56 protein-coding genes and 1 pseudogene (1 of these 57 only partly in view) are annotated in these 56,976 nt (G+C 60.1%); 28 read left to right on the forward strand and 29 right to left on the reverse strand.

The features are described 5' to 3' along the window. Together SOP85_RS15130 and SOP85_RS15135 are read left to right on the forward strand one after the other, a co-directional pair. A partial coding sequence (locus tag SOP85_RS15130; protein ID WP_323627436.1) for a DUF3630 family protein occupies positions 1-169 on the forward strand: 169 nt, incomplete at its 5' end. A gap of 342 nt (positions 170-511) precedes the next feature. Continuing rightward, the gene (locus tag SOP85_RS15135; protein ID WP_323627380.1) at positions 512-730 is read left to right on the forward strand and encodes a hypothetical protein; all 219 of its coding nucleotides are present in this window, start codon (positions 512-514) and stop codon (positions 728-730) included. Positions 731-847: 117 nt separating this feature from the next. Here the strand turns inward: SOP85_RS15135 and SOP85_RS15140 are convergent, their stop codons facing one another. Beyond that, positions 848-1,468 (reverse strand): tyrosine-type recombinase/integrase, encoded by a 621-nt coding sequence (locus tag SOP85_RS15140; protein ID WP_103404537.1) that lies wholly within the window; start codon positions 1,466-1,468, stop codon positions 848-850. Between the two features lie 1,487 nt (positions 1,469-2,955). Further along, positions 2,956-3,315 carry an XRE family transcriptional regulator gene (locus tag SOP85_RS15145; RefSeq protein WP_166618471.1) on the reverse strand — a complete coding sequence of 120 codons (360 nt, stop codon included), beginning with the start codon at positions 3,313-3,315 and terminating at the stop codon, positions 2,956-2,958. 515 nt (positions 3,316-3,830) lie between these two features. Here SOP85_RS15145 and SOP85_RS15150 point away from each other — a divergent pair. From SOP85_RS15150 to SOP85_RS15160, 3 genes are all read left to right on the forward strand, one after another. Continuing rightward, the gene (locus tag SOP85_RS15150) at positions 3,831-4,307 is read left to right on the forward strand and encodes a YchJ family protein (protein ID WP_046816639.1); all 477 of its coding nucleotides are present in this window, start codon (positions 3,831-3,833) and stop codon (positions 4,305-4,307) included. Between the two features lie 167 nt (positions 4,308-4,474). Then, on the forward strand, positions 4,475-4,960 hold the full coding sequence (locus tag SOP85_RS15155) for an LEA type 2 family protein (RefSeq protein ID WP_274073401.1): 486 nt from the start codon (positions 4,475-4,477) through the stop codon (positions 4,958-4,960). Between the two features lie 5 nt (positions 4,961-4,965). Then, on the forward strand, positions 4,966-5,172 hold the full coding sequence (locus SOP85_RS15160) for an SEC-C metal-binding domain-containing protein (protein ID WP_008056806.1): 207 nt from the start codon (positions 4,966-4,968) through the stop codon (positions 5,170-5,172). A gap of 32 nt (positions 5,173-5,204) precedes the next feature. Here SOP85_RS15160 and SOP85_RS15165 read toward each other — a convergent pair whose 3' ends face one another. Beyond that, the gene (locus SOP85_RS15165; protein ID WP_323627381.1) at positions 5,205-5,765 is read right to left on the reverse strand and encodes a cysteine hydrolase family protein; all 561 of its coding nucleotides are present in this window, start codon (positions 5,763-5,765) and stop codon (positions 5,205-5,207) included. A gap of 285 nt (positions 5,766-6,050) precedes the next feature. On the opposite strand from SOP85_RS15165, the gene SOP85_RS15170 reads away from it, so the two are divergent. Next, positions 6,051-6,461: a GNAT family N-acetyltransferase gene (locus tag SOP85_RS15170; protein ID WP_274073399.1), complete on the forward strand. Its 411-nt coding sequence runs from the start codon at positions 6,051-6,053 to the stop codon at positions 6,459-6,461. A 4-nt stretch (positions 6,462-6,465) separates the two neighbouring features. On the opposite strand, the gene def is transcribed toward SOP85_RS15170, so the two are convergent. The 3 genes from def to SOP85_RS15185 all read right to left on the reverse strand — a co-directional run bounded on the left by def (position 6,466) and on the right by SOP85_RS15185 (position 8,335). Next, positions 6,466-7,005: a peptide deformylase gene (gene def / locus SOP85_RS15175; RefSeq protein WP_130210077.1), complete on the reverse strand. Its 540-nt coding sequence runs from the start codon at positions 7,003-7,005 to the stop codon at positions 6,466-6,468. A gap of 2 nt (positions 7,006-7,007) precedes the next feature. After that, the gene (locus SOP85_RS15180) at positions 7,008-7,967 is read right to left on the reverse strand and encodes a YihY/virulence factor BrkB family protein (RefSeq protein WP_274073398.1); all 960 of its coding nucleotides are present in this window, start codon (positions 7,965-7,967) and stop codon (positions 7,008-7,010) included. A 176-nt stretch (positions 7,968-8,143) separates the two neighbouring features. Next, a complete protein-coding gene (locus SOP85_RS15185) occupies positions 8,144-8,335 on the reverse strand; it encodes a CsbD family protein (RefSeq protein ID WP_020798093.1) in 192 nt (63 codons plus the stop codon). Between the two features lie 198 nt (positions 8,336-8,533). On the opposite strand from SOP85_RS15185, the gene SOP85_RS15190 reads away from it, so the two are divergent. Next, the gene (locus tag SOP85_RS15190; RefSeq protein WP_274073397.1) at positions 8,534-8,911 is read left to right on the forward strand and encodes a hypothetical protein; all 378 of its coding nucleotides are present in this window, start codon (positions 8,534-8,536) and stop codon (positions 8,909-8,911) included. Between the two features lie 89 nt (positions 8,912-9,000). Here SOP85_RS15190 and fadD1 read toward each other — a convergent pair whose 3' ends face one another. Together fadD1 and fadD2 are read right to left on the reverse strand one after the other, a co-directional pair. Beyond that, positions 9,001-10,698, reverse strand: a complete 1,698-nt coding sequence (gene fadD1 / locus SOP85_RS15195; RefSeq protein ID WP_274073396.1) for a long-chain-fatty-acid--CoA ligase FadD1 — start codon at positions 10,696-10,698, stop codon at positions 9,001-9,003. Between the two features lie 356 nt (positions 10,699-11,054). Beyond that, entirely contained in the window at positions 11,055-12,743 is a 1,689-nt protein-coding gene (fadD2, locus tag SOP85_RS15200) for a long-chain-fatty-acid--CoA ligase FadD2 (protein WP_323607235.1), read from the reverse strand. Between the two features lie 226 nt (positions 12,744-12,969). Between fadD2 and SOP85_RS15205 the strand changes: the two genes are divergently transcribed. Then, the gene (locus SOP85_RS15205; protein WP_274073394.1) at positions 12,970-13,914 is read left to right on the forward strand and encodes an alpha/beta hydrolase; all 945 of its coding nucleotides are present in this window, start codon (positions 12,970-12,972) and stop codon (positions 13,912-13,914) included. Between the two features lie 41 nt (positions 13,915-13,955). After that, complete coding sequence (locus tag SOP85_RS15210; RefSeq protein ID WP_274073393.1) at positions 13,956-14,426, forward strand: MaoC family dehydratase; 471 nt, start codon at positions 13,956-13,958, stop codon at positions 14,424-14,426. Between the two features lie 66 nt (positions 14,427-14,492). On the opposite strand, the gene SOP85_RS15215 is transcribed toward SOP85_RS15210, so the two are convergent. The 4 genes from SOP85_RS15215 to SOP85_RS15230 all read right to left on the reverse strand — a co-directional run bounded on the left by SOP85_RS15215 (position 14,493) and on the right by SOP85_RS15230 (position 18,247). Beyond that, on the reverse strand, positions 14,493-15,350 hold the full coding sequence (locus SOP85_RS15215; RefSeq protein ID WP_274073392.1) for an efflux RND transporter periplasmic adaptor subunit: 858 nt from the start codon (positions 15,348-15,350) through the stop codon (positions 14,493-14,495). Between the two features lie 10 nt (positions 15,351-15,360). After that, on the reverse strand, positions 15,361-15,567 hold the full coding sequence (locus SOP85_RS15220) for a DUF1656 domain-containing protein (protein WP_046816627.1): 207 nt from the start codon (positions 15,565-15,567) through the stop codon (positions 15,361-15,363). Beyond that, positions 15,554-17,542, reverse strand: coding sequence for an FUSC family protein (locus tag SOP85_RS15225; protein ID WP_274073391.1), 1,989 nt, complete (start codon positions 17,540-17,542; stop codon positions 15,554-15,556). The genes SOP85_RS15220 and SOP85_RS15225 overlap by 14 nt, the downstream gene beginning before the upstream one ends. Positions 17,543-17,779: 237 nt before the next feature. Then, positions 17,780-18,247: a PA2169 family four-helix-bundle protein gene (locus SOP85_RS15230; protein WP_323627382.1), complete on the reverse strand. Its 468-nt coding sequence runs from the start codon at positions 18,245-18,247 to the stop codon at positions 17,780-17,782. A 203-nt stretch (positions 18,248-18,450) separates the two neighbouring features. On the opposite strand from SOP85_RS15230, the gene SOP85_RS15235 reads away from it, so the two are divergent. Then, positions 18,451-18,687: a DUF3820 family protein gene (locus SOP85_RS15235; RefSeq protein WP_008056784.1), complete on the forward strand. Its 237-nt coding sequence runs from the start codon at positions 18,451-18,453 to the stop codon at positions 18,685-18,687. Positions 18,688-18,700: 13 nt separating this feature from the next. After that, on the forward strand, positions 18,701-19,882 hold the full coding sequence (locus SOP85_RS15240) for an aminotransferase class V-fold PLP-dependent enzyme (protein WP_274073389.1): 1,182 nt from the start codon (positions 18,701-18,703) through the stop codon (positions 19,880-19,882). Between the two features lie 195 nt (positions 19,883-20,077). Here the strand turns inward: SOP85_RS15240 and SOP85_RS15245 are convergent, their stop codons facing one another. Genes SOP85_RS15245 through zwf form a run of 3 tightly spaced genes read right to left on the reverse strand, consistent with a single transcriptional unit; the run spans position 20,078 to position 22,930 of the window. Further along, a complete protein-coding gene (locus tag SOP85_RS15245; RefSeq protein WP_323627383.1) occupies positions 20,078-20,743 on the reverse strand; it encodes a bifunctional 4-hydroxy-2-oxoglutarate aldolase/2-dehydro-3-deoxy-phosphogluconate aldolase in 666 nt (221 codons plus the stop codon). Between the two features lie 17 nt (positions 20,744-20,760). After that, positions 20,761-21,474, reverse strand: a complete 714-nt coding sequence (pgl, locus tag SOP85_RS15250; protein ID WP_323627384.1) for a 6-phosphogluconolactonase — start codon at positions 21,472-21,474, stop codon at positions 20,761-20,763. After that, entirely contained in the window at positions 21,461-22,930 is a 1,470-nt protein-coding gene (gene zwf / locus SOP85_RS15255; RefSeq protein WP_274073387.1) for a glucose-6-phosphate dehydrogenase, read from the reverse strand. The genes pgl and zwf overlap by 14 nt, the downstream gene beginning before the upstream one ends. Before the next feature lie 226 nt (positions 22,931-23,156). Here zwf and SOP85_RS15260 point away from each other — a divergent pair, with 226 nt between their 5' ends. Next, the gene (locus SOP85_RS15260) at positions 23,157-24,017 is read left to right on the forward strand and encodes a MurR/RpiR family transcriptional regulator (protein WP_173668879.1); all 861 of its coding nucleotides are present in this window, start codon (positions 23,157-23,159) and stop codon (positions 24,015-24,017) included. Positions 24,018-24,167: 150 nt separating this feature from the next. Here the strand turns inward: SOP85_RS15260 and SOP85_RS15265 are convergent, their stop codons facing one another. From SOP85_RS15265 to SOP85_RS15295, 7 genes are all read right to left on the reverse strand, one after another. After that, a complete protein-coding gene (locus SOP85_RS15265; protein ID WP_323607239.1) occupies positions 24,168-25,022 on the reverse strand; it encodes a D-hexose-6-phosphate mutarotase in 855 nt (284 codons plus the stop codon). A 113-nt stretch (positions 25,023-25,135) separates the two neighbouring features. Further along, positions 25,136-26,482, reverse strand: a complete 1,347-nt coding sequence (locus SOP85_RS15270; RefSeq protein ID WP_274073385.1) for a carbohydrate porin — start codon at positions 26,480-26,482, stop codon at positions 25,136-25,138. A 187-nt stretch (positions 26,483-26,669) separates the two neighbouring features. Next, on the reverse strand, positions 26,670-27,830 hold the full coding sequence (locus SOP85_RS15275) for an ABC transporter ATP-binding protein (RefSeq protein WP_323627385.1): 1,161 nt from the start codon (positions 27,828-27,830) through the stop codon (positions 26,670-26,672). Between the two features lie 2 nt (positions 27,831-27,832). Continuing rightward, entirely contained in the window at positions 27,833-28,678 is an 846-nt protein-coding gene (locus SOP85_RS15280) for a carbohydrate ABC transporter permease (RefSeq protein WP_047532453.1), read from the reverse strand. Next, entirely contained in the window at positions 28,671-29,579 is a 909-nt protein-coding gene (locus SOP85_RS15285; protein WP_034149180.1) for a carbohydrate ABC transporter permease, read from the reverse strand. The genes SOP85_RS15280 and SOP85_RS15285 overlap by 8 nt, the downstream gene beginning before the upstream one ends. Positions 29,580-29,729: 150 nt before the next feature. Beyond that, positions 29,730-31,022, reverse strand: a complete 1,293-nt coding sequence (locus SOP85_RS15290; RefSeq protein WP_274073383.1) for an ABC transporter substrate-binding protein — start codon at positions 31,020-31,022, stop codon at positions 29,730-29,732. Between the two features lie 117 nt (positions 31,023-31,139). Further along, the gene (locus SOP85_RS15295) at positions 31,140-32,399 is read right to left on the reverse strand and encodes a D-mannose isomerase (protein WP_323627386.1); all 1,260 of its coding nucleotides are present in this window, start codon (positions 32,397-32,399) and stop codon (positions 31,140-31,142) included. 357 nt (positions 32,400-32,756) lie between these two features. On the opposite strand from SOP85_RS15295, the gene SOP85_RS15300 reads away from it, so the two are divergent. Then, a complete protein-coding gene (locus SOP85_RS15300) occupies positions 32,757-33,719 on the forward strand; it encodes a transposase (protein ID WP_323627387.1) in 963 nt (320 codons plus the stop codon). Positions 33,720-33,791: 72 nt separating this feature from the next. Here SOP85_RS15300 and SOP85_RS15305 read toward each other — a convergent pair whose 3' ends face one another. The 4 genes from SOP85_RS15305 to edd all read right to left on the reverse strand — a co-directional run bounded on the left by SOP85_RS15305 (position 33,792) and on the right by edd (position 38,944). Continuing rightward, positions 33,792-35,261 (reverse strand): ATP-binding protein, encoded by a 1,470-nt coding sequence (locus SOP85_RS15305; RefSeq protein WP_323627388.1) that lies wholly within the window; start codon positions 35,259-35,261, stop codon positions 33,792-33,794. Then, positions 35,251-35,982, reverse strand: coding sequence for a response regulator (locus SOP85_RS15310; protein ID WP_274073380.1), 732 nt, complete (start codon positions 35,980-35,982; stop codon positions 35,251-35,253). Before SOP85_RS15310 ends, SOP85_RS15305 begins: the two co-directional genes overlap by 11 nt. Before the next feature lie 179 nt (positions 35,983-36,161). Then, positions 36,162-37,121, reverse strand: coding sequence for a glucokinase (locus SOP85_RS15315; protein WP_323627389.1), 960 nt, complete (start codon positions 37,119-37,121; stop codon positions 36,162-36,164). Beyond that, positions 37,118-38,944: a phosphogluconate dehydratase gene (gene edd / locus SOP85_RS15320; protein ID WP_008056761.1), complete on the reverse strand. Its 1,827-nt coding sequence runs from the start codon at positions 38,942-38,944 to the stop codon at positions 37,118-37,120. Before edd ends, SOP85_RS15315 begins: the two co-directional genes overlap by 4 nt. 220 nt (positions 38,945-39,164) lie before the next feature. Here edd and gap point away from each other — a divergent pair, with 220 nt between their 5' ends. From gap to SOP85_RS15375, 12 genes and pseudogenes are all read left to right on the forward strand, one after another. Then, a complete protein-coding gene (gene gap, locus SOP85_RS15325) occupies positions 39,165-40,166 on the forward strand; it encodes a type I glyceraldehyde-3-phosphate dehydrogenase (protein ID WP_323627391.1) in 1,002 nt (333 codons plus the stop codon). A 134-nt stretch (positions 40,167-40,300) separates the two neighbouring features. Continuing rightward, the gene (locus tag SOP85_RS15330) at positions 40,301-40,765 is read left to right on the forward strand and encodes a methylglyoxal synthase (RefSeq protein WP_323627392.1); all 465 of its coding nucleotides are present in this window, start codon (positions 40,301-40,303) and stop codon (positions 40,763-40,765) included. Between the two features lie 77 nt (positions 40,766-40,842). Next, positions 40,843-41,364 carry an RNA polymerase sigma factor gene (locus tag SOP85_RS15335; protein ID WP_274073376.1) on the forward strand — a complete coding sequence of 174 codons (522 nt, stop codon included), beginning with the start codon at positions 40,843-40,845 and terminating at the stop codon, positions 41,362-41,364. Positions 41,365-41,448: 84 nt separating this feature from the next. After that, a complete protein-coding gene (locus SOP85_RS15340) occupies positions 41,449-42,414 on the forward strand; it encodes a FecR family protein (RefSeq protein WP_323607245.1) in 966 nt (321 codons plus the stop codon). A gap of 121 nt (positions 42,415-42,535) precedes the next feature. Continuing rightward, positions 42,536-45,100, forward strand: coding sequence for a TonB-dependent receptor (locus SOP85_RS15345; RefSeq protein ID WP_323627393.1), 2,565 nt, complete (start codon positions 42,536-42,538; stop codon positions 45,098-45,100). Positions 45,101-45,211: 111 nt separating this feature from the next. Further along, positions 45,212-45,820, forward strand: a complete 609-nt coding sequence (locus SOP85_RS15350; protein ID WP_274073373.1) for a biliverdin-producing heme oxygenase — start codon at positions 45,212-45,214, stop codon at positions 45,818-45,820. A gap of 145 nt (positions 45,821-45,965) precedes the next feature. Next, complete coding sequence (locus tag SOP85_RS15355) at positions 45,966-46,346, forward strand: YbaN family protein (protein ID WP_323627395.1); 381 nt, start codon at positions 45,966-45,968, stop codon at positions 46,344-46,346. A gap of 470 nt (positions 46,347-46,816) precedes the next feature. Further along, positions 46,817-47,824, forward strand: a pseudogene (locus SOP85_RS31380) (PDC sensor domain-containing protein); the annotation flags it as partial. A 102-nt stretch (positions 47,825-47,926) separates the two neighbouring features. Then, positions 47,927-48,682 (forward strand): methyl-accepting chemotaxis protein, encoded by a 756-nt coding sequence (locus tag SOP85_RS31385; protein ID WP_408601063.1) that lies wholly within the window; start codon positions 47,927-47,929, stop codon positions 48,680-48,682. A 147-nt stretch (positions 48,683-48,829) separates the two neighbouring features. Further along, on the forward strand, positions 48,830-50,176 hold the full coding sequence (locus SOP85_RS15365) for a CoA transferase (protein WP_323627398.1): 1,347 nt from the start codon (positions 48,830-48,832) through the stop codon (positions 50,174-50,176). Between the two features lie 4 nt (positions 50,177-50,180). Continuing rightward, entirely contained in the window at positions 50,181-51,149 is a 969-nt protein-coding gene (locus tag SOP85_RS15370; RefSeq protein ID WP_323627399.1) for a hypothetical protein, read from the forward strand. 133 nt (positions 51,150-51,282) lie between these two features. Beyond that, positions 51,283-51,600, forward strand: coding sequence for a helix-turn-helix transcriptional regulator (locus tag SOP85_RS15375; protein WP_323607252.1), 318 nt, complete (start codon positions 51,283-51,285; stop codon positions 51,598-51,600). Between the two features lie 50 nt (positions 51,601-51,650). Here the strand turns inward: SOP85_RS15375 and SOP85_RS15380 are convergent, their stop codons facing one another. Together SOP85_RS15380 and SOP85_RS15385 are read right to left on the reverse strand one after the other, a co-directional pair. After that, complete coding sequence (locus tag SOP85_RS15380; RefSeq protein ID WP_323627400.1) at positions 51,651-53,153, reverse strand: amidase family protein; 1,503 nt, start codon at positions 53,151-53,153, stop codon at positions 51,651-51,653. Between the two features lie 116 nt (positions 53,154-53,269). Next, positions 53,270-54,328, reverse strand: coding sequence for an MBL fold metallo-hydrolase (locus tag SOP85_RS15385; protein ID WP_323627401.1), 1,059 nt, complete (start codon positions 54,326-54,328; stop codon positions 53,270-53,272). Positions 54,329-54,543: 215 nt separating this feature from the next. On the opposite strand from SOP85_RS15385, the gene SOP85_RS15390 reads away from it, so the two are divergent. Continuing rightward, entirely contained in the window at positions 54,544-55,155 is a 612-nt protein-coding gene (locus SOP85_RS15390; protein WP_323607256.1) for a TetR/AcrR family transcriptional regulator, read from the forward strand. Positions 55,156-55,279: 124 nt separating this feature from the next. Continuing rightward, the gene (locus SOP85_RS15395; protein WP_323627403.1) at positions 55,280-55,813 is read left to right on the forward strand and encodes a DUF1003 domain-containing protein; all 534 of its coding nucleotides are present in this window, start codon (positions 55,280-55,282) and stop codon (positions 55,811-55,813) included. Positions 55,814-55,818: 5 nt separating this feature from the next. Here the strand turns inward: SOP85_RS15395 and SOP85_RS15400 are convergent, their stop codons facing one another. Next, positions 55,819-56,760 (reverse strand): LysR family transcriptional regulator, encoded by a 942-nt coding sequence (locus tag SOP85_RS15400; RefSeq protein ID WP_323627405.1) that lies wholly within the window; start codon positions 56,758-56,760, stop codon positions 55,819-55,821. Between the two features lie 15 nt (positions 56,761-56,775). Between SOP85_RS15400 and SOP85_RS15405 the strand changes: the two genes are divergently transcribed. Next, positions 56,776-56,976, forward strand: the 5' portion of a protein-coding gene (locus SOP85_RS15405; protein WP_323627407.1) for a CTP synthase C-terminal region-related (seleno)protein. The gene runs 507 nt beyond the window's last position; only the first 201 of its 708 coding nucleotides appear in the window; the start codon lies at positions 56,776-56,778; its stop codon lies beyond the right edge, outside the window.

The raw sequence follows: 56,976 nt of genomic DNA on the forward strand, positions 1-56,976 counted from the left end.
CAGCAAGTCTGACGGAGCTGATGTGCGTATTTGGGAGGTGCTAATAGACAACGAGTACTTCTTCCTCGCATTTGACGATTTCCCAGTAATGATTACGCTAGAATCGAAGAGTCTGCAGGGAGACGATTATATACCGGCCTTCAAGGCCTTACTCGTTGAGAAGTCCTAACCTTGAAACCAATCCAAACGGACTGAGTGCGGATAAATAATTGACACGCACAAAACAAAGGATGAGCCGTCTGGCAGGAATGATGATGAACTACACCATTCCCCCTCCCACCCAGGCAAACAGGAAAAATGCGGACGTTGTAAGAATGCCTGCTTATGGCCGGTTTCTGTCTGTCCCCACCGGCCGCTTAGGGTCGACCTCTGCCGGTCATATCCTAGGGACGTACAGGTCAAATTCGGTCCAAAGGAGCGTCAGATCGAATCCAAAATAGCTGGGTAGATCTGGGAAAGGCAACGGCGAGATGAGCTAGGCTTCCGGCATCATTACTCAAGGACGACCGTCATGCCCGATAACTCAAATTGCAAAATCGCCACAGCGGACGCTCTGACATTGCTCCTCCACAATCAGCACGCCATATGTGCAGCGATAGAAGAAATAACCAAGTGGCTGTCAGAAAATGGGGTCGGCAGTGTCGCCGCTAATGCGATATCGGCAATGGAAACGCTGGACACAAATGCTCAAGCCATCACAGATTCCATTATGAGGGTACGCCAGTGTTAGATCACTCAGTGAGGTCCAGGACTGCTCTCTAATTTGAATGGCCCCCTGACTTTTAGACACAATTGACTGATAGAGGGACGGATAGCGACGGTCTGGCACGACCGTCGCTGTGAATGGTCACACCTCCGTCTGCTCCGCCATTTCCAAGGCATCATCGACTTCGATTCCCAAGTACCTGACAGTGCTTTCAAGCTTTGTATGACCAAGCAGGAGTTGGACCGCTCTCAAGTTCTTCGTCCTGCGATAAATCAACGAAGCCTTGGTTCTCCGTAGCGTGTGAGTGCCATACATGGTTGGGTCAAGGCCGATGGTTGTCACCCACGCTTTGACTATTCGAGCGTATTGCCTGGTGGATAAATGCTCAGAAGCGTGCAAGCGGCTCGGAAACAAGAAATCCTCACTGCGGAGACGCGCCTGGCGCATCCACGCTTCCAGAACCGTTCGGGTCTGTTCAGTGATTTCAAATTGCACTGGGTGTTGAGTTTTCTGCTGCATCACGATGGCCCGTGACGACACATGCTCCCCATGGGCAATGTCTCGGACCCGCAATTTAGTTAAGTCACAGGCACGCAGCTTGCTATCGATGGCCAGATTGAAGAGCGCCAAATCACGCGTCTTCTCAGCAAGCTGAAGTCTTATTCGGATAGCCCAGATATCTCTGACGCGGAGCGGGGCTTTCTGACCGACAAGCTTTCCCTTGTTCCAAGGCTGATGGCGGTATCTAGCAACAGTGTTCATGGCTCGTCCTCCACGTTAAGGGAAGACAAGGGTGGATCGGTCGCAATGGCTGGTGGTGGCTATCAGCCGCATAGCTGCCTGCAAAGGCATAAATCGACCCTGTGCTGCCCTTCGCGACAGGCAATAATCAGCCGGAATGTTCAATCAGGATTGGTCAGTTCTTTTGACTTCGCTTCCAAGGGCGCGCAGCCCTGGGAGTGCTCTTGGTATGGACATGTTTTCGCATTTCATGCACTCAATGTGATTGAACTTCCGCGGCTTTTCGGAAAAGTCACGTCCGCAGCGACCAATCACCGTGGTTCTATAGATAACTTGAGTATCATCGTGCATATGAGAGCACTCGGCAGTTATGGATCATCCAAGCATAGATCGTCAAAGACCGCTTTGCGGGTGCGTTTGATCGGAGGCCACAACTGCTCTTTAGGAGTGGGAGGATCCAGAGGTCTCTAATAACGCTGGCCAAAAAGCTGACGGTGTGGGGATGCAGCGCGCGGCCAGTTGCTGTCTGTCGCGAATGGCAGAAATTGGCCGTTCTCTGCTGTCCAATGGTTGCAACGCGTATTGTTCTAATCCGATGCCTGGTAGCAGAAAAACATGAGATGGCCGGGGTCTACGAATTAACGCGAGTCGCGTAGAGTCTGCTCCAAAAGGAAGGGTCGCGCGCAGCCTTCTTGGCATACCAAGGATCGGAGGAGTATGCCTCTTTTAAGCGAAGTGATCCTTGGGCTCGCCTTTCTGCTTCAGCCAAGCTGATAACTCCGGCTTCAAAAAACTGGGCCCAGTAGCGGTCCGCCTTCAAAATCGCTGAAGGTTTGATCTGAGAAGTCGTATCACGCATATTGAATCACCCTGACTTTCTAGGCGCCTCGAATGGAGGCTAACGAAAAACGCTACATACTTTTTCGATAAAGAGTATTTTCTTGGAGCGCTGCGCAAATTGCCAGACTTTCATACATTTCGCGGAGAGCGCTGTTATAACCGTCCGATCCAGTCAGATTCGCTCTAACGATTTGCTCGTTTTCTCAGCGTAGACGTCAGGAAGGTTTCTGCAGAAATGTCCGTCACCGGGCAACTGCAGGCGGTCACCACCGACCGCTTATGGCCGATCTCTGCCTGTCGCCACAGTCAGCTGTGGGTCGGTTGCCGCTCTTCACGACAGACAAGATTCGACCCCAAGCGGGCACTCGGCTGACTCCACAGGCCAGGCATATACCCTCGTCGATAGCTCAAGCGGCCAGATTGATTCGGCAGCGGCTGGCCGGTTTTGAAGGGAAAAAGCTGCCCATAGTCGACTAGTTCCAGCTGGTCTAGCGAGTGAAGACCAGATCAAAAACATTCTTGCGATCAATTTGGGCGCCGACGTTAAGATTTTGAATAGCTGCTTGCATTGCTTCACCAAGTTGTTGCCCGCAGCATCGAATACCAAGATTGCGAAAGATAAGTGCCAGACAGCATTTGTCATTGACGGTGGTAGTCGCGTAGCAGACTCACCAATCAACCCTTTTATTTTCGCTTGAGCGAGCAATCTCGGCCTCGTCTAATGCCACACGTCGTCCAGTTGCGCGCTGGCGCTTTTTGCCCTCCATGCGCAGAATCTGTAGCGGGCTGGGCCGCACCTCTTCAAGCAATGAACTCAACCGCTCCAGTTCGCCGATAGCCCTTAAAACGGCGATCAGATTGATCAAAGTGCCCTTGCCCTGACTAAGTAGAAGATGCAATGTCTGACGGCTGATTGCGGCATTTTCGGCCAATGCTTCCAGGCTAATGTTCTTTTTCAACCGAAGAGTTTGAATTCGTTCCCCTACCGTGACGGCGAGGACTTGATCGGTTTGAGCGCGCATTTGCATAACGTCTACTTTCCTAGACCTTAGCTCGTATTCTAACACTTTAGGTCAATAATTCTAGACCATATAGAGTATGGCCCCATTTCTGCAGCAATCATTTGCGCTGACATTGGCTAACCGTAAAGCGCTGGTGGTTCACCCTTGGCTAACCACCACTAACGCTTGGCTGCACTCAATCGGCGATGGGGTGTGAGAAAATTTGTAGTGCCCCCGCCCTCGTTTTTCGACTTATACCAGCAGGCAAGCCGTTTTTCCCCGCTGGGTGGCTGTGGTAAAGGTTTTAAGACAATTGAGTTTGAATGTCATGCCATCGTCGATTCCGTATAGCATGACCTTCATAGACTAACCTTCACCTTTGAAGAATGCTCGATGAGGCTTGTCGCGGAGCTGCAATAAGGCAGATGGCGGTCGCTCATTTGCTACACGCGCTTGAAATAGGTGAAAAAAAGTTAATTTAGGTAAGTGACTGATTTATGGAAGATAAAACAAATGTAACTGTTAGCAAGGCTCCGGAAGTCATGAGTACATCCATTTGCCCCTGCGGCAGCGGCACCCTGCTCGACGCCTGCTGCGGCCATTACCATGCCGGACATCCGGCACCCTGCGCCGAAGCCCTGATGCGCTCGCGTTATAGCGCCTACGTGCTGGGCCTGATCGATTATCTGGTGGCGACCACCCTGCCCGCCCAGCAGGCCGGACTCGACCGTCAATCGATCACCGACTGGAGCGCCCAGAGCACCTGGCTGGGCCTTGAAGTCGAAAGCTCCGAAGTGCTCGGCGGCCAGCCGGAGCATGCCTTCGTCACGTTCACCGCGCGCTGGCACGACGGCAGCGGCGAACACAGCCACCGTGAACGCTCGTCGTTTGTACAGAATGCCGGCCGCTGGTACTTCATCGACCCAACCGTGCAACTGGACATCGGACGCAACGACGCCTGCCCTTGCGCCAGCGGGCACAAGTTCAAGAAGTGCTGTTCGGGGTATTTCGGTAGCTGATACAAGGTCAGGAGATCGACCCGATCTGCAGGAGCCGGCTTGCTGGCGATGCAGGCGACGCGGTCTGTAGGAGCCGGCTTGCTGGCGATGCATACGACACGGTGTGCCAGCCACTCCGCCTTCGCTGGCAAGCCAGCTCCTACAGGGTTCAAGGGAGAACAACGACCATGATCACCCAGAGACTCGAACGCTTTCTGCTCACGCTGGCTCTTTGTCTGGGGCTCGGCGGTTGTGCATCCTGGTTCAGCTCCGACGAGCCGGACCCCGAGGTCCATCTGGTCAGGGTCGAAGTCGTGCGGGCCAAGCTGATGGAGCAACGGTTCGTCCTGCATTTTCGCATCGACAACCGCAATGACAGCGAGTTGACCGTGCGTGGCCTGGAGTATCGCATCCACTTGGGCGACATCCTGCTGGCCGAAGGCGAGCATGAGCACTGGGTCACCGTGAACCCCAGGAGCAGCCGTTTCTACAAGGTGCCGATCCGCACCAACCTGTGGCCCAAGGTCAAGGACCTGGTCAAACAGCTGAAAAACCCCGAGCAGGCCGTTCCCTATCGTCTGGAAGGTGAGATGGAAACCGGTTTATTCATCGCCCACTACGTGCACCTCACGCGTAATGGCGTGATAATCCCCGCCGATCTAATTCCGGAGTAACCCCGATGACCCAGCAACCCCATGTCCATGGCCCAGACTGCAACCACGATCATGACCACCACCAGCATGATCACGACCATGGCCATGTCCACGGCCCGAACTGCGGCCACGCCCACCAGGAACCGGTGCGCAACGCCTTGAAAGACGTTGGCCGCAACGATCCTTGCCCATGCGGCAACGGCAAGAAGTTCAAGAAGTGCCACGGCGCCTGATTGACTGATCGGTAGGAGCTGCGATGCGGCTCCTACAGAGCTTTATCCAGAATGTGTGCGGTGCTGACGACCGTGGCGTACTCGCCATGCAAGTTGCCCAGCGACATCGCATGGACCTCTTCAGCGCTGTGGGCATTGCCGAAAAAGTCGGCCTTGTCGAAGGTAAAGCAGGCATCCTCCGCGACCCAGGTGTCAAACCCCAGATTGCCTGCGGTGCGCGCGGTGGACTCCACCGAGTTGTGAGTCGCTACGCCGACGATGACCAATTGCTCGATCCCCGCCTTACGCAAAAACGCCTCCAGCCCCGTGGAACAAAACGCATCCGGCACCTGTTTTTGAATGTGTCGTTCGCCTGCCGCTGGCTGAAACCGCGACTGAAATTCCACCCCGGATTGCTCGGGCCAGAATACTGAATCCTCTGACCTGGACAAATGCTGCACGTGGATCACCGGCCTGGCGCTGTGGCGCCAGTGGGCCAGCAGTTCCAGCATGCGTTCTTCGGCGTGGGGATTGTTCCGGCGACCGAGTTTCGGCTGCAGGATGCCTTTCTGTTGGTCGATGATGATCAGCGCCGCGTTTGTCTTGAGCTCCATGCCGGCCTTTCTCCCTCGGGTCATTGGCTGTACCGCTCCCATCTTGCATGGGAGCGGTCATCAGCACCAGATCAATGACCGAACACGCCCACCTTCTTGGCTTTCTTTTCCGTGCGCTTTTCGATCGCCGATTTCAGCGGTTTTTTCTTCGCTGCTTTCTTCGAATCCATACCTTTGGACATGATGCGTACTCCACTGACTGGGGATGTGAGATCAGGTATACACCTATCGCCGCCGGCGTGTTCTTTTATAATCGCAGGCTTTGTGCACCGACAGTCCCAGACCATGCCCGATACCCTGTACACCCGGCTCGACGAGCCGTTATGGCCATTGATGAACAAGTTTTATCGCGCCCACCAATCGTCGATGAAGGCGGTTCGCGACGCACAATTGTGGGTGGCGCGGCGCGACGGGATCGTCGGTGCGCTGTGTTTGCGGCCGGTGTCCGGCGGGTTTTGGCTGACCGGGCTGTTTGTCGATCCGGCCTGTCGCGGGCAGGGTGTCGCCGCTGCACTGATCGGTGTCGCGGTCAGCCAGGTTGAAAGCCCGGTATGGCTGTTCTGTCATCCGGACTTGCGGGAGTTCTATCAGCGTCGTGGCTTCGTCTTCGATCCGCCGATGCCTTACGCCCTGGTCGAGCGCCTGAGTCGATACGCGCGCAACAAGCCGATGATTGCCATGGGCCTTGCGCGGTAACGGATCAGTCGTCTGCGTTGGGATCCAGATCCGGGAACATCACCTCGGTAAACCCGAACTTGCTGAAATCGCTGATTCGCGACGGGTACAATCGACCGATCAGGTGATCGCACTCATGCTGCACCACCCGCGCATGAAAGCCCGAAGCGATGCGCACGATCGGCTCACCCTTGGGGTCGAAGCCTTCGTAGCGGATATGTTGATAGCGATCCACCGCACCGCGCAGCCCAGGCACCGACAGGCAACCTTCGAAACCTTCTTCCAAAGTCGGGCTCAGCGGCGTGATCAGCGGATTGATCAGGATGGTCTGCGGCACCGCTTCGGCGTCCGGGTACCGTTCGCTGTGCTCGAAGCCGAAGATCACCAGTTGCAGGTCGACGCCGATCTGAGGCGCGGCCAGGCCGACCCCGCCAACGCTTTCCATGGTCTGGAACATGTCGTCGATCAGTTGCCACAACTCGGGGCTGTCGAACATCTCGGCCGGCACCGGCGGGGCAATGCGCAACAGGCGCTCATCGCCCATCTTCAGAATTTCACGAATCATGGTCAGGTTTCGTCTATGGTCGGTTTCGGTTGTGAGTGATCGCGGCCCAGTCCCGATACGTGCTGTTTTTCCTCATGCACGGGGCCATGCTCGCCGGGGACCTTTTCGCCAGGGTCCTTGCCCTCTCGCGACATGTGCTCGATCACCGCATTCATCTCCGCGCCCAGCAGCAACACCGCGGCGGAGATGTAGAAGTACAGCAACAGCACAATGATCGCGCCGATACTGCCATACATGGCGTTGTAGTTGGCGAACTCCTTGACGTACAGACCGAAGCCCAGCGACGCGATGATCCACACCACCACCGCCAGGACCGAGCCGGGCGTGATGAAACGAAACTCCTGCTTGACGTCAGGCATGACGTAATAGATCAGCGCCACGGCGACCATCAGCAGGATCACGATCACCGGCCAGCGTGCAATGGTCCAGAGGGTAACGATGAAGTACTCGAGACCGACTTGCGCCGCGATCCAGCCCATCACTTGCGGGCCGAGCACCATCAGCGCAGCGGCGATCAGCAACATCCCGGCGATGCCGACGGTGTAGATGATCGACAAGGGAAAACGCTTCCACGCCGGACGGCCTTCGACCACATCGTAGGCGGCGTTCATCGCGCTCATCATCAGCCGCACGCCGGCCGACGCGGTCCACAGGGCAATCACGATACCCACCGACAGCAGGCCACCCTTGGATTGCTGGAGCTGGTCGATCACCGGGTTGACCTGCTCCAGCGCCTGGGGCGGCAACACCAGTTCCGATTGCAGGCGCAGCCATGAAAAGAAGTCCGGCAGGTGCAGGAAACCGATCAGGGCGATCAGGAACAGAATGAAGGGGAACAGCGAAAACAGCATCTGATACGCCAGCGCCGAGGCATAGGTCGACATTTCGTCGTCGACGAATTCAGTGACCGTGCGCATCATCACACGGTGCATGGGCAGACCTTTCATGTCCGGAAAAATCATTAGCGTCTCCATTCGCCGCAATCAGGATGGGTTGAAGTCATGGCGACTCAGGGGCTGTTTTCTACATCAAAAGTAGATTACCTGGCGACTTTGAAACAATTTCCCTGCTCAAGTTCAGGCTGACATAAAAACGGCCATCCGTGGATGGCCGTCGCTGTCGCTAATCAAAGGCCGAATCAGGCCTTGTCGACGCCTTTTTTGACAGCGTCCTTGGCTTTGCCCACCGCTTGTTGAGCTTCGCCTTTCTTTTCCTGCACTACGCCTTCGGCGCGCATCTTGTCGTTGCCGGTGGCCTTGCCAACGCCTTGCTTGACGTTGCCGGCTGCTTCGTTGGCCATGCCTTTTACTTTATCGCCTGTGCTGCTCATGGTGTTTCTCCCGAACAATATTGATGAATAAAGTGGTTACAGAAGGTTGACCGGAGGCGTTTGCACGGAGTTTCATTTATTTTTACCGCGACATTTCATCGATCCGGGCAGGTTGGGCTTTATGTTTACCGGCCAACCCCCGAGAATGCGCAACGTATTCAGGCCCTGGCGCTGAAGATCCAATTTTGTAGGAATGTTATGAAAATCGATAAAAAGCAGGCCATTGCCCGCAGAAACCTGGAACTGGGCGGTGCTGTGCTTGGCGTCAACAACTGCCATTTCACCGAACTGAACCGCAACCGCAACATCTGGTGGTTCGATATCCCGGTGACGCGCCTGGCCGTTGGTCAGTACGAGTGGATTCACCTGCTGATGCACACCCCGGACACCGATCAACTGTTGCACCTGAAAGTGCCGACCGTGTTCCTGCGCGAGAAGCTCGAAGGCCTGGTGGTGCGCAACGAAGGCAAGCGCAAGGCGGCATTGAGCCTGGAACTGAGCGCCGACAAGGATTCCTTCCTGCAGGACATGCGCCCGGCGGGCACCAACGTCAATTTCGCGCCGTTCCGCCAATAATCGAAAAGACCGCAGCCCTGTAGGAGCTGCCGAAGGCTGCGATCTTTTGATATTCAACAAAAAGCCCCGCATCTGCGGGGCTTTTTGTTTTACGCGGCGTTCTTCGCCTTGATCTTCTTCAACTCTTCATCGCGCAACTCACGACGCAGGATCTTGCCGACGTTGGTGGTTGGCAGCGCATCGCGGAACTCCACGGAGCGCGGAACCTTGTAGCCGGTGACATTGGCGCGCATGTGCTCCATCACCTGTTCCTTGGTCAGGGTCACGCCCGGTTTGGCGACGATGAAAATCTTGATCGCTTCCCCCGACTTCTCGTCCGGCACGCCGATGGCCGCGCATTGCAGAACGCCCGGCAGGGTCGCCAGCACGTCTTCCAGTTCGTTCGGGTACACGTTGAATCCGGAAACCAGGATCATGTCTTTCTTGCGATCGACAATGCGCATGTAGCCGTCAGGCTGGATCAGCGCGATGTCACCGGTCTTCAACCAGCCTTCGCTGTCGAGGATTTCATCGGTGGCTTCCTGGCGCTGCCAGTAGCCCTTCATCACCTGCGGCCCTTTCACACAGAGTTCGCCGATTTCGCCCATTGGCTGTTCGACACCAGCATCGTCGACGATTTTGCACAGGGTCGACGGCACCGGAATGCCAATGGTGCCGATCTGGATCTTCTGGATCGGGTTGACCGTGGCCACCGGGCTGGTTTCGGTCATGCCGTAACCTTCGCAGATGGCGCAACCGGTGACCGCTTTCCAGCGCTCCGCCGCGGCCAGTTGCAGGGCCATGCCGCCGGACAGGGTGACTTTCAACGCCGAGAAATCCAGCTTGCGGAAGCCTTCGTTGTTGCACAGGGCCACGAACAGGGTGTTGAGGCCGACGAAACCGCTGAACTTCCACTTCGACAGTTCCTTGACCATCGCCGGCAGGTCGCGCGGGTTGCTGATCAGGATGTTGTGGTTGCCGATCAGCATCATCGCCATGCAATGAAAGGTGAACGCATAGATGTGGTACAGCGGCAGCGGCGTGATCAGGATCTCACAACCTTCATTGAGGTTGGAGCCCATCAGTGCCTTGCACTGCAGCATGTTCGCCACCAGGTTGCGGTGGGTCAGCATAGCGCCCTTGGCCACGCCAGTGGTGCCGCCGGTGTATTGCAGCACTGCGACATCGCTGCTGGCCGGGTTGGCTTCAGTCACGGGTTGGCCATGGCCCTTGCTCAACACGTCGTTGAACTTCACCGCTTTTGGCAAGTGATAGGCCGGCACCATCTTCTTCACGTACTTGATCACGCTGTTGATCAGCAGACGCTTGAGCGGTGGCAACAGGTCCGCCACTTCCGTGACGATGACGTGCTTGACCCCGGTTTTCGGCACCACGGTTTCAGCCAGGTGCGCCATGTTGGCCAGGCAAACCAGGGCTTTGGCACCGGAGTCATTGAACTGGTGTTCCATTTCCCGCGCGGTGTACAGCGGGTTGGTATTGACCACGATCAGCCCGGCGCGGATGGCACCGAAGACGGCAACCGGGTACTGCAGCACGTTCGGCAGCTGCACGGCGATTCGATCGCCCGGCTGCAAATCGGTATGCTGTTGCAGGTACGCGGCAAAGGCACCGGACAATTCGTACAGCTCACCGTAGGTGATAGTCCTGCCCAGGTTGCTGAATGCCGGTTTGTTGGCGAAGCGTTGGCAGGATTGCTTCAACACTGCCTGAATATTCGGGTACTCGTCTGGATTGATGTCGGCAGCAATTCCAGCTGGGTACTTATCCTTCCAAAAGTCTTCGATCATGGAAGCCCACTCCTCAGCAACGCGAATTCAGCACCGCATTTGATGCGATTATTATTGGTGTTTGGTTATTGGTGAATCTGGGCTTTCATACACGCCGAGAAGCACAAAACGCGCCGAGAGTAGCAGCTTTGCCAAGGGTCGCCTAGAGCCAAAAGCGGCCTCTACAGTCACAATTGTGACTCAAGAATGACAAGCGGTCATTTTAGAGCAAAAAACCTATATTGCCTTGAAACCCCCGAAAATCGGGGGCTCAAAACAAAAGATCGCAGCCTTCGGCAGCTCCTACAGGGGAATGTGATTCCTGTAGGAGCTGCCGAAGGCTGCGATCTTTGGAGAGCGCCCCGCTCTACAACCTGTTACGCGATATCCCGCAACTCCCGCCGCAGAATCTTGCCCACCGGTGTCATCGGCAACGACTCACGCAGGACGATGTGCTTGGGCACCTTGTACGCCGTGAAGTTTTCCTTGCAGTAAGCCTTCAACTCCTCAAGGCTGACCCCCGCCTCACGCGCCACCACGAACAACTTCACCGCCTCGCCCGAACGCTCGTCCGGCACACCAATCACCGCGCAGTTGGCGACTTTCGGGTGAGCCATGACCACGTCTTCGATTTCGTTCGGGTACACGTTGAAACCCGAGACGATGATCATGTCCTTCTTGCGATCGACGATGCGCACGAAGCCGTCCGGGTCGATCACCGCGATGTCGCCGGATTTGAACCAGCCCTCGCTATCCAGCACTTCGTTGGTCGCCTCGGGTTTCTGCCAGTAGCCCTTCATGATCTGCGGGCCCTTGATGCACAGCTCGCCACGCTCGCCCAATGGCTGCTCGACGCCTTCGTCGTTGATCACCTTCAGCGTGGTGCCCGGCACCGGCAGGCCGACCGTGCCGATGCGCGACTGGTCGCCATAGGGGTTGGTGCAGGCCACCGGCGAAGTTTCGGTCAGGCCGTAGCCTTCGGTGATGCGGCAACCGGTCAGTTGCTCCCAGCGCTCGGCCGTGGCCTTGACCAGCGCGGTGCCGCCGGAGTTGGTGAGCTTGAGGCTGGAGAAGTCCAGGGTCTTGAAGTCCGGGTGGTCCATCAGCGCGACGAACAGCGTGTTGAGCCCCAGTAATGCCGAGAACCGCCAGTTCTTCAGCTCCTTGATGAAAGCGCCGATGTCCCGGGGATTGGTGATCAGCACGTTGTGATTGCCGGTCACCATCATGCACATGCAATTGGCCGTGAACGCATAGATGTGGTACAGCGGCAGCGGCGCGATCATTACCTCCTGGCCTTCGCGCAGCAGCGGCCGGCCGTCGGCCGCGAACTGGCCGAGACAGGCCCGGGCCTGCTGCATGTTGGCCACCAGGTTGCCGTGGGTCAGCATCGCGCCCTTGGCCAGGCCGGTGGTGCCGCCGGTGTATTGCAGCACGGCGATGTCGTTGAGGCCTGCCTTCAACCCCTTGATGCCCAGGCCGCGGCCCATGCGCAACGCACTCTTGAAGGAAATCGCCTGGGGCAAGGAATAGGCCGGGACCATTTTCTTCACCTTGCTCACCAGCGTGTTGACCAGCCAGCCCTTGGCGGCCGGCATCAGGTCGCCCATCTTCGCTTCGATCAGGTACTGGATGTCGGTGTCGGGCAGCACTTCCTGAACTTTCTGCCCGAACATGTTCAGGTACACCAGTGCCCGGGCGCCGGAATCCTTGAACTGGTGACGCATCTCCCGCGCGGTGTACAGCGGGTTGGTGTTGACCACGATCAGCCCGGCGCGCAAGGCGCCGAACACGGCGATGGGGTATTGCAGGACGTTGGGCATCTGCACCGCGATGCGATCCCCCGGCACCAGGTCGGTATGGGCTTGCAGGTAACCGGCGAACGCGGCGCTGTAGCGTTCCAGCTCGGCGTAGGTCAGGGTGACGCCCATGTTGGTGAAGGCCGGGCGATCTGCGAACTTCTTGCAGGAACGCTCGAACACCTCGATGACCGACTTGTATTCAGCGACATCAATGTCCAGGGGTACGCCGGCCGGGCGTTTGTCATTCCAGAAATCAGGTTGCATTGTTCTTGTCCTCTTTACCTGAACCGATCCGGGGCCGCTGATCTGTCATTTCTCAAATACAGAACGCGGAGCTTCACGGACACTAGCAGCTATGGCGAATCAGGCAAATATGGGCAAGGGCGTCATAGACCGTGTGAATCTTCCCGCCGTGGCGTGGGCTGATGCCAGCGCCGTTATGCGCTATACAATGCAACCACCCCGCGCCCATGCATGGAAAGGAATCGCCATGATCCACGACACGTTCTGGCTGACCGCCAGTGACCGCAGCCGCCTCTTCGTCAACCAGTGGCTACCTGCTGGCAGCCCCAGGGCCGTGATCCTGCTGGCCCACGGCATGGCAGAACACAGCGGTCGCTACGGGCGCCTGGCGGAAAAACTCTGCGAACAGGGCTACGGCGTCTACGCGCCGGACCTGCGTGGACATGGCAAAACTGCCGAAAACGGGACGCTCGGACACTTCGCCGACAGCGATGGCTGGGCCAAGGTGGTGGGCGACCTGGCGTGCCTCAACCAGCACCTCGGCCAGCAGCACCCCGGGACCCCGATTGTGTTGCTGGGGCACAGCATGGGCAGCTACATCGCCCAGGCCTATCTGCTGCATCACAGCGCCAGCCTGCACGGGGCCATTCTCAGCGGTTCGAACTTCCAGCCCGTGGCCCTTTATCGGGCGGCCCGCCAGATCGCGCGTATCGAACGTCTGCGCCAGGGCCCCAAGGGCCGCAGCGCCCTGATCGAATGGCTGTCGTTCGGCTCGTTCAACAAGAAATTCAAACCGGCGCGCACCCGCTTCGACTGGCTCAGCCGTGACCCGGTCGAGGTCGACCTGTACGCCAGCGATCCGCTGTGCGGCTTTCGCTGCACCAACCAACTGTGGATCGATTTACTCGGCGGCTTGCAGCAAATCAGCAAAGCGTCCAATCTCGCCCAGATCGATCCGGGCCTGCCGCTGCTGGTGATCGGCGGCGAATGTGATCCGGTGAGTGAGGGCAAGCGTCTGAATGATCTGGCCAACGCGCTGCGCGAGGCTGGCAGCCAGAGCCTGCAACTGACCGTTTACCCGCAGGCACGGCACGAACTGTTCAACGACATCAACCGCGATGAAGTGACGACCGACGTGTTGGCCTGGATCAACCAGGCGTTGAGCAATCCGCGACCACACCGAACCGAATAGTTTTTTGTGAATTTTTTAATTCGTCACAGGAATCCAGACACATGACCCAGGTTACCAACACCCCTTACGAAGCCCTCGAAATCGGCCAGACCGCCAGCTTCAGCAAAACCGTTGAAGAGCGCGACATCCAGCTGTTCGCCGCCATGTCCGGCGACCACAACCCGGTGCACCTGGACGCCGAATACGCCGCGACCACCATGTTCAAGGAACGTATCGCCCACGGCATGTTCAGCGGTGCGCTGATCAGTGCCGCGGTCGCCTGCGAGCTGCCTGGGCCGGGCACCATCTACATCGGCCAGCAGATGAGCTTCCAGAAGCCGGTGAAGATTGGCGACACCCTGACCGTGCGCCTGGAAATTCTCGAGAAACTGCCGAAGTTTCGTGTGCGCATTGCCACTCGCGTTTTCAACCAGCGCGACGAGCTGGTGGTGGATGGCGAGGCGGAGATCCTGGCGCCGCGCAAGCAACAGTCGGTGACTTTGACCGAGTTGCCGGCGATCAGTATCGGTTGATTACGTTAAAAGATCGCAGCCTCGTTTCACTCGACAGCTCCTACAAGGCTGCGATCTTTTGATTTTTCAAGGCTCCTGCACCTGCACGCTCGCCGTCATCCCCGCACTCAGGTTGAGCCCTTCCGGCAACTTGTCCAGCTTGATCCGCACCGGAATCCGTTGCGCCAGCCGCACCCAGTTGAACGTCGGCTCGACTTCCGCCAGCAACTGCCCATCCGGCGTGGTATTGCGGTCGGTAATCCCCCGGCTGATGCTTTCCACCGTCCCCTGCAAGGCATCCCCGGCGCTCATCAGCCAGACTTTCACCGGGTCGCCGACGCGAATCCGCGGCAGCTTGGTTTCTTCGAAATACGCCTGCACATAGAAGGTCGAGTCGTCGATCAAGGCCATGACTGACTGCCCGGCGTTCACATAGTTGCCCTGGGCCAGGCGCAGGTTGGTGATGTGGCCGTTGCGCGGGGCGTGGATCTGGCTGCGGTCGAGATTGATTTGTGCGGCCTTGGCTTCGGCCTGGGCTTCGCGCAATTCGCCCCGGGCGATGCCGGCGTTGATCTGCGCATTTTCCCGCAGCTCGGCACTGATCGCCTGCGGCCCGAGACTGGCGCGTCGGCTGGCTTCGCGCTCGCGCAGATTGAGTTGCTGCTGGCGGGTCTGCACCACCGCCTGGGCCTTCTCCAGCGCTGCCTCGAAACGATCGCGGTCGATGCTCAGCAACAGATCGCCGGCCTTTACTTCCTGGTTGTCGTGGACCTTGAGCTCACGCACCCAGCCCGACACATCCGGGGAAATCACCACCACATCGGCACGGATGCGCGCGTCCCGGGTCCAGGGGGTCAGCATGTAGTACTGCCACAGATGGACGCCGGCAAAAATCGCCACGGCCACCAGGCACAGGGTGACGGCTACACGTACGGGGGTACGCATGTTCAACTCCTTATAAAGGTCCGAGGACGACGGTGATCACGGTCAATACACAGACGTACAAGGCGCAATCGAATAATGCTTCATGCCAGATCCAGCGGCTCACCGGGGTCAGGCGCAATAACAGGCGCAAGGCGCCGGTGACCAGCAGTGCCAGCACCAGGTAAATCAGGAATGGGCTGAGCAGCACGCCGCCCACCGACCACTCACGCAAGCCCATGAATTTCCTCCTGCTGGCGGCACCAGGCGCGCCAGCTGTTTTGCAATTGCAGCACCGCGCCCTGGGCCAGCTTCAGCGCATCGCTGGGAGGCAAGGCGTACAGGGTTTGCAGCAACGCTTCGCTGGGTTCGGCCAAGGCCTCGGCGCGACTGCCGGCAGGGCCCTGGCGCAGGACATTTTCCAGGTCGTCGAGATAACGCCGCTGCGGCGCCGTGACCGGTACCTGCGCCACCGCCAGGCTCAAGCGCAGGTGCAGCAATTCGTCGCCGATGTCCAGGCCGAGCAGGCCGTCGTCCCAGCGACTGCGCGCCGGTTCCGGCAGTTCCGGATAGTGCCGCGCCAGTTGCAGCAAACGGTCGGCCATGCGCCCGCCGAACCAGCTTTCGGCACCGGCCAGGTTGCGCCGGGTCAGGCGCACCAGGTCGTCCAGGGTTGCCACCAGCAAACGTCGGCCATGCCAGGTCGGGTTGCGCAGGATCAGCAAATGGAACGCCAGCACCGCCGCACCGACGCCGATCACCATGGCCTGGGCACTGTTGAAGAAGGTCGCGACGCCGAACTGCATCTGGTTCAGCGGGGCCACCAGCACAATGAAATGCAGGCAGAACGAAGTGGCCGTGGCGCCGATCTGCGGCTTGGCCATGCCCAGCGCGCCGAAAAACAGCGGCACGCCCATGCCCAGGCAGAGCATGGCGAAACTGCTCCATTGCGGCAGCAAGATCTGCCCGACGACAAACGCCGCTGGAATGGCCAGGAAAATACCGCGCATGAAACTCATGCCGATCTGCGCGCCGTTCTCGCGGCTGGCGAACAGGCTGCAGACCACACAGGTCAACACCAGTGCACCAGCCGCGGCGGGCCAGGCGGTTGCCAGCCAGAAGCACGACACCACCAGGAAGGCCAGGGCGCTGCGGGCGCCGAAGACCAGGGCTAACGACAGGTCGCGGTGCGGTGTCAGGGTTCTCGGCGGAACCACTGCGTCACGGCCCTCCTCCACCGCTTTCAACGCCGCGTTCGCCGCCATGGCGGTGTCCATCAACAAAGTGAAACGGACCAGGCAATAACTCTGCGCAGAACTGATGTGCGGGTCATGGGAAGCATCGAGCAAACGCGGGCGCAAGGCTTGCAGGATCGCGGCATCGGCACTGCCCAGCGCCTCCTGGACCTCGTTCATCCACTGCAACAACTGCTCGGACTCCTGCGGTTCCAACTGCTTCCACTGCCGGCGCACCGAACGGGCAATGCGCAACAGCATCAACAGCTTCTGGCTCAAACCGCTGATGGCCCGCGCACGTTGGCGTCCCTGGCCGCCTTCGAACCAGGCGTGTTCGCGCTGGGCGTCCACCGCGACGATTCTTCCGAGGATTTCCAGCAGGCCTTTGCGCGCCTGGCCATCGCCAGCCAGGGTCGCCCGCGCGGCATTGATCCCGCTTTGCCAGGCGGCCCGGGCCTGGTCGGCCAATTGCCGTTCCACCCGCAGCGGCCAGATCAAGGCACTGCTGACCGTGGCGCAGATAATCCCCAGGCTGATTTCCGTGCAACGCGCCACGGCCTGATCGAACACCGTCAACGGATGGTTGATGGCCGGCAAGGCAATGATCGCCACCGTGTAACCGGCCAGCACGAATGAATAGGACCAGGCGCTGCGCAGCAGTGTTGAACTGGCGGTACACAGCCCGAGCCACAACGCCAGGGCCAGCAGGAACAGCCAGGGAGTCTGGGCAAAGACGCCCATGAACACCACCGACATGATCGTCCCGACCAATGTCCCCAACAGTCGCGCCAGGCCTTTTTGCAGGACCATCCCGGACAACGGCTGGGCCACGATGAAGGCCGTCATCAACGCCCAGGCCGGTTGCTCCAGGCCCCAGCGCAACGCGAGCCACAGCGCCACGCCCCCGCCGATCAGGGTCTTGATCGCGAATTGCACGGCGCGCAGGTCAGGCGCGAACAAAGCCTGCAGGGTGATAGGCACTAAATGGACTCTCGAGAGGACGATTTAACGATAGACGGCTTCTCCCACGACCTCTCATAAAACGCGGATTCTGTAGGAGCTGCCGAAGGCTGCGATCTTTTGATCTTGCTCTTCAGCGGGTTCAAAGCCGCCAAAAGATCGCAGCCTTCGGCAGCTCCTACAAGGGTTTTTGCGGTGTTATTCACAGGGCACAAAAAAACGCCAGGCTGGCTGGCGTTTTTGACAGCTAACGAACGCTTACGAGCGTGCGCGAGCCTGGTTACGCAGGGCTTTCACCTGATCGTGATTGCGCTGTACGCCATGGTACTGACGCTCAACGACATCACGAATGCTTACCAGGTTGTCCTTGTTGATTTTTTCGATGGCTTCCTTGTAAGCCTTCTTCGCATGGTCTTCACCACGCTCGGCTTCATTCAATACAGCCTCTTCGTCCTTGCCGGTGAACATCGACTTCACGTCGACCCAGCGACGGTGCAGATCACCGCTGACACTGGTGGAAGTTTCCGGATCGCCACCCATCGAGCGTACGAGGCTCTGCAGTTCAGCGGCAGCGCTTGCGCAATCGGCAGAACGTTGCACGAACAGGGTTTTGAGTTCAGGTTGTTTGATGTCTTCAGCGCAAGTCTTGAACCCTTCCTGACCGTCCTTGCAGGTTTCGATCAGGTCGTTGAGTACAGAAATCGCTTCTTTATTCATGTCGGTCATTTTCAATTCCTCGCGGGTTGATGAAAGATGCAATAGCTATTGCACTGGTCATGCCAGCCCGGAATTGATTGGTAATTCGTTATTTTTCAATTACTTATAATTTATCCGAAAATCTGTATCCGTTTTATTTGCATGATCTGTCATTTGGCCTGCATGCAGAATGCCTGTATTTTCCAGACTGATTGATTCAAGACGGCCGATTGATGAACCCTGAAAAGCTCGAACTATTGATTACCCGGCAAATGCCCTTCGGCAAATACAAGGGCCGCATCATCGCCGACCTGCCAGGCCCCTACCTCAACTGGTTCGCCCGGGAAGGTTTTCCCCACGGCGAATTGGGCGGGCTGCTGGCCCTGATGCAGGAAATCGATCACAACGGTCTGTCCGAGTTGCTCGAACCCTTGCGCGCCAAACATGGCAAACCCGCACCCCGTCATTGAACCGAGTAACCCCATGCCCGATAACACCCGCCGCGCCCGTGATGAAGCATTCTGGAAAACCTTTGCCGACCGCTACGCTGTGCAACCCGGCCCGATCAACCTGGAAAACGGTTACTTCGGCCGTATGTCGCGCACGGTGGTCGAGGAATATCAGCGCAACATCGAACTGATCAACCGCAGCAACTCGGTCTATGTGCGCCAGCGTTTCGAACAGGGCGAGAGCCAGAAGATCAGCGCGCAGGTAGCCGGGTTGATTGGCGTTGCCGCAGAAAGCGTCGCCCTCACCCGCAACGCGACGGACGGTTTGCAATCATTGATCCGCAACTACAACCTTCTTCAACCAGGCGACCAGGTACTGTTCAGCGATCTGGAGTACGACACTGTCAAGGGCGCCATGCGCTGGCTGGCGCGCCACCGCGGTGTTGAAGTGGTCGAGATCGAACACCGGCATCCCGCCAGTTTCGACAGCCTGCTGGGCACTTATCGCGAAGCCTTCGCGCGTTATCCGCGACTCAAGCTGATGGCCCTGACCCACGTCACCCACCGCACAGGCCTGGTGATGCCGGTCCAGGCGATTGCCGCCGCCGCCAAAGAACATGGCATCGACGTGATTCTCGACGGCGCCCATGCGCTGGGCCAGTTCGAGTTCGACCTCGCTGAGCTGGGCATCGACTTCGCCGCCTACAACCTGCACAAGTGGATCGGTGCGCCGCTGACCCTGGGCTTCGTCCATATCGCCCCCGAGCGCCTGGCCGACATCGACCCGGACATGGGCGAGATGCATTTCCCGGCCACCGACATCCGCGCCCGCACGCCGTATAGCACGCCCAACATTCCGGCCTTGCTCACCCTGCCGCTGGTCATCGAGGAGCATCATGCGATGGGCGGTGCCGCCGCCAAGGGTGCGCGGCTCAACTACTTGCGCAACCTGTGGGTGAGACCGGCACGGGAGCTGCCGGGCATCGAAGTGATGACGCCGGATGACCCACGGTTGTATTGCGGCATCACGTCGATGCGTTTTACTGCACATGCCGATCAACAGCCGATGGTCGAGCGCCTGCTCAAGGACTACAACCTGTTCACCGTGGTGCGCAGCGGGGCGGCGTGTGGGCCGTGTATTCGTATCACGCCGGGGCTGACGACTACGGCGGCGGATATGATGGTGTTGACTTCGGCGTTGACTGAGTTGCGCTGAGATTACTGTGGGAGCGGGCTTGCTCGCGATGGACGTTAACGATAACGCGGGTTGCCTGATGCCCCGCGTTGTTCACAGGTTTTCGCGAGCAAGCTCGCTCCTACAAAGGTTTTTTTGCGGGCAAAAAAAACGGTGCACCGACCAAGCGCACCGTAAAGCCGTAAAGCACACAACGAAGTGTTGGGGTGAAGCTGATCAGTCCAGCAGCGCCAAGGCCTCGGCGGTGCATTCCTGAATGCGGGCCCAGTCGCCGTTCTTGATCCACTCCGGATCAAGCATCCAGCTACCGCCCACGCACATGACGTTCTTCAATGCCATGTAGCTCTGGATGTTGGACGGACCCACGCCGCCGGTCGGGCAGAATTTCACTTCGCCGAACGGGCCGCCCAGGGCCTTGATGGCCGCGACGCCGCCGCTGACTTCCGCCGGGAACAGCTTGAAGCGGCGATAGCCCAGGCCGTAGCCTTCCATGATGCCCGAGGCATTGCTGATGCCTGGCAACAGTGGAATCGGGCTGGCGACGCTGGCTTCGAGCAGGTCACGGGTGATGCCTGGCGTGACGATGAACTGCGAACCCGCAGCTTCGGCCGCGGCCAGCATGTGCCGATCCAGCACGGTGCCGGCACCGGTCACCAGCTCCGGACGCTGCTCACGCAGCACCTGGATGGCCTTGAGGCCGAACTGCGAGCGCAGGGTCACTTCCAGGGCGGTCAGGCCACCGGCCGCGAGGGCATCGGCCAGCGGCAGGATGTCCTGCTCGCGGGCAATGGTAATGACCGGCAGGATCCGCGCCTTGGCGCAGAGGCTGTCGATCAGGGCAACTTTGTCCGCCATGGAAACGGTCGGGGATGGGTTTGTCATAGCGGCTGTTCCTTGGCTCATGGGCACCAGTAAATCTCTAACGTGGGTTGCAAAAACGCGCGAATCGGCAGTGCGGCGACATCGTCACCGGCCAGTGCGGTATCCAGGGTGGTCAGCTTGGACTGACCGGAAATCGACAGAATCTTGTGTTTGGCCGAGGCCAGCAGCGCACGACTCATGGTCAGGCGCTGACGCGGCACGGTGGGTGCCAGCATCGGGTAACAACGACGGCTGCCGTCAGCCTTCAAGGCTTCGGCCAGGTTCGGGCTGCCGGGGAACAGCGACGCGGTGTGGCCGTCATCGCCCATGCCCAGCACCAGCACGTCGATCACCGGCAGCTCGGAAAGCAAACGGTCGGCGTGATCGGCGGCTTGTTCAAGGTTGGCGCTGGCGCTGTACAGGCTCAGGAACTGAGCCTTGGCCGCTGGCCCTTGCAACAGATATTTCTTCAGCAGGCCGGCATTGCTGTCGGCGTGCTCTACCGGCACCCAGCGTTCATCGGCGAGGCTGACCACCACGTTCGACCAGTCCAGCGCCTGCTTGGCCAGGTGCTGGAAAAACGCCACCGGGCTGCGGCCACCGGAGACCACCAGGGTCGCCGTGCCCTGGGCTTCAATGGCATCGCTCAGGTGCTTGGCCACATTCAGCGCCAGGCTTTCAGCCAGCAGCACCGGGCTCTTGAACGCATGGGCGCTGACGCCCTGCGGCAGTTTCAAATCAGATATCGCCATACCACGACCTCCCATCCCGCGTGATCAGAGCAATGGAGCTCATCGGTCCCCAGGACCCGGCCGCGTACGGCTTGGGCGCATCACCGGATTTTTTCCACCCGGCGATCAACTGGTCACACCACTTCCACGCGGCTTCGATTTCATCTTTACGGACAAACAGGTTCTGATTGCCGCGCATCACTTCCAGCAACAACCGCTCGTAGGCATCGGGAATCCGTGCGCTGCGCCAGGTGTCGGAAAAATTCAGCTGCAACGGACCGCTGCGCAGCTGCATGCCCTTGTCCAGGCCTTGTTCCTTGGTCATCACCCGCAAGGAAATGCCTTCGTCCGGTTGCAGGCGGATAATCAGCTTGTTGCTGATCTGCAGGCGCTGCTCGGGAGCGAAGATGTAGTGCGACGGTTCCTTGAAGTGGATGACGATCTGCGACAGCTTCTGCGGCATGCGTTTGCCGGTACGCAGGTAAAACGGCACGCCGGCCCAGCGCCAGTTGCGAATGTCGGCACGCAGGGCGACGAACGTCTCGGTGTCGCTCTGGGTGTTGGAATTGGGTTCTTCCAGGTATCCGGGCACCGGTTTGCCTTCGCTGTAGCCGGCGATGTACTGGCCACGCACCACCTGGGTGGTCAGGCCTTCCGGGCTGATCGGTGCCAGCGCCTTGAGCACTTTGACCTTCTCGTCGCGGATGCTGTCGGCGGACAGGTCGGCCGGCGGGTCCATGGCGATCAGGCAGAGCAGTTGCAGCAGGTGGTTCTGGATCATGTCCCGCAGCTGGCCGGCCTTGTCGAAGTAACCCCAGCGCCCTTCGATACCAACCTTCTCGGCCACGGTGATTTCCACGTGGGAGATGTAGTTCTGGTTCCACTGGGTTTCGAACAGGCTGTTGGCAAAACGCAGGGCGATCAGGTTCTGGACGGTCTCTTTGCCCAGGTAGTGGTCGATACGATAGGTGCGGTTCTCCGGGAAGAACTGCGCCACGGCGTCATTGACCTTGCGCGAGGATTCGAGGTCCGAACCGATGGGTTTTTCCAGTACCACGCGGGTGTTTTCCGCCAGGCCGACCTTGGCCAGGTTCTCGCAGATCGCCCCGTAGACGGCTGCCGGTGTGGCGAAATAGGCGATGACCCGTTGCGCGCTGCCGGCCACTTCAGCCAGGGCCACGTAGTCTTCGGACTTGAGGAAGTCGACGTGCAGGTAGCTCAGGCGTGCGAGGAAGCGCTCAAGCACGGCTTCGTCCAGCTCCTTGGCACCGACGTAGCGGCGCAGCTCGGACGTAATGAACGCCAGGTGCTCCTGTTCGCTGCCAGGCTCCCGGGCCAGCGCGATGACCCGCGTGTCCTCGTGCAAGAGGCCTGCGCCATCGAGTTGATAAAGGGCAGGAAACAGCTTGCGCAGGGCCAGATCGCCCAAGGCGCCGAACAAGGCGAAGGTGCACGGTTCAACCGTAATCGAAGGCATGATGTTTGTTCTTTTATCAAGTTAAGCTACAAATACCTTTTTTCAAGGCATCACTCAAGGGAAAATGTAGTAATAACCACAACATTTTCGCAAAATACAGATTCCGTGTGGTGGTCAGTCGGAGCCATCAGTAGGATAGGCCACCGTTATGGGCCACACCAAAGGCCCTTTTTGCATTAGCCGCGCGCTTATCGGCGCAGGTGTAAAGGATACTTATATGGACCGCGTGCGAAATTTACTGGAGCAAATCCAGAGTCGCCTTGAAGAGCTGAACAAGGCCGAACGCAAAGTGGCCGAGGTGATCCTGCTCAACCCGCAGCAGGCCACCCGCTTCAGCATCGCCGCCCTCGCCCAGGCGGCGTCCGTCAGTGAACCGACGGTCAACCGTTTCTGCCGTTCGTTCGGCGTCAGCGGTTACCCCGAGCTCAAGCTTCAGTTGGCCCAGAGCCTGGCCAGTGGCGCGGCCTATGTCAGCCGTGCGGTCGAGGCGGATGACAACCCTGAAGCCTATACCAAGAAGATTTTCGGCAGCGCCATCGCCTCCCTGGACAGTGCCCTGCAGGCGCTGGACCCGAACTTGATCAGCCGCGCCGTCGATCTGTTGATCCAGGCCCGGCAGATCCACTTCTTCGGCCTCGGCGCCTCGGCCCCGGTGGCGCTGGATGCGCAGCACAAGTTCTTCCGCTTCAACCTGGCCGTGACCGCCCATGCCGATGTGCTGATGCAGCGCATGATTGCCTCGGTGGCGCATACCGGCGAGTTGTTCGTGATCATTTCCTACACCGGCCGCACCCGCGAACTGGTGGAAGTGGCGCGCATTGCCCGGGAGAATGGCGCCTCGGTGCTGGGCCTGACTGCAGAGAACTCGCCCTTGGCCAAGGCCAGCACCTTGAGCCTGAACATTCCGCTGCCGGAAGACACCGACATCTACATGCCGATGACTTCGCGGATCATCCAGCTGACCGTGCTCGATGTGCTCGCCACTGGCATGACCTTGAGGCGCGGGGTGGATTTCCAGCCGCATTTGCGCAAGATCAAGGAGAGCTTGAATGCCAGCCGGTATCCGGTGGGCGACGAGTTCAACTGATCCGAAATCCCGGCTGACCGGTCCGGCCTCATCGCTGGCAAGCCAGCTCCTACAGGTTAAGCGGCGGTCGCAGTTTTTGTGCTCGACGCGGACACTGTAGGAGCTGGCTTGCCAGCGATAGGGCCAGCCGAGACACCGCAATATCCAGAGCTAAACCCCCACCCGCGCCTGCAAACTCAAATGCGCCCGCTCCCCAGGCTTCAGGCACAGGCTGTCGGTGCCGCCACTCGCCGCCTCTACACAAACGAATTCGGATATCTCGCTCCAACTCACCCCCAGCAACGGCCGCGAACCCGGATGCCACACAACCGTGTCGGCGCTGGCGCCCGTATCGATGCACAACGCCCGCTCCCAGGCGTGATCGTTAAGCTGTAACTCACCGTCATGCTGGAACACCCGCTGGCAGCCGCCTTCGACGCGCAACTCGCCTTCCTGCTGGCAAATCTGTCGGTTCAACTGGTCGTAACCTTGCGCGCCATCGAGCCCAGACAGCGCTACCTCACCGACATCACCAATACGCCAGTAAGCGTGCAAAGCCTGGCTCAACTGGCACGGCATGTCGTCCTGATGCTCGGTGCTCAGGCGCAAATCCATGCGTTCCCCCAGGTGCGCATGCAGGTCTACCTGCCAGTCGCACAGCTCCAGCTGCCAGTGCAGGCGCACGCCATCGTCATCGTTGCTGCTGTCGATCAGTTTCCAGTCGAGCAAACGCGCCCAACCGTGGGACGGCCAGGCGTTTTCACTCGGATGACGGCCGTACCATGGCCAGCACACCGGCACGCCTCCGCGAATGGCCCCGACCTGCGGCCACTTCGCCGCGCACCACAGCCAGGGTTTCTGGCCCTTGGGCTGGAAGTGCAGCAACTGCGCACCCTGGCGACTGAACACCGCCTGACACAGCGGATGATCGATCACCAGCACGTCGCGCTTCTGATAGCGCTCCCAGGCAAACACCGGCCGTTCGCGCAAGGATTTGAAGAAGCGTTGTAGCGGATGCTCAAGCATGTGCCACGGTCCTGAAAATCGTCTGTTACCGGGGTGCGCCGCCGGCAAAAAAAAGCGGACAGCCTTGGCCGTCCGCAAAATGCGCACATGGAGAGGAGCTTATCGCAGTCGCGTTAGAACACCGACTGAATTTTCAGGCCGGCGACCAAAGCGTCATCGACTTCATCCACACCGCCCGGGTGAGTGATGTATTGCAGGTTGGGACGCACGGTCAGCCAGTTGGTCACGTGGAAGCCGTAGTTGAGCTCGTAGTTGTATTCGGTGTCGCGCAGCGGCGAGAACAGCGGATCGTTGTAATCGCTGACACCATTGGAGGCGTTGACCAGCTCGGCGTTTTTCTTCACGTCATCGTTGACATGGATGCGGGCGAAACCGATCCCCATGTCATCCTTCGGACGTGCATCGAACGGGCCTTTGTAGACGAACATCAGCGACTGGTAGTTGTCGACGATGTTGGTGTCCTTGTCGTGGAACGTCGCGTTGGCGGCGATGTTCAGGCCGCGGGTCGCGTCACCGTTATGGCTGGTGAGTTGCTGTTGCGCCACGAACCAGTAGCCGTGCTTGCTGCTGTGGCTGCGATAGGCGTTGCCGCTGGTGGCCGCGTTGTTGCCGTTGTCATCTTCAAGCACGTCATCGGCGCTGGCGGTGCTTTTGTAGTAACCAACACGGTATTCGCCCGGCAACTTGCCTGGGTTGGGCAACCACACCAGTTCCACCGGCAGGACGGTGCCTTCGGTACCGCTGCCGCTGAGCTTGAAGCCGTTGCCGTGCTCCAGTTGGCTCGGGTTCTGGTTATACGCACCGATCTGCGCATACCACTCGGGCGAGAAGTTGTACTTCACGCGGATCGCCGCCTGGCTGACCGGCCAGTTGTACCAGATGTTGGTGGCCCAGTTGCCCACCTGGGAGCCGCAGAACGCCAGGTTCTGGAATTCGCAGGGGAAGGTGTTGAAGTCTTCACCTTCACCGAAGTAACCGGCCTTGATGTCGAGTTTATTGTCGAAGAACTGATGCTTGATCCACAGTTGGGTCAGCCGGACCATGTGCCCACGGCCGTAGACTTCCTGGGAGGAACTCAAGGTGCCGGCACGCGGGTCGCCGATACGGTCGTTGGAGATGTTCTCACCGTTACGGTTGGTGAGCTGGATCTTGGCCTGGGTGTTGTCCCAGCCGAACAGTTTCTCCAGGTCCAGCGCCGCCCCCAGGCCGAACTGGTCACTGTAGCGTGCGGTCTTGTCATCGTTGAAACCGCCGTCGAGGTTGCCGCCCACTTCACCGACGTAGTCCATCTTGATGTCGATGCCCTGCTCGATCAGCCTGGTCCGCTCACCACCCCAATCGCCCGTCATCCATTCGGAATCGGCACTGAACGCATCAGCCGCGTGCACGCTACCGGCCAGCATCATTGCCGCAATCGCCGATAACTGGCAGATAAGCTGAGCGTTGTTGTTCTTCTTCATCCCTACATCCTCGTCTTATTGTTATTAACTGTTTTTATCTAACGCGGTTACATCCCCTGTGGGAGCGGGCTTTTGTGGGAGCTGGCCTGCCGGCGATAGCGTCAACTCGGTTCGAGGTTAAACCGAGTTGTCCGCATCGCCGGCAGGGCCAGCTCCCACACGACCCCGCTCCCACATTTTTTGATCTTCAGCGGCCTTTGAATTGGCCCACGTTGGCGGCGTGAGCTTCGGTTTTCGGCAAGCCAGCCACCCCCAGCCGCTCACCTGTCTTGGCATCGAACAGCAGCACTTTCGCCGGATCGAATTGCAACGTCAGGGTCTCGCCAACCTGCGGCGCAACATCGGGCGCCAGGCGGCAGCAGACCTTGGTGTCGTTGAGGTTGACGAACACCAGGGTGTCCGGCCCCGTCGGTTCGGTGACCTGGACTTCGGCGCGAATGCTCGGCAAGCCATTGGGCTCGCCGCTGGCCAGTACGATCTGCTCAGGGCGCATGCCAAGGATCACTTCGCGGTCTTCGAGCCCGGCGTCCTGCATGCCCAGCGGCAGCTCGCAACGGGCCTGGCCGCTGTCGAGCAGCGCCAGCAGGCGACCGTCCTTGCGCTGCAAACGCAGAGGGATGAAGTTCATCGGCGGCGAACCGATGAAGCTCGCCACGAACAGGTTGGCCGGGTTGTTGTAGATATCCTTCGGCGTGCCGAACTGCTGGATGATCCCGTCCTTCATCACCGCCACTTTGTCCCCCAGGGTCATGGCCTCGATCTGGTCGTGGGTCACGTACACCGTGGTGGTTTTGAGGCGCTGGTGCATCAGTTTCATTTCGGTGCGCATCTCGACCCGCAGCTTGGCGTCGAGGTTGGACAGCGGTTCGTCGAACAGATAGATCTTCGGCCGCCGCGCCAGGGCACGGCCCATCGCCACACGCTGTTGCTGACCACCGGAGAGCTGGCCGGGCTTGCGATTGAGCAGGTGTTCGATCTGCAACAACTTGGCGACGCGAGTGACTTCCTCATCGATGGCCGACTGGCTCATCTTGCGGATTTTCAGGCCGAACTCTATGTTCTCGCGCACGCTCATGGTCGGGTACAGCGCGTAGGACTGGAACACCATGGCGATGTCGCGATCCTTGGGGCTCATGCCGCTGACGTCCTGGTCGCCGATCATGATTGCGCCGCCGGTGATGGTCTCGAGACCGGCGATGCAATTCATCAGGGTCGACTTGCCGCAGCCCGACGGGCCGACAAGGATCAGGAACTCACCGTCCTTGATCGACAGTTCGATGTTCTTCAGGGTGTCCGGCAGGCCGGCGCCATAGGTCTTGTTTACATTGCGAAGTTCGAGCGTAGCCATGATTACCCCTTGACTGCGCCGGCCGTCAGCCCGCGCACGAAATACTTGCCTGCGACCACATAGACCAGCAGGGTCGGCAGCCCGGCGATCATCGCCGCTGCCATATCAACGTTGTATTCCTTGGCCCCGGTACTGGTGTTGACCAAGTTGTTCAGCGCCACCGTGATCGGTTGTGAATCCCCGCTGGAGAACACCACCCCGAACAGGAAGTCGTTCCAGATCTGAGTGAACTGCCAGATCAGGCAGACCATGATGATCGGCGTCGACATCGGCAGGATGATCCGGCGAAAGATGGTGAAGAAACCCGCGCCGTCGAGGCGTGCCGCTTTCACCAGCGCATCGGGAATGCTGATGTAGTAGTTACGGAAGAACAGCGTGGTGAACGCCAGGCCATAGACCACGTGCACGAACACCAGGCCCGTAGTGGTGCTCGCCAGGCCCATCTTGCCGAGGGTGAACGAGGCCGGCAGCAGGACGGTCTGGAACGGCAGGAAGCAACCGAACAGCAACAGGCCGAAAAACAGCTGCGAACCACGGAAACGCCACATCGACAGCACGTAGCCGTTCAAGGCACCGATGGCCGTGGAGATCAGCACCGCCGGAACGGTGATCTTGATCGAGTTCCAGAAATAACCGTCAACCGTGGCCCAGGCCTTGACCCAGCCGATGCCGCTGACCACGGTCGGCCAGCTCAGCAGGTTGCCGGTGCTGATGTCTTCCGGGGTCTTGAAACTGGTCAACAGCATGACCACCAGCGGAATCAGGTAGAGCATCACGGCGAGGATCAGCACGGCGTAGATCGCGATGCGACTCAAGCTGATGGCAGGTTTGGCAGCGAGACTAGTCATGACGCTTGGTCCTCAGCTCGGAGTACAGGTAAGGCACGATGATTGCGAGAATCGCACCGAGCATCAGAATCGCACTGGCCGAACCCATGCCCATCTGGCCGCGACTGAAGGTGAAGGAGTACATGAACATCGCTGGCAGGTCCGAGGAGTAGCCCGGGCCACCGGCGGTCATCGCCGCCACCAGGTCGAAACTCTTGATCGCGATGTGCGCTAGGATCATCACCGCGCTGAAGAACACCGGGCGCAGGCTTGGCAGCACCACTTTCCAGTAGATGCGCGGCATGCTCGCCCCATCGATCTGCGCGGCACGGATGATCGATTGATCAACGCCGCGCAGGCCGGCGAGGAACATCGCCATGATGAAGCCCGAGGCTTGCCAGACAGCGGCAATCACCAGGCAATAGACCACGCGATCCGGGTCGATCAGCCAGTCCAGGCGGAAGCCTTCCCAGCCCCAGTCACGCAACAATTTGTCCAGGCCCATGCCCGGGTTGAGCAGCCATTTCCATGCAGTACCGGTGACGATCATCGAGAGCGCCATCGGGTACAGGTAAATGGTGCGGATGAAGCCTTCTCGACGGATGCGCTGGTCGAGGAAAACCGCCAGCAGCACGCCGATCACCAGGGTGATGCCGATGAACATGCCACCGAACAGTGCCAGGTTCTTGCTCGCCACCCACCAGCGGTCGTTGTCGAACAGCCGCGCATATTGCGCCAGACCCGCCCACTTGTAGTTGGGCAGGAAGGTCGATGTGGTGAACGACAGAACGAACGTCCACAGGATGTAGCCATAGAAGCCCACCAGCACGATGAACATGCTCGGCGCCAGCACCAGTTTTGGCAGCCAGCGTTGCAATGCATCGAACGGCGAGGCCTTGCTGAACACAGCAACAGAACTCATGGGGAAATCCACAATAAAGATTACAAGGGCATTCCCTTGTGGGAGCGGGCTTGCTCGCGAAAGCGGTGTGTCAGGCGAAACATGTATCAACTGAAGCGACGCCTTCGCGAGCAAGCCCGCTCCCACAGGAGGGGCCTGCGGTGCTAAGGGTTACTTGGCCGACTGAACCGCCGCGCCGAGTTTTTTGGCCGCATCAGCCGGGTCGGCTTTCGGGTCGTTGATGTAGTTGGTCACTACGTCGAAGAACGCACCCTGTACCGCCAGCGTGGTCGCCATGTTGTGCGCCATGCTCGGTTGCAGGCCGCCGGACTTGGCGTCAGTCAGGAAGTCCTTGGCCGCGGTCTGGGCGCACGCATCGAAACCGTACTTGCCCATGTCCGCCAGCATGTCGTTGCGCACCGGGATCGAGCCCTTGTTGATGCTGAAGACTTTCTGGAAGTTCTCACCCAATACGACTTTGGCGATGTCCTGCTGACCGGCTGCAGTGCCTTTGTCTTTTTGCTTGAACACTGCCAGCGAGTCGATGTTGTAGGTGAAGGCCTTGTCGGTACCCGGGAACGCTACGCACTCGTAGTCCTTGCCGGCGACCTTCTTGGCGGCGGTCCACTCGGACTTGGCCCAGTCACCCATGATCTGCATGCCGGCCTTGCCGTTGATGACCTTGGCCGCTTCCAGGTTCCAGTCCTGACCTTTGCCGTCGGCGTCCATGTAGGTCGCTACTTTCTTCAGTTCGGTCAGCGCCTTGACCATTTCCGGACCGGTCAGCGCGCCATTGTCGAGATCAACCAGGGCTTTCTTGTAACCATCGACACCCATGACCGAAAGCACAACGGCTTCGAACACGGTGCTGTCCTGCCAAGGCTGGCCGCCGTGGGCGAGCGCAATGAAGCCGGCAGCCTTGAGCTTGTCGCCTGCCGCGTAGAATTCTTCGAGGGTGGTCGGGTTCTTGGTGATACCGGCTTTCTTGAAGACTTCGGGGTTGATCCACAGCCAGTTCACCCGGTGGATGTTCACCGGCACGGCCACGTAATCACCTTCGTACTTCACGGTATCGGAGACTTTCTTGTCGAGCAGGCTGTCCCACTTCTCTTCTTTGGCAACGTCCTTGAGGACGTCGGTGTCGAGCAGACCGGTCGACGCCCACTCCTGAATGTCCGGGCCCTTGATCTGGGCAACGCCCGGCGGGTTACCCGCTACGGCACGGCTTTTCAGCACGGTCATGGCCGTCGCACCGCCGCCACCGGCGACTGCGCCGTCCTTCCAGGTGAAGCCGTCTTTTTCGACTTGAGCCTTGAGCACATCGACCGCTGCCTTTTCGCCACCGGAGGTCCACCAGTGAACGACTTCCACGGAACCTTTGGATTCGGCGGCAAGCACACTGAGCGGGAGCGCAGACAGGGAGACGAGGGAAATGACAGTAGCGAGGCGAGAAATCGCATTCATCGAGAAGTACCTTTCTTGTTGTTATGCATGCAAGTCTGGTGCTTGCGCTGCAGAGGATTTTAAACAGGGGACGGCCCTTCGCAGGTAACGAAGGGACGCGCGAATGTCACCGCATGGTTACACAGAACCGCTCTGGGACAATGCTGCCAGCGCATTGGCCATGCTCGGCGCCAGCGGCAGGCGCGGGATCAGCACCGCCTGCCAGGCGTGATAGAGGTCGGGTTTTCCGGGCCAGATATCGGCACTTGGGCGGTTCAAGGGGTCGAGTTCGTGATGCCAACTGCCATCGCATCGGTCGATGAAATGACTGTCACAGAATTCCCAGAACAGTCGGTACCAGTATTCGTATTGCGCATCGCCGGTGCGCTTGAGCAAGGCACTGGCGGCGGCGCTGGCTTCGCAATGGGTCCAGTGCAGGCGATGGCGAACCACCGCCTTGTTGTCCCAGTCGAGGGTGTAGACCAGGCCCGGCGCGCCGTCGATGTTCCAGCCGTGGCGGCAGTTGTGCTCGAAGAGTTTTTGCGCGTCGGTGGCCAGCCAGCCTGGGGTGAGCATGCCGGCGCGTACTCGCGCAGCCTCGAGATGCAAGAGCAATCGAGCCCATTCGAAACCGTGTCCCGGCGTGGTGCCGTAGGGGCGAAAACCATCGGCCGGGTTGTCGTGGTTGTACTCGCGCAGCGGTTGCCAGTCGCGGTCGAAATGCTCGATCACCAGATAGTCATTGGCGGCGGCGTGACCATGAATCACTCGCTCGACGATGCGCTGGGCGCGGTTTAACCAGCGCTTGTCGTCGGTGACATCGGCCAGGGCGAGGAAAGCTTCGGTGGCGTGCATGTTGCTGTTGGCGCCGCGGTACGCCTCCTCCTCGCTCCAGTCGCGATTGAAGGATTCGCGCATGGCACCTTCTTCTTCGCTCCAGAAACAACTGTCGATGATGTCGATCGCGTCATCGAGCAAGGCCTGCGCACCGGGCCGTTGCGCGACCACCGCGGAACTCGCGGCCAGGGCCACGAAGGCATGCAGGTAGGCGTTCTTGCCGGTGTTACCGTCACGGTGTTGGGCGAGCGCGAACCAGCCACCGTGCACGGCATCGCGCAGCGGCCCGCGCAGGGCCTGGATGCCGTGATCCACCAGGTCGGCAAATCCTGGCAGGCCCTGGATATGCGCCATGGCGAAGCAGTGGGTCATGCGCGCGGTGTTCATGGTGTGGGCTTGGGCGTTGGCCGGGAGACGACCTTTTTCGTCGAGATTGCCGAAGCCTTCAGGCAGTCTTGATGCCTTGGCGAATGCCAGCAGGCGCAAGCCTTCGGCGGCGAGCCATTGCTGATGGGCCGGTGCGTTCAGCCAGCTGCTGAAGGCGGGTTGAGAGGAGTCCATGGGGTGCCTTTTTTGTTGTTATGACTGAGGGGCAGTCTAAACAACGGGCGGTGGTGGGCTTGTAACGAAGGGGGCGTGTTATGTCACCAAGCTGTGACATTTCCCTTTTGAAATTGCGTTGAATGCACTGACGCCTTCGCGAGCAAGCCCGCTTGTATGTTTAGACTTGAAGGGGTGGGCGGGACTAAAAGCTCGATTCCGACTCTAGCCAGTACGGACCGTGGGAGACTTCTCGTCCCGCCCTTTCTACCCGAAGCGCCGATAAGGAATTCATCGGTAAACCAACCGACGATAGAGGCAAGCCAGCGCAAGGGTAAACCCCGACAAGCCCTTAAACCCTAGCCCCGAGGATTCGTCATGACAATCCTTACCTCGCCAACGGTAATCGGCATTGATGTGGCCAAGGCCGAAATCGTCGCTTACCGCGAAGACAAAAAAACCACTGAAGCCGTCAACAACGATCGGGAGACTCTTGGTCGTTGGCTCAAAGCGCTGCCTGCGCAAAGCTCAATTGCTTTGGAAGCCACCAGCATTTACCACTTGGACACGGTTGAACTGGCCCACGAAATGGGGCACCGGGTTTACGTTGTGGATGCTTATCGGCTGAGCCACTACCGCGAAAGCATTGGCCAGCGGGCGAAAACCGACCCGTGTGATGCGCGCCTGCTGGCGCGTTACCTGTCTAGCGAGCAGGAACGACTGCGTCTCTGGAGTCCACCTCCACAGGCCTACAAAGTGTTGAAAAGTCTGCTGCATCGACGCGCAGAACTCATCAACGTGCGTGTGGGCATCACGCTGAGCTGGTCGAGCGAACCGCTTCTGAAAGATGAATTGGCTCGGCAGTTGAAGTCCTTCAAGCAAGCTGAGCAGGCCATTCAGAAATTACTGCACAAAGTCAGCAAAGAGGCAGGCATCACCGAAAACATCAGGCGTTGCAAAGCCATTGAGGGGATCGGTGAGCTTACGGCTACGGGCTTGGCGACTGCATTCATGCGTGGTCACTTCGCCAACGGCGATGCGTTCATTGCTTTTTTGGGGATGGACTTGCGCGCAAAGGATTCAGGCAAGAAGAACGGGCCTCGCCATCTGTCCAAAAAAGGCGATACGGAGTTGCGACGCCTGGCTCACAACGCGGCAATGGCGGCTTGTCGGTCTCCCACCTGGAAACCGTTTTATGAGTCCTATCTGGCCAGAGGCCTGGCAAAAACCCAGGCCCTGGTCATCCTCGCCCGCAAGCTGTGCCGGGTGGCATTTGCACTCATGAAAAACCAGAGCGAATACCAGCCGGATTTAAGGCTGCAGGGTTCCCCTGCAACATAGAATCTCCCACAGTTGGAATGCATTCCAACTGTGGGAGCGGGCTTGCTCGCGAAGAACGATAACGCGGTATTACTAATCAACACTGCGGGGCAATTGCAGGGTCACCCGCAACCCCCCCTCACGCAAATTCTGCAAACTCACTTCACCCCCATGACTATGGGCAATATTGCGCGCAATCCCCAACCCCAACCCATACCCCTGCTGCTGCCCGGCCAGACGAAAGTGCGGCTCGAACACCTGCTCCAGTCGCTGCTCGGGAACCCCTGGCCCTTCATCATCGACATGCAGGACAAACGCGCTGTCGTCGTCATCGATGTGCAGGTGGGCGTTCTGGCCGTATTTCAGGGCGTTGTCGATCAGGTTGCCGATGCAACGCTTGAGCGCCAGTGGTTTGCCCGGATAGGCCGCCAGGGCGCGGCCTTGCTGGGTCACGCGGCCGTTACCATTGGGTGACAGGTACGGCTCGACCAGGCACTCGAGCACATGATTGAGGTCCACCGGCTCGATGTTCTCGTGGATGTCAGTGTCTTTCACACATTGCAGCGCGCCCTTGACCAGCAGCTCCAGCTCATCCAGGTCACGCCCGAACTTGGCTTGCAGCTGTTCGTCTTCGAGCAATTCGACTCGCAGGCGCAAACGGGTGATCGGGGTGCGCAAGTCGTGGGAAATCGCGCTGAACAACTGGCTGCGTTCGGTCAGGTAACGGCTGATGCGCTCGCGCATGGTGTTGAAGGCGCGGCCGACTTCGACCACTTCACTGCCGCCGCCTTCGGCCACCGGCTCGACGTCGGCGCCCAGCGACAGGTCCCGCGCCGCCCGCGCCAGGCGCTTGAGCGGCCGGCTTTGCCAGTGCACCAACAGGCCGATGAACAACAGCAGGAAGCCGCTGGTGAGGACGATGAACCACACCTGCTGCGCCGGCAGGCCTTGTTCTTCAAGACTGGTGTAGGGCTCCGGCAACAGCGAGGCGATGTACAGCCATTCGCCCGGCGCCATCTGGATCTGCGTGACCAGCACCGGCGGGTTCACCGGCTCCAGGGTCAGCGCGTAGTGCGCCCAGGAACGTGGCAGTTCGTCGAGCTTGAGACCAGCGTTGAAGATGCGCAGGTCTTCGGGGCTGACAAAGGTTACCGAGATGTCGGTGTCCTGGCCGAGGGACTGGCGCAGCACCTGGTCCACCGCCTTGATCACCGCTTCCTTGCGGGGCGTGATCGGCAACACTTCCATGCCCAGGGGTTTGTCATTGAGCGTCACCACGAACCGCGTACCGCCCATGCTGCGCAGCTGGTCGAGCACCAGCGGGCGATAGGCCACCGGCAACGAGCGCAGGTAACTGACGCTGGCGTTCATCGAGTGAGCGAGGCTGCGCGCGCTGGTGACCAGGCCTTCCAGCTGGGTCGCACGTAACTGGGAAACCCAGATCACGCTGGACAAGGTCTGGGCAAACAACACCGCGAGTAACGTCAGCAGCAACATGCGCCCGAGCAGCGAGCGTGGCACCGGCACGCGGCCGGCCAACTTGCGCAGGAAATCAGTGACCATTGGCGGCAACCACACTGGCTGCCAGCTGATAGCCGCTGCCCCGTACGGTGCGAATCAGCCGCGGTGGTTTTTCCGTATCGCGCAGACGCTGGCGCAGACGACTGACCGCCATGTCGACGATGCGATCGAGGGGCATCAGGTCCCGGCCCCGGGTGGCGTTGCCGATGGTGTCGCGGTCGAGGATTTCCTGGGGGTGATCGAGGAACAGCTTCAACAGGGCGAAATCGGCACCGGACAGAATCACCTCTTCGCCATCGATGTGGAACAGGCGATGACTGACCATGTCCAGGCGCCAGTCATCGAAGGCCAGCACTTCGTTGCCGGAGCGCTCCTGGCCGAACTGGGCCCGGCGCAGCAAGGCCTTGATGCGTGCCTGCAATTCCCGGGGGCTGAAGGGCTTGCCCAGGTAGTCGTCGGCCCCCAGCTCCAGGCCGATGACCCGGTCGGCCTCGTCGGAGCTGGCGGTGAGCATGATGATCGGCACCTGTGACTGACGCGGGTGCTGGCGAATCCAGCGGCACAGGCTGAAACCGTCTTCGTCCGGCAGCATCACGTCGAGGATCACCAGGTCGCTGGGGGCGTCGTTGAGGGCCTGGCGAAAGCCGGCGCCATCGGGCGTGGTACGCACCTGGAAACCCGCGCGGGTCAGGTAGGTGTCCAGCAACTCGCGTATCTCTTGATCGTCATCGACCAACAAAATCGACTTGTTGACTGAGCTCACAGGAAGGCGTCCTTGTTATTTGAATTGGGCGGATTATGCCTTAAGCACCATTTTTACAAACACCACAGAAACAATTGTGGGAGCGGGCTTGCTCGCGAAAGCGGTGTGTCAGTCAACGAATGTGTTGAATGTAAAACCGTTTTCGCGAGCAAGCCCGCTCCCACATTTTTGATCGCATTTCACACTGGGATAGATTGTTCCAGTGCTACCCCTGCCCCCATCAACCCGGAATACGGCGCCGTCACCAGCCACACCGGAATCCCCTTGAAGTAATCGCTCATGCAGCCCTTGTCGGCAAAGCATCGAGCGAAGCCACTTTCGAGGAAGAAATCGGCGAAGCGCGGGATCACCCCGCCAACGATGAACACGCCACCACGCGCACCGGTGGTCAGTACGTTATTGCCGGCCACGCGACCGAGCCAGCAGCAGAATTGTTCGAGCACTTCCAGGGCAATCGGGTCCCCCGCCAACCCGGCTGCCGTAATCGCCTCGGGGGTTTCGAGTACCGGCGTGTGCCCATCCACCGCACAGATCGCCCGATAGACTCGGGGTAAGCCGCCGCCACTCAACGCCGTTTCAGCGCTGACATGGCCGATCTCGTTGAAGATGTGCTGCCACAGTTGAGTCTCGCGCGGACTGCTCAGCGGCAGATCGACGTGACCGCCCTCCCCCGGCAACGCGGCAAAACGCCCGTCGCCCAGATCGAGCAACGTGCCAACGCCCAGCCCCGTACCCGGGCCAATCACCACCGCCGGGCGCAACGGCTCCGGCGTGCCTTCGCACACCACGCGAAATTCGCCGGGTTGCAGGCGGGTCATGCCCAGGGCCATGGCCGAGAAATCGTTGACCAGCAGCAGCTGATCGACCTGCAAGGTCTTGCAGAAACCCTTGCGGCTCAAACGCCAGTGATTGTTGGTGAATTTGAATTCGTCGCCGCTCACGGGGCCTGCCACCGACAGGCATACCGAGCCGATGGAACCCGGCGCCAAGCCGAGTCCGCTCAGGTAGAGGCTGATCGCCTCTTCCGGGCTGGCGTGGTCGGCCGTCGCCAGCACCTGGACGCTTTCCAATTGCTGGTTTTTCCACAACGCGAAACGTGCGTTGGTACCTCCGATGTCACCGACCAAAGCCAGTTTCAATTAAGCGTCTCCAGGGCAGAAGTGAAGGCGCTGGCCCCCTGCTCCGCCGAGCTGAAGGCCATGCGCATGAAACCAAACAGTTCGCGACCGGTGCCGATGTTGTTGCCCAACAAACCCTTGGCTGGTGTGCGCGCTGCAAATTCTTCGGCGTCCACCTTAAGCTCCAGGGTGCCTTTGACGCCATCGACGCGGATGATATCGCCCTCTTGCACCCGTGCCAAAGCGCCGCCCACATAAGCTTCGGGGCTGACATGGATGGCCGCCGGGATTTTCCCCGAGGCACCGGACATGCGCCCGTCGGTCACCAGGGCCACCTTGAAGCCGCGATCCTGCAGCACGCCAAGGAACGGCGTCATCTTGTGCAGTTCCGGCATGCCGTTGGAACGCGGGCCCTGGAAGCGCATCACTGCGACAAAATCCTTCTCCAGCAAACCGGCCTTGAACGCATCGGCCAGGTCCTGCTGATCCTGGAACACCATGGCGGGCGCTTCGACGATCTGGTTTTCCAGTGCTACGGCGGAAACTTTCATGACGCCGCGACCGAGGTTGCCTTCCATCACCCGCAAGCCGCCCTCTGGCGAGAATGCGCGGGCGACCGGACGCAGGATGCTTTCATCGAGGCTTTCGGTGATGCCTTCGCGCCAGACCAGTTCACCGTTGTCGAGGAACGGCTCCATGGTGTAACGGCGCAAGCCGTGACCGAGCACGGTGTTGACGTTTTCGTGGAGCAGCCCGGCGTCCAGCAGTTCGCGAATCAGGAACGACATGCCGCCCGCGGCCTGGAAGTGGTTGATGTCGGCCTTGCCGTTCGGGTAGACGTGGCTCAGGGTCGGCACCACCTCGGAGAGGTCGGCCATGTCCTGCCAGGTCAGCTGGATGCCCGCCGCCATGGCGATCGCCGGCATGTGCAAGGTGTGGTTGGTCGAGCCGCCAGTGGCGTGCAGGGCGACGATGGAGTTGACCAGCGAACGCTCGTCGACGATTTCGCCGATCGGCAGGTAGTCGCCGTTCTGCTTGGTGATGCGCGTCACCTGGTGCGCCGCTTCGCGGGTCAGGGCGTCGCGCAACGGCGTGTTCGGGTTGACGAAGGAAGCGCCCGGCAAGTGCAGGCCCATGACTTCCATCAACAGCTGGTTGGTGTTGGCGGTGCCGTAGAAGGTGCAGGTGCCGGGGCTGTGGTAGGAGTTCATTTCCGACTCCAGCAGTTCTTCGCGGCTGGCTTTGCCTTCGGCGTAGCGCTGGCGCACGTCGGCTTTCTGCTTGTTGGAAATACCCGACACCATCGGCCCGCCCGGGACGAAGATCATCGGCAGGTGGCCGAAGCGCAGCGCGCCCATCATCAGGCCCGGGACGATCTTGTCGCAGATGCCGAGCATCAGCGCGCCATCGAACATGTTGTGGGACAGCGCCACGGCGGTGGACAGCGCGATGACTTCGCGGCTCGGCAGGCTCAGCTCCATGCCCGGCTCGCCCTGGGTCACGCCATCGCACATGGCCGGGGTACCGCCGGCGAACTGGCCGACGGAGCCGATTTCGCGCAGGGCCTTCTTGATCAGTTCGGGGAAGACTTCATACGGCTGGTGCGCCGAGAGCATGTCGTTATATGACGAAACAATTGCGATGTTGGCGGAGTTCATCATCCGCAGGCTGTTCTTGTCGTCGCTGCCGCAACCGGCCACGCCGTGGGCGAAGTTGGCGCATTGCAGCTTGCCGCGCATAGGACCGTCGCTGGCGGCATCGCGAATCAGTGCAAGGTAAGCCTCACGCGTGGCGCGACTGCGGGCGATAAGCCGTTCGGTGACCTCAAGGACGCGGGGATGCATGTGTAGAACTCCAGGCTAACGGATGTGGCGACCTGATTGTCTATGCTGATCAAAGGCCGGTGTCGATGGGATGACAGACGGTTTTCTTGATCGGTTGGACCAGTTGATTCAGGTCACTCGTTGTAGATTGAATAAAATATTGCCATTAAAAAGGCTTGTTTTCTATTTTTTTGCGAATAATCTTGTAATTCCAACAACAAAACGACGGCGGCGCTGATAAATGACTCTACGAATCGCAATCAATGGTTTTGGCCGCATTGGTCGTAACGTCCTCCGAGCACTCTATACCCAAGGCTATCGCCAGGATTTGCAGATCGTCGCCATCAACGACCTGGGAGACAGCGCTATCAATGCGCACTTGCTCAAGTACGACACGGTTCACGGCACGTTCGAAGCCGATGTCCAGCATGACCAGGAAAGTCTGACCGTCAACGGCGACCGCATTTCGGTTAGCGCCATTCGCAATCCGGCCGACCTGCCCTGGGCCGCGGAAAAGATCGATGTGGTGTTCGAATGCACCGGTCTGTTCACCGACCGCGCCAAAGCCGCCGCGCATATTACGGCCGGCGCACGCAAAGTGATCATCTCGGCCCCGGCCGCAGGCGCCGACGCCACCGTGGTATATGGAGTCAACCACGACATTCTGCGCCAGTCGCACCAGATTATTTCCAACGCCTCGTGCACCACCAACTGCCTGGCCCCGGTGGCTCAGGTACTGCACCGCGAACTGGGCATCGAAAGCGGCCTGATGACCACCATCCATGCCTACACCAACGACCAGAACCTGACCGACGTCTACCACAGCGACCCATACCGCGCCCGTTCGGCCACCCAGAACATGATCCCGAGCAAGACCGGTGCTGCCGAAGCGGTCGGCCTGGTGCTGCCGGAACTGGCGGGCAAACTGACCGGCATGGCCGTGCGCGTGCCGGTGATCAACGTCTCCCTGGTCGACCTGACCGTGCAGCTCAAGCGCGAAGCGTCGAGGGAAGAAGTCAACGAACTGCTCAAGCAAGCCGCCCAGCACTCGAAAATCCTCGGCTACAACACCTTGCCGCTGGTTTCCAGCGACTTCAACCACAACCCGCTGTCGTCGATCTTCGACGCCAACCACACCAAGTCCAGCGGCAAGCTGCTCAAGGTGCTGGCCTGGTACGACAACGAATGGGGCTTCTCCAACCGCATGCTCGATAACTGCCTGGCGCTATGCCACGCCGAATAATTCGGCGCCTGCATGATCGCCATCGCCAGCAAGCCGGCTCCTACAGGAATCGCATACGACGCGCCTTGTAGGAGCCGGCTTGCTGGCGATGGCGTCCTCAGAATCACCCTCGCAAATCGCCTGTGGAACACTCCATGATCGGTATCAGCTTCACCCAAAAAACCATCGCCGCGCGCAAACGCATCGCCCTGGTCGCCCACGACCACTGCAAGGTGTTTTTGCTCGACTGGGCGGCACGTCAGAAAGACCGCCTGGCCCAACATGAACTGGTCGCCACCGGCACCACCGGGTTGTTGTTGCAACAACGCCTGGACCTGCCCGTGGAGAGCATGATCAGCGGCCCCCTGGGCGGTGACCAACAGCTCGGCGCGCGCATCGCCGAGCAGCGGGTCGACATGCTGGTGTTCTTCTGGGACCCGTTCGAACCACAGCCACACGACCCCGACATCAAGGCATTGCTGCGGGTCGCGGCGGTCTGGAACATCCCGGTGGCATGCAACGAATGCAGCGCCGACTACCTGCTCAGCAGCCCGCTGATGGATCAGGCACACGCCCATCGGATTCCCGATTACGCGACCTATTTGCAGGGTCGTGCGTAAACCTTCACAAATCAGGACTTGACCATTCAAGTAGATGATAAGCATTATCATTTGCTTAAAATGGATCAGGTCCTCCCGTGAGTCAATCGCGCTTCAACGACGTCTTCATCACCCAGCGAGTCTCCCTGCTGCGCACGCTGGAGCGGATGGTCAACAATCACAGCACCGCCGAAGACCTCCTGCAGGAGACCTACCTGCGCGTGACCCGGGCGCTCGGCGAGCGGGCCATCGATCACCTCGAACCCTTCGTTTTCCAGACCGCCCGCAACCTGGCGCTGGACCACCTGCGTGCGCGGCGCATCCACTCGCGCACCATGGTCGACGACGTGCCACTGGAGGTGGTGGAAAGCGTCGCCGCCCCCGCCAGCAGTGCCGAAGACGCCGCCCATGCCGAACAACTGCTCGAGCGTTTGAACGTGCGCCTCAGTCAACTCAGTGCCCGCCAGCAGCAAATTTTCATCCTCAGCCGCCTGCACGGCCATAGCTACCTGGAGATCGCCGAGAAACTCGGCGTCTCGCTCAGTACCGTGCAGAAAGAGCTGAAACTGATCATGACGATATGTATGGCTGTCGCAGAGAACAGCAGCGGCAAGCTTTAAGCTGCAAGCTCCACCGCCGAACCGAGCTTGCAGCATGTAGCTTGAAGCTTGAAACTGCATCTCTCAACCTTCCGAGTAAACACCGTGACGGACACCCACCGCGCCCCTTCGCCTGCCCCGGCGCAGGCTACAGCCGAGGCGATGGACCAGGCCCTGGACTGGCTGATCGTGCTGGACAGCCCGAGCGAAGAACAGACCCGCCAGTTCCACCAATGGCTCGCGGCCGACCCGGCGCACGCCGAAGCGTTTGCCAGGGCCCAGGCGATCTGGAACGGTGCGCCAGTCACCCAATGCGCGCAAACCCTGGCAACGCAGCCCACAAAAGTCAGCGTGCTGTCGCGCCTGCGTCCGCACTGGAAACCCCTGGCCACGGCCGCCGTGCTGATCCTCGGTTTGTTCAGTTTCAGCAATCTGCCCATGCGCCTGCAGGCCGATCACCTGACCGTGGTCGGTGAGCGCCAGCGCCTGCAACTGGAGGACGGCTCGCAAGTCCTGCTCAACACCAACTCGGCCTTTTCCAGCACCATCAACGATCAGAAGCGCGTGGCCCGCCTGTATCAGGGCGAGGCGTTTTTCGACGTGCAGCCCCATCGCGGCCTGCCGCTGGAAATCGACGCCGGGCGAGTTACGGCGAGTGTCCGCGATACCGCGTTTGCCGTGCGTTACCTCGACGGAGTGACCCAGGTTCGGGTGCAGCGCGGGGATGTCGACTTGCGCGCCAGCGGCGACAACGCCCTGGTACGCCTGACCGCTGGGGAAAGCATCCGCATCGGCCCCAACGGTTTCGACCGCCCGGCCAAACTGGATGCAGCCACCGACCTGGCCTGGGTCCAGGGCCGCCTGGTATTTGAAAACTGCCCGCTGAGCCAGGTGCTGGCGGAATTGCGTCGCTACTATCCGGGCTGGATCATCAACAACAACGAGCAGCTGGCTGATGTCGCCGTGACCGGAAACTACCGTCTCGACCAGCCGCTGGACGTGGTCCGCTCCCTGGCGCACATCACATCGGCCCGGCTCCAGGAATTCCCGGCACTGGTCATCTTGAACTGAATGAGAATTATTTTTACTCGATAGCCGAAGCTCGTACGTCTCGTTATAGCCAATGCAATTGATTCGCATCCTTGATGCCAATCAGCACCTATAAAGATTCGTGCGACACGGAGCGCTATCGATGTCCTCTCGCCTTACCCGCCCAGCCTCTTCACCTTCCCGCGTACTGTCGCTGCTGACCGCCGCCATCCTGATGGCCGGTACTGCACCGGTCATGGCCGCCACTGCAGCCGAGCAGCCGTCGCGCAAAATGGGCGATTACGCGTTCACCATTGCGCCACAGCCGCTGGTCTCGGCACTCAATGCCTTTACCGCCGTGACAGGCTGGCAGGTGGGTTTTTCCGCCGAACTGGCGCAAGGCATGAGCTCGCCGGGCGTGCGTGGCTCGCTGCCGCCGGAAAAAGCCCTGGATCGCCTGTTGGTGGGGACCAACCTGAGCTATCGCATCCTGAGCAACAACAACATCATCCTCGAGCCGCGCAACAATGCCGGCACGCTCAACCTGCAACAGGTGACCATCAGCGCCACGCGTCAGGAGCAGGACGTGAGCAGCGTGCCCAGCACCGTCACCGTCCACACCCGCGAAGAGCTCGACCGCAACAACGTCAACAGCATCAAGGATCTCGTGCGTTACGAACCGGGTGTTTCGGTAGGCGGCACCGGTACCCGCGCGGGCCTTTCCGGCTACAACATCCGCGGTATCGACGGTGACCGTGTGTTGACCCAGGTCGACGGTGTGCAAGTGCCCGACGGTTTTTTCAATGGCCCGTACGCCCAGACCAACCGCAACTATGTCGACCCGGAAATCGTCAAGCGCGTGGAAATCCTCCGCGGCCCGGCTTCGGTGCTCTACGGCAGCAACGCCATTGGCGGTGCCGTCAGCTACTACACCCTGGACCCTGACGACATCATCAAGCCAGGCCATGACGTCGGTGCCCGCCTGAAGACCGGCTACAGCTCGGCCGATGACAGCTGGCTCACGTCGGGCACCATGGCCGGGCGCACCGGCGACTTCGACGGTCTGTTGCACCTCAGCCAGCGCAATGGCCATGAAACCGAGTCCTACGGCGAGACCGGTGGAACCGGCCTGGACCGTACCGAAGCCAACCCCGAGGACGTGCGCACCACCAACGTGCTGGCCAAGCTGGGCTGGAACTACGCCGACGATGCGCGCTTTGCCTTGACTTACGAGCACTACAAGGACGATCGCGACACCAACCAGCTGAGCGCCGTGGGTGGCCCTTTCAACGCGGGACGCGGCTTCGGCTTCTACCAGTCACGCACCGGCAACGACACCATCACCCGCGAGCGCTTCGGCCTGGAACACAGCTTCGCCCTGGACAGCCTGCTGGCTGACAACATCAAGTGGACGTTGAATTACCAGATTGCCAAGACCGACCAGCGCACCGAAGAAATCTACGCGCCGTCGCGCACGGTGCTGCGCAACCGCGAGACCACCTACAAGGATCGTCAATGGGTATTCGATGCCCAGGCCGACAAGGCATTTGCCATTGCCGACACGGACCATGTCGTCACTTACGGCACCACCATCAAGCAGGACAAAGTCACCGGCCTGCGTACCGGTAGCGGCACCTGCCTGACCGTGGCCGGTACGTGCCGTGTCGTCGGCGCCGCCAGTCCTGCCGATACCTTGACCCCGGCCAGCGACTTCCCGGATCCGACCATCAACACCTACAGCTTGTTCGCCCAGGACCAGATCGCCTGGAACAACTGGACCTTCGTGCCCGGCCTGCGCTACGACTACACCCAGCTCAAGCCGCACCTGACCGATGAGTTCCTGGTGACGGCTGACCAGAGCGGTAACGGCGAGGTCAACGAGGACAACAAAACCTGGCATCGCCTGTCGCCGAAGTTCGGCACCACTTACCGCTTCGATGACAACTACACCTGGTATGGCCAATACGCCGAAGGCTTTCGCACACCGTCCGCCAAAGCCCTGTATGGCCGCTTCGAAAACCTGGCGGGTGGCTATCAGGTCGCGCCCAACCCCGACCTCGAACCGGAAAAGAGCAAGAGCTATGAAACCGGCCTGCGCGGGCAGTTCGAGGCCGGCACCTTCGATGTCGCGGTGTTCTACAACAAATACCGCGACTTCATCGACGAGAACGCCATTACCCCCGGCTACACCGAGACCACTTTCCAGAGCAACAACATCAAGCACGCCACCATCAAGGGCCTCGAACTCAAGGGACGCTTGAACCTGGACAGCTTCGGTGCACCAAACGGCCTCTACACCCAGGGTTCCGTGGCCTACCTGTATGGTCGCAACGATGACAGCGGCGAACCGCTCAACAGCGTCAACCCGCTGACCGGCGTATTCGGCCTGGGTTATGACCAGGACCAATACGGCGCGTTGCTGAGCTGGACCCTGGTCAAGCGCAAGAACCGGGTCGACAGCACCAGCTTCAACACCCCTGATGGCACCAGCACGCAGTTCAAGACACCGGGTTACGGCGTGCTCGATCTGGCCGGCTTCTACAAGGTGACCGACGACCTGACCGTCAACGCCGGCCTGTACAACCTGACCGACAAGAAGTACTGGCAGTGGGATGACGTACGTGGCTATGACAGCGTCGGCGAAGCGTCGGTGACGCAACCGGCCAACCTCGATCGCCTGACTCAGCCTGGACGCAACTTCGCAATCAATCTGGTCTGGGATATCTGATCCGGTCTCTTCCCCGGACGGCTGGACGAGCCGTCCGGGGAGGATTTTTTACTGTCACACGCCTGCTCATTCGTCTCGTTACCAAGCGCCTCTTCTTTTCAAGGATTTGCCATGACCACCCAGGACACCGCCCAACGCCCCACCCTGCGCTCGCAACGCTTGAACCAGGTCACCAACGAGCCCCACAGCAAGCTCGATGCACTGGTCAAAGCCCACGCACCCTTTGAAACCCAGGCCAACTTCGCCCGTTTTGTGGTGGCGCAATACCTGTTCCAATCGGAGCTGGTGGCGCTGTACAACGATGCCGAACTGACAGCCATCGTCCCGGACCTGCCGGCCCGATGCCGTGCCGATGCAGCCAAGGCCGACCTGGCAGACCTCGACACCGAAGTTCCGGCGCCCGTGGCCGGTGCGCTGCAAAACCCGAGCAAGGCCCAGGCCCTGGGCTGGCTTTTCGTCTCCGAAGGCTCGAAGCTGGGCGCAGCGTTCCTGATCAAGCGTGCCGTGGGCCTAGGCCTGAGCGAAACCTTCGGCGCCCGCCACCTTGGCGAACCTGAAGGTGGCCGCGCGCAAGGCTGGAAAAATTTCGTCAAGACCCTCGATGAACTGAAACTCAGCGCAGAGGAAGAAGCCGAACTGGACAAAGGCGCCATCGACGCCTTCAACCGCTTCACGGTATTGCTGGAACAAGCGTACGCCACCACCCCGGAAATCGCCTGACACCCCACCCCTCCCCTGTGGGAGCGGGCTTGCTCGCGAAGGCGTCGTGTCAGTGATATCAATGTCGCCTGACACACCGCCTTCGCGAGCAAGCCCGCTCCCACAGGGGACCGAGTCAGTCCAAAGAGTTCTGATCAAGCGCCCCATGCCTGCCTCCTCCAAACTCGCCCGCTTCCTCTTCGGCCTGCTGGCCTACGTCAGCCTCGGCATCGGCCTGGTCGCCATTGTCATACCCGGCCTGCCGACCACCGAATTCATCCTGCTGGCCGCCTGGGCTGCCACCCGAAGCTCACCGCGCCTGAGTGCCTGGCTGGAAAACCATCGGCTGTTCGGCCCCATTCTCAGTAACTGGCGCAACGGCAAAATCATTGCGCGCCGGGCCAAGGTCAGCGCCACTGTCAGCATGCTGTTCTGTGCCGGGCTCATGCTGGTGATGCTCGATCACGGCTGGCCGATCTACCTGGCGATTGTCGGCATGGGACTGGGCAACCTGTGGATCTGGTCGCGACCGGAATCACTGGCATAACGCCGACAAACTTCCCCGTTTTTCACCGGCTTTTCGGCACATTCCCCCGCGCAAACGTTCAAACATGACCGTTCGTCGGCAGCCCACTCATGCAATCTGTACCCCCCGCCGATGTGCTGGAATGGCGCTAAATGGATTTGGCGTGTCGAGCCGCCATGGCTCACAGCCAACCTCTCATCCATTCGCGAGCTCGCCCCATGTTCGACTCACTGTCCATCCGCCTGAAAATCGTCCTGCTGTCCGGTCTGTGCCTGCTTGGCGTGGTCGCATCGATCGTGGGCATGAATTTCTACCAGACCAATCAGAACGATGAGCTGGTCAGCGCCTCCAGCAGCACAATGCTCACAGACAGCGTGCAGGACCTGCTCCAGGCCAAGGCCGCCGAGCAAGCGGTGCGGGTGCAGAAGACGTTCGGTGAAACCCTGACGGTGGTGACCGCCCTGGCGGACCAGATCAAGGACCTGCGCACCATGGCCGCCAAGCGTTCGCTGGACGCCGGCACCCTGCGCGAGGAGCTCAACCAGAGCCTGAAGACCGCCTTCGAGCGCAACGGCAAGGTGCTGGGGATCTGGCTGGCGTTCGAGCCCAATGGCCTGGATGGCAAGGACAGCGAATTCGTCGGAGACGCCGCCCGCCAGTCCAACGAAATCGGTCGTTTCGCCTCTTACTGGAGCCGTAGCGCAGGGACCGCACTCAACACGATCATGGTCGAAGAAGACATGACCAAGACCACCCTGAACCTCAGCGGCACACCCTACAACGTGTGGTACACCTGCCCCCGGGACAGCAAGCGTACCTGCCTGCTGGACCCGTACGCCGACACCGTCGCGGACAAGGAAGTGTTGATGACCACCATTTCCCTGCCGCTGCTGGTGGACGGCAAGGTCATCGGCGTAGTCGGTATCGACATCGCCCTCGACACCCTGCAGGCCGCGGCCGTCGACTCCCAGCGCGAGCTGTTCAACAACGCCGGGCACATGCTGATCGTCTCCGGCACCGGCGTGCTCGCCGCCTACAGTGTCGACGCTGGCAAGGTCGGCAAAAGCATCGGCGACACCCTGGGCGCAGAGGGTAAGGACATTCAGCAATCGCTGGCCGGCGGTGCGCCGAAGATTCTTCAACAGGGCGACCTGATCCGCGCGGTGTACCCGGTCAGCCCGATTGCCGACGCCAAGCCCTGGGGCGTGGTGATCGACTTGCCCAAGCAAGTGCTGCTGGCCGATTCGGTGAAGTTGCAAGCAGTGCTCGACGATGCCCAGCAAAGCGGCACGCTCAAGGCGATCCTGGTCGCCGTCGTTGCCGGCCTGCTCGGCCTGCTGCTGATGTGGCTGACCGCGTCAGGCGTGACCCGGCCGATCAATAGCGTGGCCGTGATGCTCAAGGCGATTGCCAGTGGCGACGGCGACCTGACCCAGCGCCTGCATTACAGCAAGAAGGATGAACTGGGTGAGCTGGTCAGCTGGTTCAACCGTTTCCTCGACAAGCTGCAGCCGACCATCGCGCAGATCAAGCAGAGCATCACCGATGCCCGCGGCACCGCCGACCAGTCTTCGGAAATCGCCCGCCAGACCAGCGAAGGCATGCAGGTGCAATTTCGCGAAATAGACCAGGTCGCCACCGCCTCCAATGAAATGAGCGCCACCGCCCACGATGTCGCCAACAGCGCATCGAACGCCGCCAGTGCGGCAAAGGGCGCCGATCAGTCGGCCCGCGATGGCATGCAGATCATCGAGCGCAGCACCCGCGACATCAATCAACTGGCCGACGAAGTCAGCAAGGCCGTGACTGAAGTCGAGGCATTGGCGGTCAACAGCGAGCAGATCGGCTCGGTACTGGAGGTGATCCGCAGCATCGCCGAACAGACCAACCTGCTGGCGCTCAACGCGGCGATCGAAGCTGCCCGGGCCGGCGAGAGCGGTCGCGGCTTTGCGGTGGTCGCCGACGAAGTGCGCAACCTGGCCAAGCGCACCCAGGACTCGGTGGAAGAGATTCGCCTGGTGATCGAGCGCATCCAGAGCGGCACCCGCGGTGTGGTCGCCACCATGCACTCGAGCCAGACCCAGGCCCACAGCAACGCCGGGCAGATCCAGCAAGCGGTCCAGGCCTTGGGCAAGATCAGCGACGCGGTCACGGTGATCAGCGACATGAACCTGCAGATCGCCAGCGCCGCCGAACAGCAAAGTGCCGTGGCCGAAGAGGTCAACCGCAACGTCTCGGCGATCCGTACCGTCACCGAAACCCTGACCGGACAAGCCACCGAATCGGCGCAGATCAGCAGCCAGCTCAATGCCCTGACCACCCAGCAGATGAAACTGATGGATCAGTTCCGGGTGTGATCCTTACCTGTAGGAGCTGCCGAAGGCTGCGATCTTTTGATTTTTCAAGATCAAAAGATCGCAGCCTTCGGCAGCTCCTACGGGGTTTTCATCAGCTCTGAGGTTTTTTTGTTTTATGCTCGGGCTCTCGTTCCGGAGAGCCCTTCGATGACTGATCTACTCACGTCCATTCAAGCCGAACTCGGCTTGCCGCTCACCTGCATCGCATTCACCTCCAGCGGTGCCCTGCCCTCGGCGTTCGCCGTCACCGACCTGGCGTGCGCCAGCATCGCCGCCGCCGGCCAGGCAGTCAGCGAATTGCTGCACCAGCAAACCGGACGCTTGCCCGGCCTTGAAGTCGACCGGCGCCTGGCCTCCTTCTGGTTTTCCAGTTCGATCCGCCCGCTGGGCTGGAAGGTCCCGCCACTGTGGGACCCGATTGCTGGCGACTACGCCACGAAGGACGGCTGGATTCGTCTGCACACCAATGCGCCCCATCACCGCGCCGCCGCTGAGGCCGTGCTGGGCGCTTGCATCGACCGCAAGTCGATGGCAGCTAAAGTGGCGCAATGGGCCAGGACTGACCTGGAACAGGCCGTGGTCGATGCCGGTGGCTGTGCCGCCGAAATGCGCACGTGGGAACAGTGGCAGGCCCATCCGCAAGGGCTCGCGGTCAACGCCGAACCGCTGGTTCAGTTCAGCGCCGGCCACACTCCGCAGAACACAATCTGGCAAGGTTCGGTGGCGCGCCCCTTGGCCGGAATCAAGGTGCTGGACCTGACCCGCGTACTCGCAGGCCCGGTCGCCAGCCGCTTTCTCGCGGGCCTTGGCGCCGATGTATTGCGCATCGACCCACCCTCCTGGAACGAACCGGGCGTGGTGCCGGAGATGACGCTGGGCAAGCGTTGTGCACGCCTGGATCTGCACGACCAAACCGATCGCCAGGTATTCGAAAGCTTGCTCAAGGACGCCGACATCGTCCTCCACGGTTACCGCGCCGATGCCCTGGAGCGCCTGGGGTATGGTGCCGCCGAACGACAGCAGCGGATCCCCGGCCTGATCGACGTTTGCCTCAACGCCTACGGCTGGAGCGGTCCGTGGCAGAACCGTCGCGGCTTCGACAGCCTGGTGCAGATGAGCAGCGGCATCGCGCACGCGGGCATGCTCAGCCAGCAGGCGGACAAACCGACGCCCTTGCCACTGCAGGCGCTCGATCACGCCACCGGGTATCTGATGGCGGCCAGTGCGATCCGCTTGTTGGCAGAACGCTTGAACAACGGCCTGGGTGGTTCGGCGCGGCTGTCGTTGGCGCGTACGGCGAAGCTGTTGATCGACCAGGGTCCCGGTAGCGCCGAGCCATTGCGGGCCGAAGACGAACAGGATCAGGGCATGCTGGTCGAGCAAACGCCATGGGGCCCGGCACATCGCCTGCATGTGCCGCTGAAGATCACCGGGACGCCCGTGCAGTGGACGCTTGCAGCGTCTGAACTGGGTTCCCATCGGGCGCAGTGGTAACCCCATGAAATTCGACCTCGCCTATTGCCTCGGCCTCGAGGAAAAACTGTCGATCTATGACGTGCGCGACCTGAATTTCGACGAGTCGATGGCGTTCGATTCCGCACAGGAACATTTCCAGTGCCCCAACGATGCCTGTCGCCTGGCGTTTGATGCGGCGAACGGTTTGGGCACGTTCAACGCCAAAAACGTCAACTACGTGCGCACGCCGCACTTCAAGAATCTGCCGAGTACGCGGCATGTCGCGGGTTGTCCTTATGCAAGCCTGAAAACCCCGGCTTCGGTCGGCGAGGAAACGGATGACAGTCGCGAGGAACATTTCCCGTCGGAATTGTTACTCAGTCGGCGTGAGTATGTGCGCAAGCCGTCGCACCCGACGGTGGCTGCCGATCTGCAAGGAGCTGAGCCAGCAGCGGCATCGACGATCAGCAGCGTCGAGCAACCCGGCCGCGAGTCGGCGCCGGACAAGACCAGTGTCTTCGCCCATCCGGTGGAATGTTTCGTGTCGAACTTCGAGGACAAGGCGCTGCTCAAGCGCATGCCACTGAAGATTGGCCAGCACACCGCGCCCTATGCCTCGTTTTTCAAGAAGATCGAGTACCTGCAAGACAACCCGGGACTGATTTACTGGGGCAGGATCAAGCAGATCAAAGACTACACCCAGAGCTTTCGCATCGACTTCGAAAAGAAGGTCTGGTTCGAGAAGACGCCCTACTCGGTCAACGTTTACCTGAACAAGAAGCTGATCGACAGCTACCGCAAACGCAAGGCGTTCCTGGAGGAAATCAAGCACGCCATCGAGAGCGGGAAGCCATTGTATTGCTTCTTTTATGGCGTCCAGCCTGCGTTGCGGCAGGTGCCCAGCAAGAAAAACCCCGAGCAGACGTTCGGGGTGTTCAGCGCCAATATCGAGAATCTGGATCACTTTATCGTACGCGAGGCGCTGGGGTTGGATGAGTCATCCAAGCCATAAAGGCAGTGACCTTCCGTCTGGCCATGGGGGTAGGAAACAGAAAAATCGAAAAATGCGTTTGATCCGGATCGAAAACAACTGTACAAAAACACAGTATATTTAAAACCAGTACTCTCGAGCCCGGAGAACCCCCATGGCCTCTCAAGCGATGAAAATCACCCTGGAACGTATCGCCCTTTTCCAATTCACCCCGGCCCACTGCGCCCAGGCCCGAGCGATGCTGGGCTGGAGCGTGGAAGTCTTGTCCCGCGAAGCCGGGGTTTCGGTGCAGGCCATCGAGCGCTTCGAGGCGCGGCAGGAGGTGCTGGATGTCACTCGTCTGGCCTTGGCATACAGGCTTGAAGCGGAGGGGCTGGTGTTTTTCCCGGGGTTTGCGCCGGGTAGAGGGATGAACGTGAAAGGCCCTACGCCGAATCCGGTGGCGCGGGCGGATTTTGCGATGGTTGAATGAGGTCGCAGCGCCATCACTTGCGCTACGACCAGACGTGCATGGAACTGAAACTAGGGCCTGAATGCAGGTATTGGCCGCGCATGGGAGGCTTGTTCATAGCCATACGCCAATGCCAGGAGGCTGGCTTCGCTCCAGCGTGCACCGAAGAATAATGCCGACGTGGGCAGCCCGTCTTCATCCGCTCCGGTAGGCACCATGATGCTGGGGTAGCCCGCCAGCGGAACGACATTCAACCCCGGTGAGCCGACATCGAGCACCACGGCATCCAGTTGGTGCTGCACCAGGACGTCATCGATGGCGGCGGCGTTTTCACTCTGGATGGTCTGCCACAGTTGCTCATAGGTAAGCGGGTCAAACACCAGGTTGTTGGCCGCGATCAACACGCTTTGCCCATGGTCTTCGACCCCAGGTTTGCGTTGATTGAAACGGACAAGGTCTTCCAGGCTCTTGATGGGCAGGCCGGTGCGTTGCGCGAGGTATTCAGGCAGGTGTCGTTTGATTCCCATGGACAGGGCCTCCTCCACCTGCGCCGACTGCGGGTCTTTGAGCTCGATGGGTATCAATTTTGCGCCGGCGGCCTGCATGACTTCCAGCGCCCGGGAAAACTGAGGATCGCTCTGCGCGGCCTCGCCGCTCACATCGAACTTGAGTGGGTAACCGAGGCGTCGCCCCACCAGCGAACCAGGTCGGAGCAATGCCGTGTAGTCCACGCCATCGAGGGCTCGGGGTTTACTGACCGGATCGGCGGCGTCATTGCCCGTCATGGCGTTGAGCAACAGTGCCGCATCGCGAACGCTGCGAGCCATCGGCCCAGGGGTGTCGAGTTTGTGTGTCACAGCGACAATGCCACTGCGACTCAACAACCCCACGGTGGGCTTGACCCCCACCACCCCATTGAGCGATGCCGGACAGATAATCGAGCCGGCGGTTTCCGTCCCTACGCTCAAGGGTGCAAAACCTGCGGCCACTGCCGCACCGGACCCGGAGCTTGAACCGCAGGGCGTCTGGCTTAACAGATGCGGGTTCCTGGTTTGCCCGCCTCGGCCACTCCAGCCGTCGGGGACCGCGGGGTCACGAAAGTTTGCCCACTCGCTGAGGTTGGTCTTGCCCAGAATGATCGCGCCCGCGGCCCTTAGCCGTTGCACGATAAAGGCATCCTCGGCGGCGGGTTGCCCGATCATGGCCAATGATCCGGCGCTGGTCTGCATCTGGTCAGACGTATCGATGTTGTCTTTCAACAACAGCGGAATACCGTGCATGGGGCCGCGAACATGCCCGCGTTCTCGCTCCCGATCCAGCGACCTGGCAATCGCCAGCGCATCGGGGTTGAGCTCGATGACCGAATTGATCGTGGGTCCGTTTTTATCGAGCCTGTCGATGCGTTGTTGCAGGTGTTGCACCAGCGCCTCGGCACTCAGCTGGCCGCGCTGCATTTCCTTGCTGATTTCATCGACACTCAAGTACTCCAATGGTTGTGCGTTGGCGTAGCTTGCGATCGAAAGCAGAACGATCTGGGTCAGCCGCGTTATGCAGCCTTTTATCCTGACATCCATGTGAATGACATCCTTGTGGTACGGGGTGAGCTTTCCAGCCTACCGACGTGGCCGGGAATATCCGTCATCACTTGCCCTGAATCACATAGGAAAACTCGTCTCGTTCTGTAGGCGCTTCACCCGAGGATTTGCTGATCCTGGTAGACCTGCTGTTCGACTTCATACCACCACGCCGTACCGCGCTGCGCCGCCAGCATATTGAACGCCTCGCCCATCCGCGGCGTGGTGATCGAGACATTGCGCTCCCAGGCCAGGGCCAGGATGCGGTCGAAGGGTTCGTACCAGGCATGCGTCGACAAATCGAAGGTGCCGTTGTGAATCGGCAGCAGCCAGCGCCCCTTGAGGTCGAGGTGGGCTTGCAGGGTTTGCTCAGGCTGCATGTGCACATGGGGCCAGTCGACGTTGTAGGCGCCGGTTTCCATGAGGGTCAGGTCGAAAGGGCCGTATTGTTCACCAATGCGTTTGAAGCCATCGAAGTAGCCGCTGTCGCCACTGAAAAAGATCCGCGTATCGCCATCGATCATCACCCACGAGGCCCAGAGGGTGCTGTTGCCGTCGAACAGGCCGCGACCGGAAAAGTGCTGCGAGGGGGTGGCGACGAACTGGATGCCCTCGACCTCGGTACCCTGCCACCAGTCCAGCTGGCGGATTTTGCTGGCGTCGATTCCCCACTTGATCAGGGTGTCGCCCACGCCCAGCGGGGTCAGGAAGTACCTGGCCTTGTCGGCAAGCTTGAGCACCGCGTGATAGTCCAGGTGATCGTAGTGATCGTGGGACAGGATCACCGCTTCAATCGGCGGCAATTGCTCGAGGCTGATCGGCGGTTGGTGAAAACGCTTGGGGCCGGCCCATTGCACGGGGGAGGCGCGTTCGGCGAAGACCGGGTCGGTGATCCAGAATTTGTCCCGCAGCTTGAGCAATACCGTGGAATGACCGAGGCGATAGACGCTGTGGTTGGGCGCTGCCAGCAACGCCGCTTGCGTCAGGGGTTGCATCGGTACAGGCGCCGTCGGCCGGGTGTTGCGCGGTTTGTGGAACATCGCGTTCCAGAGGATGCGCAAGGTTTTGCCAAGGCTTAAACGCTGAATCGGCCTGTGGTTTTGAAACTGTCCTTGAGCCTGTCGGGAAGCTTCAGGTTGGGAGGCGCTGTTCGCCGCGGAAGTTGATTTGGCCATGGGGCAATGACTCCAGGAAAACCGCAGGCTTCACGGTTTTCCGTTTTTGGGACGATAAATGGCCGAGACACGCACGCATCAGCCGAGCACTCTAGTTTTACCGGGCAGGATTAACAAAACATTACACTGCACAGTGTAGTTTCAAGGTTGCATCAAAGCCGATCACAAGTAAACTACCGAGTGTAATTTTCCTTTCTTCCTGCCGAAGCGTATTTATGACAGCTCCACAGCGCCTCACCGACCGCAAACGCGAAGCCATCATTCAGGCGGCGATTGTCGAATTCCGTGCCAATGGATTCGACATCACCAGCATGGACAGAATTGCCGCCACCGCCGGTGTGTCCAAGCGCACGGTGTACAACCATTTCCCCAGCAAGGAAGAGTTGTTCGCTGAAATCCTCAATCAATTGTGGGTCCGGGTCACGGCGGAACAGGAAGTGCCTTACCGTCCCGACCTGCCCCTGCGTGACCAGATGCGTCATATGCTGACGGTAAAGCTTTCGGTACTGAGCGATGAAAATCTGCTCGATCTGGCGCGGGTGGCCATCGCCGCCACCATCCATTCTCCCGAGCGCGCGCAAAGCATGGTGACGCGTATGGGGGAGCGCGAAGAAAACCTCACTATATGGATTCGAGCCGCCCAGGCCGATGGACGCCTGAAAGCGGTCGCCCCGGAATTTGCCGCGCAACAGCTCCATGGCATGCTCAAATCCTTTGCCTTCTGGCCGCAGATTTCCCTGGGCTTGCCGGCTTTGTCGACCGAGATGCAAGGCACCGTGGTGGAATCGGCGCTGGACATGTTCCTGGCCTGCTATCAGGTGCAATAATTGACAATCTCGACAGCGGCGTCGAAGAACTGATCGCTTCAATGTGTACGGCAGAATGTGTTTCAGAATGAAACTCGTGCCGAGGCTATAGTGAGCCTCAGTCCCAGCGCCTGCAGAGAGCATCATGAATTCCACGAGCAACGAAACCACCGCCCCCGTCGATCACCTGCGTTTCCATCGCCGTCATGCCCACCTGGCGCCGACCTTCGGCAATGACAAATTCGCCCTGCGTGCCGAGGCTTTTGCGCGGTTCTTCGGTACACCGACCTTTCTAGGCGCACAAACACTGATCGTGGTGATCTGGGTGTGCCTGAACCTGTTCGGCGTCGCCCACTTCGATGCCTACCCGTTCATCCTGCTCAACCTGGCGTTCAGCCTGCAATCGGCCTATGCCGCCCCCCTGATCCTGTTGGCCCAGACCCGTCAGGCCGCGCGGGACAAAGCCCAATCCGATGCCGATGCGCAACACCGCGAAGCGCTGGCGATCGCCAACAGTGAGCGACAGGCGGAAGCGGCGAAAAACAGCGCGCAACTGCTGGCGCTGCTTGAGCAGAACACCCGCCTCACGGAAATGACCAAGGCCCTCACCGAGCGCATCGAAAACCTGACCACGGAAATGCATCAGCACTTCGTGCGCAAGGACGAGCCAAAGGCCTGAACCGCCTAGGGCAACTTCAGCGCCCTCCCCAGCTCGTCAAACAGCGTCACCACCGAGCGCAAGGCTCGGCAATCCGGGCGGGTCAGCAGCCACAGCGCGGTGTCGTATCCGTGCAACGGCTCGCCCAGTGGCTGTAATCCATCACCGATCAGAAAGTCCGGCAACGCCGCCACGCCCAACCCCGCTCGCACCAGTTCGGTGACCGACAGCATGCTGTTGCAGCGATAAGCCGGCATCACCCCAGGCATTACCTGACGACGCCAAGCCACTGTCGGGTGATCAGGCAGGAAGTCGTCAGGGGCGATCCAGGTCAGTGACACCAGATCGGTCGCATCGACCCCTTGCAGATAACCGGCGCTGGCACACACCCGGTAGCCAATCCCTGCAAGGCGTCGCCCCACCAGGTGTTCCGGTGGCGTACGGGTCAGGCGCAAGGCGATGTCGGCATCGCGGCGGCTGAGGTTGGCAAAGTCGTTGGACGTACTGAGCTCAAGGATCAACGCTGGATAGTTCGGCATGAACTGCGCCAGCGCCGGCAGCAGTAAGCCTTGCAGGACCGAATCGGTGCAGGTCAGGCGCACGGTGCCGCTGACCACTTCACCGCCCTGCTCCACACCGACCCTGGCGGCTTCCAATGCCTGTTCGGCGCGCTCGGCCTGTTCCGCCAGGGCCTGCGCCAGGCTCGTGGGCAGGTAACCGGCGCGGCTTTTTTCGAACAACGGCTGGCCCAGTGCGGCTTCCAGTCGACGCACGGCGCGAAACACCGTCGAGACATCCACTTTCATCAGCTGCGCGGCCCGGGCCAGAGAGCCGCCGCGCACCAATGCGAGCACCAGGGCCAGGTCTGGGTAGTCCAGTCGATAGTGCGTCGCTGCATTGATCACTTGGGATAACGCCAATATTGAGTGCGTGAACGCCAATCTATAGTGGCTGCCAGGAATCAACAAGCGCCGAGGTCACCCATGGAAAACCGCGTCATTCGCATCGCCCTGATCGGTGATCAAGACCCTCAAGTCACCGCCCACCAGGCCATCCCGGTGGCGCTCGGCCTGGCCGCCGAACACAGCGGCCGAAACGTGCAAGGGCAGTGGCTGGCCACCGATAGCTTGCATGCCAACACGCCGCTCGCCGGGTTCGACGGTTTCTGGTGCGTGCCCGCCAGC

This window comes from Pseudomonas sp. YuFO20, from assembly GCF_035064975.1.
GTDB classification, from domain to species: Bacteria; Pseudomonadota; Gammaproteobacteria; order Pseudomonadales; family Pseudomonadaceae; genus Aquipseudomonas; species Aquipseudomonas putida_AE.

Coding starts and splice junctions, on each gene's coding strand:
- SOP85_RS15350 (WP_274073373.1), top strand. CDS start 45,212: ATGACCACCCAGGACACCGCCCAACGCCCCACCCTGCGCTCGCAACGC.
- SOP85_RS15290 (WP_274073383.1), bottom strand. CDS start 31,022: ATGAATGCGATTTCTCGCCTCGCTACTGTCATTTCCCTCGTCTCCCTG.
- SOP85_RS15270 (WP_274073385.1), bottom strand. CDS start 26,482: ATGAAGAAGAACAACAACGCTCAGCTTATCTGCCAGTTATCGGCGATT.
- SOP85_RS31385 (WP_408601063.1), top strand. CDS start 47,927: ATGCAGGTGCAATTTCGCGAAATAGACCAGGTCGCCACCGCCTCCAAT.
- SOP85_RS15265 (WP_323607239.1), bottom strand. CDS start 25,022: ATGCTTGAGCATCCGCTACAACGCTTCTTCAAATCCTTGCGCGAACGG.
- fadD1 (WP_274073396.1), bottom strand. CDS start 10,698: ATGATCGAAGACTTTTGGAAGGATAAGTACCCAGCTGGAATTGCTGCC.
- SOP85_RS15395 (WP_323627403.1), top strand. CDS start 55,280: ATGAATTCCACGAGCAACGAAACCACCGCCCCCGTCGATCACCTGCGT.
- SOP85_RS15295 (WP_323627386.1), bottom strand. CDS start 32,399: ATGGACTCCTCTCAACCCGCCTTCAGCAGCTGGCTGAACGCACCGGCC.
- SOP85_RS15160 (WP_008056806.1), top strand. CDS start 4,966: ATGACCCAGCAACCCCATGTCCATGGCCCAGACTGCAACCACGATCAT.
- SOP85_RS15370 (WP_323627399.1), top strand. CDS start 50,181: ATGAAATTCGACCTCGCCTATTGCCTCGGCCTCGAGGAAAAACTGTCG.
- SOP85_RS15280 (WP_047532453.1), bottom strand. CDS start 28,678: ATGACTAGTCTCGCTGCCAAACCTGCCATCAGCTTGAGTCGCATCGCG.
- SOP85_RS15140 (WP_103404537.1), bottom strand. CDS start 1,468: ATGAACACTGTTGCTAGATACCGCCATCAGCCTTGGAACAAGGGAAAG.
- def (WP_130210077.1), bottom strand. CDS start 7,005: ATGATTCGTGAAATTCTGAAGATGGGCGATGAGCGCCTGTTGCGCATT.
- SOP85_RS15135 (WP_323627380.1), top strand. CDS start 512: ATGCCCGATAACTCAAATTGCAAAATCGCCACAGCGGACGCTCTGACA.
- SOP85_RS15220 (WP_046816627.1), bottom strand. CDS start 15,567: ATGGGCTTGCGTGAGTGGTCGGTGGGCGGCGTGCTGCTCAGCCCATTC.
- SOP85_RS15305 (WP_323627388.1), bottom strand. CDS start 35,261: ATGGTCACTGATTTCCTGCGCAAGTTGGCCGGCCGCGTGCCGGTGCCA.
- SOP85_RS15330 (WP_323627392.1), top strand. CDS start 40,301: ATGATCGGTATCAGCTTCACCCAAAAAACCATCGCCGCGCGCAAACGC.
- SOP85_RS15185 (WP_020798093.1), bottom strand. CDS start 8,335: ATGAGCAGCACAGGCGATAAAGTAAAAGGCATGGCCAACGAAGCAGCC.
- SOP85_RS15145 (WP_166618471.1), bottom strand. CDS start 3,315: ATGCAAATGCGCGCTCAAACCGATCAAGTCCTCGCCGTCACGGTAGGG.
- SOP85_RS15300 (WP_323627387.1), top strand. CDS start 32,757: ATGACAATCCTTACCTCGCCAACGGTAATCGGCATTGATGTGGCCAAG.
- SOP85_RS15355 (WP_323627395.1), top strand. CDS start 45,966: ATGCCTGCCTCCTCCAAACTCGCCCGCTTCCTCTTCGGCCTGCTGGCC.
- SOP85_RS15245 (WP_323627383.1), bottom strand. CDS start 20,743: ATGACAAACCCATCCCCGACCGTTTCCATGGCGGACAAAGTTGCCCTG.
- SOP85_RS15215 (WP_274073392.1), bottom strand. CDS start 15,350: ATGCGTACCCCCGTACGTGTAGCCGTCACCCTGTGCCTGGTGGCCGTG.
- SOP85_RS15345 (WP_323627393.1), top strand. CDS start 42,536: ATGTCCTCTCGCCTTACCCGCCCAGCCTCTTCACCTTCCCGCGTACTG.
- SOP85_RS15375 (WP_323607252.1), top strand. CDS start 51,283: ATGGCCTCTCAAGCGATGAAAATCACCCTGGAACGTATCGCCCTTTTC.
- SOP85_RS15235 (WP_008056784.1), top strand. CDS start 18,451: ATGAACCCTGAAAAGCTCGAACTATTGATTACCCGGCAAATGCCCTTC.
- SOP85_RS15150 (WP_046816639.1), top strand. CDS start 3,831: ATGAGTACATCCATTTGCCCCTGCGGCAGCGGCACCCTGCTCGACGCC.
- SOP85_RS15165 (WP_323627381.1), bottom strand. CDS start 5,765: ATGGAGCTCAAGACAAACGCGGCGCTGATCATCATCGACCAACAGAAA.
- SOP85_RS15155 (WP_274073401.1), top strand. CDS start 4,475: ATGATCACCCAGAGACTCGAACGCTTTCTGCTCACGCTGGCTCTTTGT.
- SOP85_RS15385 (WP_323627401.1), bottom strand. CDS start 54,328: ATGGCCAAATCAACTTCCGCGGCGAACAGCGCCTCCCAACCTGAAGCT.
- SOP85_RS15205 (WP_274073394.1), top strand. CDS start 12,970: ATGATCCACGACACGTTCTGGCTGACCGCCAGTGACCGCAGCCGCCTC.
- gap (WP_323627391.1), top strand. CDS start 39,165: ATGACTCTACGAATCGCAATCAATGGTTTTGGCCGCATTGGTCGTAAC.
- SOP85_RS15170 (WP_274073399.1), top strand. CDS start 6,051: ATGCCCGATACCCTGTACACCCGGCTCGACGAGCCGTTATGGCCATTG.
- fadD2 (WP_323607235.1), bottom strand. CDS start 12,743: ATGCAACCTGATTTCTGGAATGACAAACGCCCGGCCGGCGTACCCCTG.
- zwf (WP_274073387.1), bottom strand. CDS start 22,930: ATGCCTTCGATTACGGTTGAACCGTGCACCTTCGCCTTGTTCGGCGCC.
- SOP85_RS15180 (WP_274073398.1), bottom strand. CDS start 7,967: ATGATTTTTCCGGACATGAAAGGTCTGCCCATGCACCGTGTGATGATG.
- SOP85_RS15390 (WP_323607256.1), top strand. CDS start 54,544: ATGACAGCTCCACAGCGCCTCACCGACCGCAAACGCGAAGCCATCATT.
- SOP85_RS15190 (WP_274073397.1), top strand. CDS start 8,534: ATGAAAATCGATAAAAAGCAGGCCATTGCCCGCAGAAACCTGGAACTG.
- SOP85_RS15230 (WP_323627382.1), bottom strand. CDS start 18,247: ATGACCGACATGAATAAAGAAGCGATTTCTGTACTCAACGACCTGATC.
- SOP85_RS15210 (WP_274073393.1), top strand. CDS start 13,956: ATGACCCAGGTTACCAACACCCCTTACGAAGCCCTCGAAATCGGCCAG.
- SOP85_RS15365 (WP_323627398.1), top strand. CDS start 48,830: ATGACTGATCTACTCACGTCCATTCAAGCCGAACTCGGCTTGCCGCTC.
- SOP85_RS15275 (WP_323627385.1), bottom strand. CDS start 27,830: ATGGCTACGCTCGAACTTCGCAATGTAAACAAGACCTATGGCGCCGGC.
- SOP85_RS15285 (WP_034149180.1), bottom strand. CDS start 29,579: ATGAGTTCTGTTGCTGTGTTCAGCAAGGCCTCGCCGTTCGATGCATTG.
- SOP85_RS15380 (WP_323627400.1), bottom strand. CDS start 53,153: ATGGATGTCAGGATAAAAGGCTGCATAACGCGGCTGACCCAGATCGTT.
- edd (WP_008056761.1), bottom strand. CDS start 38,944: ATGCATCCCCGCGTCCTTGAGGTCACCGAACGGCTTATCGCCCGCAGT.
- SOP85_RS15240 (WP_274073389.1), top strand. CDS start 18,701: ATGCCCGATAACACCCGCCGCGCCCGTGATGAAGCATTCTGGAAAACC.
- pgl (WP_323627384.1), bottom strand. CDS start 21,474: ATGGCGATATCTGATTTGAAACTGCCGCAGGGCGTCAGCGCCCATGCG.